The sequence below is a fragment of the Taibaiella chishuiensis genome (assembly GCF_003014535.1).
Classification (GTDB): domain Bacteria; phylum Bacteroidota; class Bacteroidia; order Chitinophagales; family Chitinophagaceae; genus Taibaiella; species Taibaiella chishuiensis.
In genome coordinates, this window is the sequence record NZ_PYGD01000008.1 from 1 (window position 1) to 57,671 (window position 57,671).

General features: G+C 49.7%; 45 protein-coding genes (1 of these 45 running past the window's edge). 22 read left to right on the forward strand and 23 right to left on the reverse strand.

What is annotated here, in order from left to right:
• Positions 1-1,522: 1,522 nt before the first annotated feature.
• Entirely contained in the window at positions 1,523-1,927 is a 405-nt protein-coding gene (locus B0I18_RS18065; RefSeq protein ID WP_106524155.1) for a GNAT family N-acetyltransferase, read from the reverse strand.
• A gap of 466 nt (positions 1,928-2,393) precedes the next feature.
• On the opposite strand from B0I18_RS18065, the gene B0I18_RS18070 reads away from it, so the two are divergent.
• On the forward strand, positions 2,394-3,755 hold the full coding sequence (locus tag B0I18_RS18070; RefSeq protein ID WP_106524156.1) for a zinc-dependent metalloprotease: 1,362 nt from the start codon (positions 2,394-2,396) through the stop codon (positions 3,753-3,755).
• Between the two features lie 159 nt (positions 3,756-3,914).
• A complete protein-coding gene (locus B0I18_RS18075; RefSeq protein ID WP_106524157.1) occupies positions 3,915-5,279 on the forward strand; it encodes a zinc-dependent metalloprotease in 1,365 nt (454 codons plus the stop codon).
• Between the two features lie 593 nt (positions 5,280-5,872).
• On the opposite strand, the gene hutU is transcribed toward B0I18_RS18075, so the two are convergent.
• From hutU to B0I18_RS18105, 5 genes are all read right to left on the reverse strand, one after another.
• Positions 5,873-7,525 (reverse strand): urocanate hydratase, encoded by a 1,653-nt coding sequence (hutU, locus tag B0I18_RS18085; protein WP_106524159.1) that lies wholly within the window; start codon positions 7,523-7,525, stop codon positions 5,873-5,875.
• A gap of 202 nt (positions 7,526-7,727) precedes the next feature.
• A complete protein-coding gene (locus B0I18_RS18090; RefSeq protein WP_106524160.1) occupies positions 7,728-8,750 on the reverse strand; it encodes a T9SS type A sorting domain-containing protein in 1,023 nt (340 codons plus the stop codon).
• Between the two features lie 7 nt (positions 8,751-8,757).
• Positions 8,758-11,016 (reverse strand): T9SS type A sorting domain-containing protein, encoded by a 2,259-nt coding sequence (locus tag B0I18_RS18095; protein ID WP_181358514.1) that lies wholly within the window; start codon positions 11,014-11,016, stop codon positions 8,758-8,760.
• 279 nt (positions 11,017-11,295) lie between these two features.
• Positions 11,296-11,997 (reverse strand): DUF1003 domain-containing protein, encoded by a 702-nt coding sequence (locus B0I18_RS18100; RefSeq protein WP_106524162.1) that lies wholly within the window; start codon positions 11,995-11,997, stop codon positions 11,296-11,298.
• A gap of 133 nt (positions 11,998-12,130) precedes the next feature.
• Positions 12,131-13,027 (reverse strand): hypothetical protein, encoded by an 897-nt coding sequence (locus tag B0I18_RS18105; RefSeq protein WP_146146798.1) that lies wholly within the window; start codon positions 13,025-13,027, stop codon positions 12,131-12,133.
• Between the two features lie 185 nt (positions 13,028-13,212).
• Here B0I18_RS18105 and B0I18_RS18110 point away from each other — a divergent pair, with 185 nt between their 5' ends.
• Entirely contained in the window at positions 13,213-13,893 is a 681-nt protein-coding gene (locus tag B0I18_RS18110; RefSeq protein WP_106524164.1) for a class I SAM-dependent methyltransferase, read from the forward strand.
• An 8-nt stretch (positions 13,894-13,901) separates the two neighbouring features.
• On the opposite strand, the gene B0I18_RS25125 is transcribed toward B0I18_RS18110, so the two are convergent.
• Positions 13,902-14,063 (reverse strand): hypothetical protein, encoded by a 162-nt coding sequence (locus B0I18_RS25125; RefSeq protein ID WP_181358515.1) that lies wholly within the window; start codon positions 14,061-14,063, stop codon positions 13,902-13,904.
• A 197-nt stretch (positions 14,064-14,260) separates the two neighbouring features.
• On the opposite strand from B0I18_RS25125, the gene der reads away from it, so the two are divergent.
• The 5 genes from der (at position 14,261) to B0I18_RS18135 (ending at position 24,521) form a co-directional block, all read left to right on the forward strand.
• Positions 14,261-15,637: a ribosome biogenesis GTPase Der gene (gene der / locus B0I18_RS18115; RefSeq protein ID WP_106524165.1), complete on the forward strand. Its 1,377-nt coding sequence runs from the start codon at positions 14,261-14,263 to the stop codon at positions 15,635-15,637.
• Positions 15,638-15,759: 122 nt separating this feature from the next.
• Complete coding sequence (locus B0I18_RS18120; protein ID WP_106524166.1) at positions 15,760-17,982, forward strand: helix-turn-helix domain-containing protein; 2,223 nt, start codon at positions 15,760-15,762, stop codon at positions 17,980-17,982.
• 171 nt (positions 17,983-18,153) lie between these two features.
• Entirely contained in the window at positions 18,154-21,771 is a 3,618-nt protein-coding gene (locus B0I18_RS18125) for an alkaline phosphatase PhoX (RefSeq protein ID WP_106524167.1), read from the forward strand.
• Positions 21,772-22,695: a leucine-rich repeat domain-containing protein gene (locus B0I18_RS18130; protein WP_106524168.1), complete on the forward strand. Its 924-nt coding sequence runs from the start codon at positions 21,772-21,774 to the stop codon at positions 22,693-22,695. It begins immediately after the preceding gene.
• 17 nt (positions 22,696-22,712) lie between these two features.
• Entirely contained in the window at positions 22,713-24,521 is a 1,809-nt protein-coding gene (locus tag B0I18_RS18135) for a cytochrome-c peroxidase (RefSeq protein ID WP_106524169.1), read from the forward strand.
• Positions 24,522-24,594: 73 nt separating this feature from the next.
• Here the strand turns inward: B0I18_RS18135 and B0I18_RS18140 are convergent, their stop codons facing one another.
• Positions 24,595-24,777: a histone H1 gene (locus B0I18_RS18140; RefSeq protein ID WP_106524170.1), complete on the reverse strand. Its 183-nt coding sequence runs from the start codon at positions 24,775-24,777 to the stop codon at positions 24,595-24,597.
• 310 nt (positions 24,778-25,087) lie between these two features.
• Here B0I18_RS18140 and pepE point away from each other — a divergent pair, with 310 nt between their 5' ends.
• Complete coding sequence (gene pepE / locus B0I18_RS18145; protein ID WP_106524171.1) at positions 25,088-25,801, forward strand: dipeptidase PepE; 714 nt, start codon at positions 25,088-25,090, stop codon at positions 25,799-25,801.
• Positions 25,802-25,886: 85 nt separating this feature from the next.
• On the opposite strand, the gene B0I18_RS18150 is transcribed toward pepE, so the two are convergent.
• The 7 genes from B0I18_RS18150 to rbfA all read right to left on the reverse strand — a co-directional run bounded on the left by B0I18_RS18150 (position 25,887) and on the right by rbfA (position 32,730).
• Entirely contained in the window at positions 25,887-26,897 is a 1,011-nt protein-coding gene (locus B0I18_RS18150; protein WP_106524172.1) for a vWA domain-containing protein, read from the reverse strand.
• A complete protein-coding gene (locus B0I18_RS18155) occupies positions 26,894-27,850 on the reverse strand; it encodes a hypothetical protein (protein WP_106524173.1) in 957 nt (318 codons plus the stop codon). Before B0I18_RS18155 ends, B0I18_RS18150 begins: the two co-directional genes overlap by 4 nt.
• Before the next feature lie 74 nt (positions 27,851-27,924).
• The gene (locus B0I18_RS18160; RefSeq protein WP_245882112.1) at positions 27,925-28,794 is read right to left on the reverse strand and encodes a DUF58 domain-containing protein; all 870 of its coding nucleotides are present in this window, start codon (positions 28,792-28,794) and stop codon (positions 27,925-27,927) included.
• Between the two features lie 85 nt (positions 28,795-28,879).
• Positions 28,880-29,905 carry an AAA family ATPase gene (locus tag B0I18_RS18165; protein WP_106524175.1) on the reverse strand — a complete coding sequence of 342 codons (1,026 nt, stop codon included), beginning with the start codon at positions 29,903-29,905 and terminating at the stop codon, positions 28,880-28,882.
• Positions 29,906-30,100: 195 nt separating this feature from the next.
• Positions 30,101-31,093 (reverse strand): GSCFA domain-containing protein, encoded by a 993-nt coding sequence (locus tag B0I18_RS18170; RefSeq protein ID WP_245882113.1) that lies wholly within the window; start codon positions 31,091-31,093, stop codon positions 30,101-30,103.
• A 37-nt stretch (positions 31,094-31,130) separates the two neighbouring features.
• Positions 31,131-32,363, reverse strand: coding sequence for an ABC transporter permease (locus B0I18_RS18175; protein ID WP_106524176.1), 1,233 nt, complete (start codon positions 32,361-32,363; stop codon positions 31,131-31,133).
• Positions 32,364-32,373: 10 nt separating this feature from the next.
• The gene (gene rbfA / locus B0I18_RS18180; protein WP_106524177.1) at positions 32,374-32,730 is read right to left on the reverse strand and encodes a 30S ribosome-binding factor RbfA; all 357 of its coding nucleotides are present in this window, start codon (positions 32,728-32,730) and stop codon (positions 32,374-32,376) included.
• Between the two features lie 250 nt (positions 32,731-32,980).
• Between rbfA and B0I18_RS18185 the strand changes: the two genes are divergently transcribed.
• The 4 genes from B0I18_RS18185 (at position 32,981) to B0I18_RS18200 (ending at position 37,149) form a co-directional block, all read left to right on the forward strand.
• Positions 32,981-33,877 carry an Omp28-related outer membrane protein gene (locus B0I18_RS18185; protein ID WP_106524178.1) on the forward strand — a complete coding sequence of 299 codons (897 nt, stop codon included), beginning with the start codon at positions 32,981-32,983 and terminating at the stop codon, positions 33,875-33,877.
• Between the two features lie 264 nt (positions 33,878-34,141).
• Complete coding sequence (locus B0I18_RS18190) at positions 34,142-35,059, forward strand: Omp28-related outer membrane protein (protein ID WP_181358516.1); 918 nt, start codon at positions 34,142-34,144, stop codon at positions 35,057-35,059.
• 143 nt (positions 35,060-35,202) lie between these two features.
• Positions 35,203-36,108 carry an Omp28-related outer membrane protein gene (locus B0I18_RS18195; RefSeq protein WP_106524180.1) on the forward strand — a complete coding sequence of 302 codons (906 nt, stop codon included), beginning with the start codon at positions 35,203-35,205 and terminating at the stop codon, positions 36,106-36,108.
• A gap of 138 nt (positions 36,109-36,246) precedes the next feature.
• On the forward strand, positions 36,247-37,149 hold the full coding sequence (locus tag B0I18_RS18200) for an Omp28-related outer membrane protein (protein ID WP_106524181.1): 903 nt from the start codon (positions 36,247-36,249) through the stop codon (positions 37,147-37,149).
• Positions 37,150-37,446: 297 nt separating this feature from the next.
• On the opposite strand, the gene B0I18_RS18210 is transcribed toward B0I18_RS18200, so the two are convergent.
• From B0I18_RS18210 to sucC, 5 genes are all read right to left on the reverse strand, one after another.
• Entirely contained in the window at positions 37,447-39,090 is a 1,644-nt protein-coding gene (locus B0I18_RS18210; protein WP_146146799.1) for a T9SS type A sorting domain-containing protein, read from the reverse strand.
• Positions 39,091-39,687: 597 nt separating this feature from the next.
• Positions 39,688-41,334, reverse strand: coding sequence for a T9SS type A sorting domain-containing protein (locus tag B0I18_RS18215; RefSeq protein WP_106524184.1), 1,647 nt, complete (start codon positions 41,332-41,334; stop codon positions 39,688-39,690).
• A 273-nt stretch (positions 41,335-41,607) separates the two neighbouring features.
• Complete coding sequence (locus tag B0I18_RS18220) at positions 41,608-43,104, reverse strand: poly(R)-hydroxyalkanoic acid synthase subunit PhaE (RefSeq protein WP_106524185.1); 1,497 nt, start codon at positions 43,102-43,104, stop codon at positions 41,608-41,610.
• 530 nt (positions 43,105-43,634) lie between these two features.
• A complete protein-coding gene (locus B0I18_RS18225) occupies positions 43,635-44,114 on the reverse strand; it encodes a DUF3276 family protein (RefSeq protein ID WP_106524186.1) in 480 nt (159 codons plus the stop codon).
• 376 nt (positions 44,115-44,490) lie between these two features.
• A complete protein-coding gene (sucC, locus tag B0I18_RS18230; protein ID WP_106524337.1) occupies positions 44,491-45,711 on the reverse strand; it encodes an ADP-forming succinate--CoA ligase subunit beta in 1,221 nt (406 codons plus the stop codon).
• A 109-nt stretch (positions 45,712-45,820) separates the two neighbouring features.
• Here sucC and B0I18_RS18235 point away from each other — a divergent pair, with 109 nt between their 5' ends.
• The 9 genes from B0I18_RS18235 (at position 45,821) to meaB (ending at position 54,328) form a co-directional block, all read left to right on the forward strand.
• Positions 45,821-46,975, forward strand: coding sequence for a glycosyltransferase (locus tag B0I18_RS18235; protein WP_106524187.1), 1,155 nt, complete (start codon positions 45,821-45,823; stop codon positions 46,973-46,975).
• A 25-nt stretch (positions 46,976-47,000) separates the two neighbouring features.
• Positions 47,001-47,420, forward strand: coding sequence for a hypothetical protein (locus B0I18_RS18240; protein ID WP_106524188.1), 420 nt, complete (start codon positions 47,001-47,003; stop codon positions 47,418-47,420).
• 497 nt (positions 47,421-47,917) lie between these two features.
• Entirely contained in the window at positions 47,918-49,246 is a 1,329-nt protein-coding gene (locus B0I18_RS18245) for a methylmalonyl-CoA mutase family protein (protein ID WP_106524189.1), read from the forward strand.
• A gap of 12 nt (positions 49,247-49,258) precedes the next feature.
• Positions 49,259-49,819 (forward strand): GNAT family N-acetyltransferase, encoded by a 561-nt coding sequence (locus tag B0I18_RS18250; protein ID WP_106524190.1) that lies wholly within the window; start codon positions 49,259-49,261, stop codon positions 49,817-49,819.
• A 15-nt stretch (positions 49,820-49,834) separates the two neighbouring features.
• Positions 49,835-51,982 carry a methylmalonyl-CoA mutase gene (scpA, locus tag B0I18_RS18255; protein ID WP_106524191.1) on the forward strand — a complete coding sequence of 716 codons (2,148 nt, stop codon included), beginning with the start codon at positions 49,835-49,837 and terminating at the stop codon, positions 51,980-51,982.
• Positions 51,979-52,500 (forward strand): hypothetical protein, encoded by a 522-nt coding sequence (locus tag B0I18_RS18260; protein WP_106524192.1) that lies wholly within the window; start codon positions 51,979-51,981, stop codon positions 52,498-52,500. The genes scpA and B0I18_RS18260 overlap by 4 nt, the downstream gene beginning before the upstream one ends.
• On the forward strand, positions 52,497-52,889 hold the full coding sequence (locus B0I18_RS18265; protein WP_106524193.1) for an acyl-CoA thioesterase: 393 nt from the start codon (positions 52,497-52,499) through the stop codon (positions 52,887-52,889). Before B0I18_RS18260 ends, B0I18_RS18265 begins: the two co-directional genes overlap by 4 nt.
• Complete coding sequence (locus B0I18_RS18270; RefSeq protein ID WP_146146800.1) at positions 52,886-53,335, forward strand: hypothetical protein; 450 nt, start codon at positions 52,886-52,888, stop codon at positions 53,333-53,335. The genes B0I18_RS18265 and B0I18_RS18270 overlap by 4 nt, the downstream gene beginning before the upstream one ends.
• Before the next feature lie 15 nt (positions 53,336-53,350).
• Positions 53,351-54,328 (forward strand): methylmalonyl Co-A mutase-associated GTPase MeaB, encoded by a 978-nt coding sequence (meaB, locus tag B0I18_RS18275; protein WP_219906004.1) that lies wholly within the window; start codon positions 53,351-53,353, stop codon positions 54,326-54,328.
• 330 nt (positions 54,329-54,658) lie between these two features.
• Here the strand turns inward: meaB and rpoN are convergent, their stop codons facing one another.
• From rpoN to B0I18_RS18290, 3 genes are all read right to left on the reverse strand, one after another.
• Positions 54,659-56,152 (reverse strand): RNA polymerase factor sigma-54, encoded by a 1,494-nt coding sequence (gene rpoN / locus B0I18_RS18280; protein ID WP_106524196.1) that lies wholly within the window; start codon positions 56,150-56,152, stop codon positions 54,659-54,661.
• A 70-nt stretch (positions 56,153-56,222) separates the two neighbouring features.
• Entirely contained in the window at positions 56,223-57,233 is a 1,011-nt protein-coding gene (locus B0I18_RS18285; protein WP_245882115.1) for a glycosyltransferase family 2 protein, read from the reverse strand.
• A 30-nt stretch (positions 57,234-57,263) separates the two neighbouring features.
• Positions 57,264-57,671, reverse strand: the 3' portion of a protein-coding gene (locus tag B0I18_RS18290; protein ID WP_106524197.1) for a DUF4199 domain-containing protein. It continues 135 nt past the right edge of the window; the window shows 408 of its 543 coding nt (coding positions 136-543); its start codon lies off the right edge, out of view; its stop codon occupies positions 57,264-57,266.

The window sequence follows — 57,671 nt, forward strand, 5'->3', positions numbered from 1 at the left end:
CTTGGTAAATGAGATTTTGAAACGACTATTTTCTCTCGAAAATCATCGGATCGTTTAAATGTATTTTACGCTTTCTTACCTTCAGTTACAAAATTACTTCATAACTTACTGCTGTTTTCAATATTTCAAAGAATTTGTTAGTATCAAGTATCATGAAAAAAGTATCAAAATACTAAACTAAAAACTGATGATGGAAGCGGAGTTGAACCCTTCATGCTGCCTTTAACAGCCATCGCTTTCTTAAGAACTTGTGATCTTTTCGTTTCGATCGGGGTGCAAAGGTAAGTAACTTACTTTAAACAACCAAATCTTTTTTTAAGTTTTTTTTATTCCCTTCTCGCCAACCAGCTAATCCAGAACAACTTATAACTAAAGATCTTTTTTACTGCTTGCTTCCTTTCGAAGCGGGGTGCAAAGGTAGATAACCTTTTTCTTTTCACCAAATCTTTTTGAAGATTTTTTTCAAAGTCTTTCCAGCTTTTATACCGGAAAATTTTAAACCCCAACATCTTTAAGAACTACGCCTGGCCTGCTTTTCAGCGTTTCAAGCGGGTTGCAAAGGTAGAGCAAACTTTTCTTTTCACCAAAACTTTTTTCAAAGTTTTTTACCCCGTTTCTGTTGCTGTATACTATTATATAGTATCGCTCCAAAACTCTCCTCTGTTAACTCCACGCTATATTTATATGAACTTTCCCTTAAGCCGTTCCGCTAAGGGAGCGCAAAGATAGAAGTCCTATACCGTTCCACAAAATGTTTTTAACAGATCGATTGACCTTTGTTTACCATATCTCAGTAACAGCAACACTTACAAGCCAGATATATTTTTTGAATTCAAGTATTGAAGGGGAGATGTTAGGTATGAGATGGTAGATGTGAGATGTGAGATGGGAGATGTTAGATGTGAGATGGGAGATGTTAGATGATAGATATGGGATGTGTCATCCTGAGCGCAGCGAAGGATCTTAACGGAGGAAGCACGCCCTGAAAATTAGCCAGAAGCACGACCAGGCAAAGCCAGCTAATCGAAGACAGCCTTCGTGAAGCAGGATGAGCCCCCACTCCCTCTTGATAAAGCCTGCTAACTGATGAGATCCTTCGCTACGCTCAGGATGACAGCGAACACTTGATACTTACCACTCTAATAAAGCCAGCTAACTGGTGAGATCCTTCGCTACGCTCAGGATGACAATCGTCCTCTTGATACATACCACGCTAATAAAGCCAGCCAACGGATAAGATCCTTCGCGATGCTCAGGATGACAGCGAACACTTCAACAGTTTAAAATTCAAAACTCAAAATTCAAAATTACCATGCGGGCTCAGGATGAAAGGCTCCCTCTTGATACATACCACTCTAATAAAGCCGGCCAACGGATAAGATCCTTCGCGAAGCTCAGGATGACAGCGAACACTTCAACAGCTCAAAATTCAAAACTCAAAATTCAAAATTACCCTGCAAGCTCAGGATGACAGCGAACACTTCAACAGCTCAAAATTCAAAACTCAAAATTTAAAATTACCCTACCCTTTCTTCATCGCCATGCCCTTGGAATGTGGCATCGTTTCTTTAAAACCGAACTGTGCATATAACTGATCGGCCTTGCCGTCGGCGAGCAGGCTGATGTAACAGCCTTCAGGCAATTGTTCGTCGATATAGGTCCGGATACGGGCCATAATCTCCTTACCAAGTCCCCTGCCCTGGTAACCCGGCAATATACAGATATCGACTACCTGGCAAAAGCAGCCCCCATCGCCGATAACACGGCCCATCCCTATATAATTATCTCCATCTTTGACCGCCACAGCATATAGACTGTTTTTCAGGCCTATTGCTGCGGCCGCGGGCGTTTTGGCCGTCAAACCGGAAGCAACCCGGAGCTGCAGGTATGTATCGAGCGGAACAATTTCGTTTGTTATTGTAATCATGTGTCAAAGTTAGGTTTTAGATGTCATCCTGAGCGCAGCGAAGGATCTTAACGAAAGGAGCACGCCTTGAAATATAGTACAAGCACGACCAGACAAAGCCGGCTAACCTCTCAACCACATCAGGACGAACGCTCCCGCTTGATAAAGCCCGCTAACTAATAAGATCCTTCGCTGCGCTCAGGATGACAGCGAACGCTTCAACAGTTCAAAATTCAAAACTCAAAATTTAAAATTACCCTGCTGCGCTCAGGATGACAGTGAACACTTCAACAGCTCAAAATTCAAAACTCAAAATTTAAAATTACCCTGCGCGCTCAGGATGACAATCGTCCTCTTGATACTTCATACTTGATACTCCACAGGAGGCCCATCGCTTATTATTGCGCAGCATTTGCCAACGCCGGCTACTGGCATATAGTACCTGTTCGAGGTGATAACTGTCTTATTTTCATATAACAATCATCTCATGAAAAAGATCCTTTACCTCATCTTCCTGTTACTGCCATTCCCGCTGTTACGGGTTACTGCCCAGGAATCTATCCCGGAACTGCCTCCCTGCGCTTTCGACCTCTATTGGCAGCACCTTGAAAAAGAACAACCCGGGATCCGTACCCGCTACGAAACTGCGCTGAGAGGTTCCGGTAATACAACCGGTGCTGCAAGGCCTACCGGGATCGTCTACCGAATACCGGTTGTATTTCATGTACTTTACTTCCAACAGGGTAATACCAAAATATGGGATATCCCGGATTCTACCCTCCAGGAACAGGTCGCGATCCTGAACGAGGCCTACAGGAGCCGGAATGCCGATACCGCCAACCTGAGAACGGTATTCAAACACTTGAAAGCCGACGCAGAGATTGAATTTTACCTGGCCACGAAAGATCCGGGCGGCGTAACTACCAACGGCATTACCCGTACTCCGACTGCTATCGAGGCTTTTGGCGGCAGCAGCAATAATATTGTCTATTTTATCGACTCTATCGAGCGGATAAAAAGCACAGCCGCAGGGGGAAAAGATCCATGGCCCACAAACCGTTACCTGAATATATGGATATCCGATATGAGCAGGTGGGTTAATAATCAGTACCAGATCGGCGTGATCGGCTACGGCACTCCGCCGCTCAACCCGCTGCCACCCAATTGGGGTAATATTACCTACCTTGATAACACCCGTGACGGCATTATCCTGCAATACCAGTTTGTGGGTGCACAGAAAAGTCCTTACCGGGCCCTGGCCGAAAGCAGGGGTTGCGGTAAAGGCAGGACAGTGGTACATGAAGTGGGGCATTACCTCGGACTTAATCATATATTCGGCGGCTCGTCGAACCCCTACTGCAGCGTTGCGGACGATGATGGTATTGGCGATACCCCCTTACAGGCCATCGTGACAGGGGCTCCCGATCCTGCCAAGAATACCTGTGGCGCGGGCGAGGCAGGTGACTTGCCGGATCTCTGGGAAAACTATATGGATTATACCCGGGAGCCTTTCCAGGTCATGTTTACCCTCGAACAAGCCGGTTTTATGCGTAACATCCTGCTGCAGCGACGCGACACACTGGTTAACGACTATCCGACAGGGTTAATCTCTGAAAAACACGCTCAACAAAGCATACAAGTCTTCCCTCAGCCCGCCCGCACTACCCTGTCTATCGTATTCGCAGGAAAAGCAGACGGGATTGCCCTAACCGATATAACCGGCAAAACCATATACCAAAGCGCCGATAAACAGCCTATACCGGTAAGCCATTTGCCCTCGGGCCTATATTTTTTAAAACTGCAATCCGGCCAAAACTTTTACACCCGGAAAGTGGTCGTTCAACATTGATCTTGTTCGCTTACTAAGATTTTTTCGGAGCCGGGCGTCTTTTTATTGATAAAACGCATTTATACATCTACATGTAGGCAACGGGTTAACCTTATTTAACCTGTTGCTACATGAAGATGTTTTATTTTGCAAATAATTTCTTAAAAAACCCGATACCGAATGAAAAAAACTCTGTCTCTCATTACAGGCCTGCTTCTTGGAGTGCCTGCGTTGCGTACCCATGCACAAACCGTACCGGCGGATATACCGCGCTGTGGTTATGAACTGGTATGGAAAAACCTGGAAAGAAAAGACCCTGATTTCCGCCGTAAATATGATGCCTTTGTTATGGATAAAAACTCGGGTGAGGCAGCCCGGCCTACCGGCACCGTGTACCGTATCCCGGTTGTATTCCATGTTGTGTACTACAAAAACGGGGCTGTAGAAAGAGGCAATATAGCAGATTCCCTCATACAACACCAGGTTACGATCCTGAATAATGCTTACCGTAAAAGACATGCTGATACCGGCAACCTGCGCTCCTTATTCAAGCCGATCAGTGCCGACGCGGAAATAGAATTCTACCTGGCCACAAAAGCGCCAAACGGGGCCGCCACCAATGGCATTACCCGTACGCCTACTACGCACACCAGCTTCGGCTCCATTTCGGCGCTGGGTACGATGGACTCGCTGGAACGGATCAAACACACCAACCAGGGCGGATTTGATGGCTGGCCCGCAGATAAGTACCTGAACATATGGGTAGCGGATATGGCTTTTAACGTTGGCGGTTCAAGTATGATCGCTATCCTGGGTTATGCCACGCCGCCACTCAACCCGCTGCCGCCCAACTGGGGTACCGATACCACTGAATTATCAGGTATGAAAGACGGTGTAGTACTGCAATACCATTGTATAGGCGGCAGCAAAAACCCCGGGGTATCCGAAATAGCGCCTATGAGCACACAAGGCCGTACCGCAGTACACGAAGTAGGCCACTACCTTGGGCTACGGCATATCTGGGGCGATGCACAAGATCCCACTGTAGCCTGTACACCGGCCGCTTCGGATGGTGTCGACGATACCCCTTACCAGGCCGAACAATCGTACGGACAGCCGGATCCTACGCAAAACACCTGTCACCAGGATCAACCCGGCGACCTGCCCGACCTCTGGGAAAATTATATGGACTACTCCGACGACGAGTATGTAGTGATGTTTACCCAGGGCCAGGTGGACCTGATGCGGCGCATTCTCGCCAACCAACGGAAGGACCTGGTCAACCAGAACGGCACCGGTTTTACAGACAAAGATACCCGGCGCAATGCCGTGAAAGTATACCCGCAACCGGCCAGTCAAAGCCTAAACATCGCCTTCGTAGGCAAGATAGAACAAGTGGTACTGACGGATGTACTGGGTAAAACGGTAAAAACCGTACAGGGCACCAAAACCATAGACATCAGCAACCTGCCCTCCGGTGTTTACTTCCTGAAATTGCAATCCGGCCAGGAATGTTATACCCGGCAGGTAGTGATAGCGCGGTAGAATAGATGTTAGATTTTAGATTTCAGATATTAGATGTTAGATATTAGATGTTAGATATTAGATGTTAGATATTAGATGTTAGATATTAGATATTAGCTGTCATCCTGAGCCTCGCGAAGGATCTTATCGGTAAGCTGGCTTTACCAGCGTGAAAAGCATGAGGTACCAGGAGGAAGCCTGTCATCCTGAGCCTCGCGAAGGATCTCATCCCCGAGCTGGCTTTACCAGCGTGTAAAGCATCGCGTATCAAGAGGACGATTGTCATCCTGAGCGCAGCAGGGTAATTTTAAATTTTGAGTTTTGAATTTTGAACTGTTGAAGTGTTCGCTGTCATCCTAAGCGTCGCGAAGGATATTATCCGTTAGCTGGCTTTGCCAGCGTGTAAGGCATCGCGTATCAAGAGGACGATTGTCATCCTGAGCACAGCAGGGTAATTTTAAATTTTGAGTTTTGAATTTTGAACTGTTGAAGTGTTCGCTGTCATCCTGAGCGTAGCGTAGGATCTTATTAGTTAGCTGGCTTTACCAAAACAACAAGAAGCCCGGTTGTATTGCATACAGCCGGGCTTTCCTATTATAATAAGTTGCTTATACTTACCAGATGTTTAAACCGAATTTATCGGCATTGTCTTTGGCATCGTCATAACCGGCGTCGGTATGACGCAATACGCCCATAGCAGGATCGTTATGCAATACGCGTTTCAGGCGTTCTTCGGCATCGGCAGAACCGTCGGCCACGATCACCATACCGGCATGAAGCGAATAACCCATACCCACACCACCGCCATGGTGGAAGCTTACCCAGCTCGCGCCGCCTGCGGTATTGATCAATGCATTGAGGATCGGCCAGTCGGCTACGGCATCGCTACCGTCTTTCATGGCTTCCGTTTCGCGGTTTGGCGAAGCTACAGAACCGCAATCCAGGTGATCCCTGCCGATTACGATTGGCGCTTTTACTTTACCGGTACGCACCAGTTCGTTAAACAGCAGACCGGCTTTTTCGCGCTCACCCATACCCAACCAGCAAATACGTGCAGGCAGGCCCTGGAACGCGATCTTGTCTTTCGCCAGGTTCAGCCAGCGTTGCAGGCCTTTATTCTCAGGAAATAATTCGGCAAGCGCCTTATCGGTGGTATAGATATCTTCCGGATCACCGCTCAGGGCTACCCAGCGGAAAGGCCCTTTACCTTCGCAGAACAGCGGACGGATATAGGCCGGTACGAAACCCGGGAAGTCGAACGCGTTCTCTACGCCGCGTTTGTCTTTAGCTTGTCCACGCAGATTATTGCCATAATCGAAAGTAATGGCGCCGCGTTTTTGCAGTTCCAGCATCTGGCGTACATGGTGTGCCATAGTGTCCAGTGCGCGGTTGCGATAAGTTTCCGGATCAGATTCGCGCAGCGCGTTTGCCTCCGCCACGGTAAGTCCTTCGGGGAAATAACCGATCAGTTCGTCATGAGCAGAAGTCTGGTCGGTAAGGGTATCGGGGGTGATATTGCGGTCCAGCAATCTTTGCAGCAGGTCTACAACGTTGCAGCATACGCCGATAGATACGGCTTCGCCTTTTGCCTTGGCATCCAGCGAACGGTCGATCGCTTCGTCGATATCGTGATAATATTCGTCGAGGTAACGGGTCTCGATCCTTTTCTGCATGCGCCATTCTTCGATTTCGGCAGCGAGACATACGCCTTCGTTCATGGTAATGGCGAGGGGCTGAGCGCCACCCATACCGCCGAGACCGGCGGTTACATTCAGGGTACCTTTGAGGGTACCGTTAAAGTTGATGGCAGCCAGGGAAAGATACGTTTCGTAAGTACCCTGCACGATGCCCTGCGAGCCGATATAGATCCAGCTTCCGGCCGTCATTTGCCCGTACATCATCAGTCCTTTGGCTTCCAGTTCGCGGAAATGCTCCCAGGTAGCCCAGCGGCCCACCAGGTTGGAATTGGCGATCAATACACGGGGCGCATTTTTATGAGAACGCAGAACGCCTACAGGCTTCCCGCTCTGTACCATCAGGGTTTCATCTTCCTTCAATTCGCGCAGGCATTCCAGTATTTTATCGAAGCTTTCCCAGTTACGGGCGGCTTTACCGATACCCCCATATACAACGAGGTCTTCGGGGCGTTCGGCAACTTCGGGATCCAGGTTGTTCTGAAGCATACGGTATGCCGCTTCGGTAACCCAGTCTTTACAATGCAGTTGGGTGCCGGTAGGCGATTTAATGATACGTGCTGTTGTACTCATATAATAAGTTCAGTTAATTAAGCAGGATTAATTGGCTGGCAAAAATAGATTTTTTTACTGATTGCGTTTTTATTTTGCAGCCATTAATTTATTACTGAACTTCTATTTCGACACCAGGGAGCGGGGCTTTGCTTCGAGCCAGGCAAATGTTATGTCTACCCCATATTCTTATCATCAAATCAAAAAGAAACAAAATTTATGCTTATGCCCGCTCCAGTTTTTCAACAGCGATCGTATTGCCTTTGTATTCCAGGCGTATTATATACAAACCAGGACTATAGCCGCCAAGGTCAATCGTTTCCCGCGATGAAGCTATATCCCTGCGCATAATCAGCCTTCCTGTATAATCGTACAGGTAAAGCACCAGCGCTCCGGGCGCCCCGCTGAAATTATCCAACTGGAGCTGCACCCGGCCATGGGCGGGATTGGGATAAAGACGCAGCCGCGGTTTTTCGGGATCAGCAGCGATAGCGGTTCCTCCCAGCGACGGGCTCATATAAGCAGCTCCTGATACGCCAAGGCTGACCGGCAGCGAATCGCAAAGCAATTGGTAAGAGGCATCCTCAGTATTGATCTTATATGCTCCATAACGTGAAAAGCCTACCAGCGAAGGCCCGGTTGCCGGCAAGGTAATCGTAGCCAGGCCAAAACAGCTCGGGATCGGCTTATAGGGATCGTTAAGTGCTATTGCACTTACTACAGTATCAAACGTTTTGTTGAGTTCAATTTTGACCAGCAGACCATTAAACACCAACAACGTATCTGCGGACGCTAAATAAAGATCACGGCCATACCAGGCCAGGTCACCCATAGAGGGATAGCGGATATCACCGATACGATACGTAGATGCATCCCGAACCCTGATCCCATACAAGTCCCTGCCATATACCATGAGCAGGATGGAGTCGTTGAGGGCCACCAGCGAATTGCCATAGATCGCAGTATGCCCTTTATAAACGGCCTCGACATTGACCGTATCGATTAAATAGAGGCGACCTCCGGCAGTATCCGGGGTGATACCCCAAAGCCGGCCATCCGGTGTAAAAGCAATGTCGGCCATAGGCGGAATGGCACCAAAAGAACGGATCGTGCAACCGGGTACATTTACAGCATAAAGTACCCCCTCGTAATCCGTAACAAACACCGGCGTTGCCTGGCCATTGGCCCATCCTGGCTGCAGCCACAGGACCACAACCCATATATATCCCAGGATATTGAACTTCATAAGCGCTTTATTTTTTAATTATTTTCTGTGTGTAAACAATACGATGTTCTGTGCTCAGACCGGCCACATAAACACCCGCAGGCAAGTGGCTAATGTTAATCATATCTTTACCCCCGTTCAGCACATGGCGCAGCACTACTCTGCCGCTTATATCGCTCAGTACCAGTAACGCGTTACCGGTAGCACAGTCAACCCACAACTGCCCGGAAACCGGGTTAGGATAGATGTTCCATTCCCGCTTCGCAGCCATAAGCCTGCTTGCGGCAGCATAGTCCGGCGAAGGCGGTATAAATTCAGGGGGGAAGATCGCGCCTTCGTACTGTGCCAACAGCGCACGGGCAATTGCTCCTGCCTGCGTACGATCGGCCGCGGCGCACGCTGATATCAGATCCCGGAACTGTACGGGCAGGTTATTCCACGTTGCCCCCGGGCCTTCGAGCCATTGCAGGGCCTGGTACAATACCAGGGTATGCGCAACTTCTGCCTGCTCTTCTTCACTTAGGGTGTATTTTTCCGGGATCTTGTTCAATACCTTAAATGCATCATCCCAGCGTGCAAGTTCCCGGTAAGCCGAAGCCTGGTACAACTTATACTGGTATCCCTTGGTCACTTTCGCATACACCAGGGCGATACTGTCAATATAGTTGGCAGTGTCCGTATCCTTGCGGTACTGGTACTGCCCTACAGCCCTGTCGATCAGCAGTGCGTGGGCGGTCAACAGGCCGTCCAGCAAAGCGGTATCGTTATAAGTACGGCCAGGTTTTGCTTCAATCAAAGTTATCTGCGATTCAATCACTGATAATGCTGTTATAAACTGCGAAAAAGGGAAAGGCGCGGGTGGTGCTCCATTATTATGTACCGGGCAGGTATTGGCCTGGGTGCCGATTATATTGGTAAAGTTCCTGTTTACCGGAACTTCGGGAGCCCCTATTCCGGTACAGCCATATTGAAAATCGGCGATCGTATTCGTATTGGGTCCTATAAAATAATTGGGGTAATTATATCCTGCAGTGGGTGCGGACGTATAATTAAACTTGTTTCCGGCACTGTAATCATAAAGATTACTAAGCCCTGCAGGCAGGTACTGCAACCGGGCGATACCATCGCTGCCTGAATTGATTACGTCCTGCATAACCGATATCTCGTATCCGTTCCAGGTGCCCAGCAGGTTATTACATAGTATTTTCAACCCGGTTGTCGCGGCAGTATTACGGTTACGCCCAATGGACTGTACACCCAATAACAACCCCAGGGGAAAGGGCTTGGTTTTATTCCGGTATATTTCATTATAGGCAGTACCCGAATTTTTAACCACAATGCCGGGACCGCCTGCAGGATGACCGCATAACGTATTACCTTCTATACGATACCCGGTTGAATTACGCAGAAAAATACCAAAATAAGAAGGGCTATTATCCACCTGAAAATTACACCCCAGCACCCAGGGCATAAAGCAGCCGCTCATATTAATACCATAAAGACAATAGAAATCCGCATTACGGACTAAAGACACGCGGTCAGTCTGCAGACTGTTGACCAGGTAGATACCGGTATTCAGATTGGAGAAAACACACCTGGGCATAAGGTCGTTGAATTGTTGAACCTTTACGCTTGCGTTCACCCCCATAATACCGGAGGTGTTCAGCGGATTAACTGCACTACCTGTAAATGTACAGGAAAGAAATGTAATATTTTTGCAATTATCCAGGTAAACCATATCCGGCGGGTATGGACTCGGATTAAAGTTATTGGTATGGGTAAAGCTGCAATACTGGAATAGAGCATTCCAGTTCATCCCGCTGGTTTGCGTATTCGGATCGACGATGGCCCCCGCGTTCACTTCATTATGAAACCATAACGCCCTTTTATTATTTCGGAAAAGGGTCAAATTCGCAGCAACAGTTCCACCATTGGTTGTTGACGCAGCAAAGTCCTTGTCAAAATTCCGGATGGCGGTCTCCGCATTTTCAATCGTACTGTTTTCGATAAATATCCGCGATGCATTGGGAGAAGCGGGTCCTGGGCTGGAAGTCGCGCCCCGCATGGTTTCTATACCCGACCAGTAGGTACCCGGTGTGATAACGGTGACCAAAGACTGGTTGCGGGCTTCGAATACAGCCGCCGCAGAAGCATTGGGAGGCGGGCCGGCAGTACCAAAATAACCTCTTAAAATAATGCGGGCGCCGGCCCCCATTTTTACCGTAGCCCCATCTACTTTAATCGTGCCCCCGGCCATAACCGTAATATCATAAGGGAAGGAAGCCACCGCTCCCGGATTAATAAGTAACAATGCGCCGGACTGTACGATACAAGGGCCAGAACAATAATCAGGAAAGTTAACGTAGTATGTTCCTGAAATAACAGTCGGAATAACAGCGTGTAGCGGCGTAGGACCAGCTAACCAGCACACGCCTGATAAGGCCAGGTTTAGCAGCCAAATTATTAGCAAATGTTTTTTCATGGGATATTTATTTTATATAAATAAATATCAAACATAAAATAAACCTACTTACTATCAAAGCATAAATGCATAATTTATTAAAACCTACCCTTTTTTATCCTCTAACCGGGCGATCATATTATTCATCTGCTCGAGTTGCGAACGCTGTATTTCGATAATATCCTCCTGCTGCCGGATAATAAGATGATCCAGTTTTTCGTGCAGCATGCGGATCTCCAGTTCCGACTTCAGGTTGATCATATAATCGCTTTTGGCCCGCTGCCGGTCTTTTTCTTCCTGCCGGTTCTGGCTCATCATAATCACCGGCGCCTGCAGGGCTGCCAGGCAGGACAGGATCAGGTTGAGCAGGATAAAGGGATAGGGATCGAAACCTTTGTTGTGCAGCATATATACATTGCCCAGGATCCAGACTACGATGGTAATGCTGAAAAAGATGATAAATTTCCAGCTGCCGCCAAAGGCGGCTACCTTGTCGGCAACGCGCTGGCCCAGGGTGCTTTGCAGGTCGTCGTCGTCCAGTTTGGCGGTTATCGAGTTGCGCTTGCCGATCGAGTCGAGCACGGTCTGTTCCATTTCACCAAGATCGCCTACTTCGCGCATCAGGTGATCGGATAAATACTTCAGCTTACAGGAGTTCAGTTCACTTACCGATAAATGATCGTCCGCACCGAAATCAGGGTTCTCCTTTTGTATGATCTTCAGTAATTCGCCATGAATAACATTGCCTGAAACGCGTTCCGACACAGGAAATTCTTTCCCCGAAAGGCCGCTGATAAAGGTTTCCATAATATACTTCTTTCGATGAAATTAAGGAAGCCTGGCATATATTTTCAAAAGATTTTGAGCGGCGCGGGGTTAAAACAAAGCAAAGACGGGTACAAGCGGCCGCCAGTGTGTATTTGCACTATTCAAAATAGGTCTACTGACAGATATTCTTTTGCATGACCACCCGTTTCTCGATCCATACATCGCTTTCGTCGTCGCGCAGCTGTACGTAATACACTCCCAGGGGATCACGGTCCGGATCGAACTCGACCGAGATTTCATGTTCACCTTTCGAATTACTGACCTGGCCCGATTTGATTTCGCGGTATACCTTACGGTTGTGGTCAAAGATCACCACATGCATCTGCCTGCGGCTTTCCTTCTTCCAGTTAAGCGGTACATACACTTTCGAAAGGTTAAGGTCGAACACTTCTCCCCCGTTGCCACTGGTATTGATGTTATGATGGGTATAGTACTCAGGCATCTGCTGGCGAAGCAAACCAGCCATATAAGCCACCAGAGCCTTGCCTTCATCCGGTTTTCCCGACGGGTTATACACATTACTCAGGCAATGGCCGCTCGTAAGCGTCCATATCGCATGCTGGCCCAGCGATCCGAATAAACGGTGTTGCCGTATATAACGGCTTACCTGGCGCATTACCGTATCGCCCTGCTTCCAATAGGCATACGTTAAATTTTTAGCGGGCCCACTGGCGCTGCTCTTGCCACAAAAGGTCTGCAGGGTTACCGTTTTCGATTTACCGGCTTCGACGGTTACCTGTTCTTCACCCACCGCCACAAGGGGCTGGAATCGGCTATCCAAAGGTTTAAAAATAAGCGCCGGATCAACGGCAAGTGAAAGATCGCTACCGGTATTGTTATGCAACTCCAGGTTAAGACACTGCCCCATAAAGCCACCTTTGGATACCGCCTTGACGGTTACCAGGCGTTTGGCCATAGATTCCTTAAGAGAAAGAAGAGCCGCCTGTGCCGGAGCAGAAAGGCATACAACCAAAAGCAGCAACCAGCTGCCGTTTCGTAAATAAGACATAGTGGGTTGATTGATAGGTTACAGGGGCCCTGGATATGGCCGGTACTAAAATAATCATTTACATCAATATTAACAATACCCGCTTCCCGGCCCTATCCATACAAAAGCCTGCCGGATATGACAGAACTATGACTTGGCTCCCGGTACGAAAAGGGCTTATTTTGTACTCCTAAAAACACGATCTTATGGGAGGCACACCAGACTTTAAAGCCATAGCCGCACAACTCCGGCAACCTTCGGGAGACGATGGCATTGCTACAGCCGAAAGAATGAGTGATAACAACGGCAATATGATCAGGCGCTGCATCGATCATTTAAATATACAGGATAAGAACCGGGTACTGGAAATGGGCCCGGGCGGCGGCACACACCTGCCCTATGTACTGCCCAAAGCGAAAGACATACACTACCAGGGCATAGATATCTCGGCAACGATGGTGGCGCTGGCCAGTAGCCTGAACCAGCCGGCTATCGAAAGCGGGCAGGCTGCTTTTCTCGCCATAGATCCTGTGGATGGTTATGTGGGTATCCCCGGGGATGACCGGCAGTACGACCGCATCTTTACCGTAAACACGCTTTACTTCTGGGATAATGCGCCGGCACAGGCCGCGGAGTTGTTCCGGGTATTACGTCCGGGCGGCGTCTTTGCCCTTTGCTTCGCTACTGAGGCCTTTATGAAGACCCTGCCTTTTACCGAATTTGGTTTTAATCTTTACAGTCCCGAAAAAGCCACAGATCTGCTTGCTGCTGCGGGCTTCCACATCGTCGATGTGATTAGCGAAACCGAGCAGGTAACCAGCAATGCCGGTCATACCGTCGAACGCGAATTTATCGTATTGCTTGCCAGCCGCGATATCGCGTCATAACGACGGGGTTAGGCGCGGAACGAATCGAATTTGCGGATAAGGAAGATCACCGGAGCGATCATCAGGGAGAAGAGGAAGCCATAGCCCCTGCCAAATGTCTCTGCTACGGCAATACCGGCCAGGGAGAAAAAGGCGATCAGCAACAAGGCGATAAAGTATTTTTTTATCATAGTAATGGTTGGGTGATAATGCTTTCGAAACTACACTTTTCTTCTTATTCCGCCTACTATCGGGTTGTTAGCAATAGCATATTACCGCGCTGCCACCGTTTTCAACAGGGTTTCCGGGCAGAAATATACCTTATATACCGCGAAATTCGGCTGCTAAAAAGCTAAACCGTACCTTTGCGGCATAAATCATTAATTTAATGCCCGGATTTACAGTAGCTATAGTCGGAAGACCCAATGTAGGCAAATCAACACTCTTTAACCGGTTGCTCGAGCAACGCAAAGCCATTGTAGATGACTTTAGCGGTGTGACCCGCGACCGGCAGTACGGTATTTCCGACTGGAATGGCAAATTTTTTAACGTAATCGATACGGGTGGTTTTGTGTCCCGCTCTGAAGATATATTCGAAAAAGAGATCCGCAAACAGGTGCATATCGCCATCGACGAAGCGGATATTATCCTGTTCATTACAGACGTTACGGCCGGCATTACCGACCTCGACGACGATATGGCGCAACTGCTGCGCCGCTCCAACAAACCAGTATTCCTGGTGGTTAATAAAGTAGATAATGCAGAGCGCCAGCTCGATGCTACCGAGTTTTATGTACTCGGCTTCGATCCTACGTTCTTTCTCTCTTCCATCTCCGGCAGCGGTACCGGCGAGGTACTGGATGCCATTACCGAACTGATCCCCGAATCGACCCAGGATGCAGAGGTAGAGATGATCGAAGAAGAAATCGAAGATGAGGATGGCAATGTGATCATCATGAAACGGGAAAAAGATCCCATTCCCAAGATCGCGATCATCGGCCAGCCCAATGCCGGTAAATCTACCCTGCTCAATGCCCTTACCGGTAAGGAGCGCGCCATTGTATCGGATATCGCCGGTACCACCCGCGACCCGATCCATACCCATTACAACCAGTTCGGCAAAGAATTTATCCTCATCGATACCGCCGGTTTGCGTAAGAAGAAAGCGGTACAGGAAGACCTCGAGTTCTACTCGGTGATCCGCGCCATCAAAGCGATGGATGAAGCCGATGTATGTATGCTGCTGATCGATGCGGCCAAGGGTATGACCGCCCAGGACGTCAATATCCTGTCGCTGGCCGAGCGTAAAGGCAAAGCCATCGTGATCCTGGTGAACAAATGGGATGTAGTAGAAGGCAAGGAAACCAATACCGCCCGCGACTACGAGAAAAACCTGAAAGAAAGGATCGCGCCATTTACCGATATACCCGTGGTCTTTACTTCGGCCGCCGAAAAGACGCGTATCTTCCAGGCTATCGAAAAAGCCCTGGAGGTATTTGAAAACAGGCTGAGAAGGATCACTACCTCCCACCTGAACGAGGTGATGCTGAAAGAAATCGAACGTTTTACCCCACCGGTAGTGCGCGGCCATTCGGTACGTATCAAGTTTGTGATGCAGATCCCGACGCATACCCCGGCTTTTGCCTTTTACTCCAATCACCCCGACGAGATCAAGACGCCTTACCGCAACTTCCTCGAGAATAAGCTGCGCAGTCATTTTAATTTCAGCGGTGTGCCAATCAAGATATTTTTCAGAAAAAAATAAAACGGCCGACAAGCTGTTTTCCAATCAAGCGATTTCTTTTTTGCTCCCCGGACAGGAAAGAAATCGCTACTTTTATGCATGAATCCAGCCGGCTTCCGAAAAGGCCGTTCTCCCTATAAACTATGCAACAGACGGATACTGCCAATACCGTTTTCCAGCAAGCGGTGGCATTTGTGAACCAGACGAATCAACATCTTTTTCTTACCGGTAAGGCCGGTACCGGTAAAACAACGTTTCTCCGTTACATACGGGACAACTGTTATAAGAAAATGGCCGTGGTGGCGCCTACCGGCGTGGCCGCGATCAACGCAGGCGGTGTAACCATCCACTCCTTTTTCCAATTGCCTTTCGGCACCTTCCTGCCTACACAGCGCACGGTATGGGGCAGCGAATCGCAGAATATTTATAACAAGAATCAACTGCTGGGCAAGCTGCGCCTGAACAGTACCAAGAGAGACCTGATCCGGGAACTGGACCTGCTGATCATCGATGAGATCTCGATGGTACGCGCCGATGTGATGGATGCCCTGGACGCAGTATTGCGCTCGGTACGCCGCAGGCCGCAGGACCCGTTCGGCGGGGTGCAGATGTTGTTTATCGGCGATATGTTCCAGTTGCCCCCCGTGGTGCGCGACGAGGAATGGCAGCTGATGAGCGAACATTACAACAGCCCTTTCTTCTTCGACTCGCTCGTGGTGAAAGAAGCCATGCCTATTTATATCGAGCTTAAAAAGATCTATCGCCAGAGCGACCGTACTTTTATCTCGCTGCTCAATAATATCCGGAACAACAACTGTACGGAAGAAGACCTGGAGCAATTGCAGGTGCATTACGATCCTTACTTCTCGCCAGGTCGCGACGACGGTTTTATTACCCTTACCTCGCATAACTATAAGGCCGATGCCATTAACCAGGCCGAGCTCGAAAAATTGCCGGGTAAAACGCATAAGATCGACGCGGTGATCAATAACGAGTTTCCCGAACATGCCTATCCAGTAGATAAGGTGCTGCATCTTAAAGAAGGTGCGCAGATCATGTTTATGAAAAACGATAAGGGCGATACCCGCCGTTATTACAACGGTAAGATCGGCCGCATCGAAACGATAGACGAGTTCGAAAAAAAGATCTTCGTATCCTTCCCGAACGAAAACGGCCGCATGCAGCTGGAGCTGGAAGTATGGAAAAATATACGGTACCGTTACGATAACGAAGGCGACGATGTACAGGAAGAGGAGTTGGGTAATTTCCAGCAATACCCCATCCGTCTTGCCTGGGCCGTAACCATCCATAAAAGCCAGGGGCTTACTTTCGAAAAAGCCATTGTAGATGCCGGCCAGTCCTTTGCTGCAGGCCAGGTATACGTGGCGCTGAGCCGGTTGACCAACCTCGACGGCCTGGTGCTGAAATCGAGGATACAGGCCAGCAGTATTATGACCGACGAGCGCATCCTGGATTTTGCAAGGAACGAAGAATCCAGCGACCAGGTACAACGTACGCTTGAACTGTCGCAGCAACACTTCGCAGAACAGTCCCTGCTGCTGGCTTACGATTGGGAGAAGATACGCGATATTATGGACGAGCATATGGACAGCTATACGACCAGTGCGCTGCCCGATAAAGCTGAAGCTATGGACTGGGCCCGGGAGCTGGGCCGCACCGTAGAGCAACAGTACCTTACCGCGCATAAGTTCCTGCCCCAGCTGGAAGAGATCCTGCGCTCCGGCAAAGGCGCTTACGACAAGCTGCATGAAAGAACCCTGGCCGCCTCTGCCTGGTTTATAAAGAGCATCGACGAAAAAGTGATTGAACGGATAAAAACACAGATCCAGGCGGAGAAGGTAAAGACCCGTACCAAAAAATATGTAAAGGCGCTGCAGGAGCTGATGCTGGTCTTTGAACGGAAAAAGCTGCAGGTGATGCAGACTGTGGGCATTACCGAAGCCCTGTCGCAGTCGCTGAATATGGAAGAGATCATGGAACGCGTATCGCGGCTAAATGCACCTATTGAAATTGTGTTGCCACAGGAGGCCGTAGCCAAGACGGCGGCAGGCGACAGTAAAAAGATATCGCTCGAAATGTTCCTGGCCGGCAAAACCATCGCCGATATCGCTACGGAACGCGGTATGGTAAAAGGTACCATCGAAGGGCATCTCGGCGAGTTTATCGCTACCGGTGAAGTCGAGATCTCAGCCCTGGTACCGAAGCATAAGCTGACGCGTATTATGGAACTGCTGGATGCCCAGCCCCAGGCCACTTCGGGTATGATCAAAGAAAAACTGGACTCTGGTTATTCCTATGGCGAGATCAAAGCCGTGATGGCATATCGTAAAAGAGCCAATATATAACGAGACTTAACCTGTTGTATATATCAACAAAAACCTTACTGTGCGGGCCTTTCAGCCCGCACTATTTTTTTACACACCGATGACATTTAATGCTTTCTTAACCTCTCGTTAAGGAGCCGGTAACATGCAGGATGTTGTTTTGCGGAAATTTAATCGCCTAATCCTGTATTAATGAACCAACTCAACAAGAAGATGAAGAAAGCCTTGTTACTTTCTTCGATGGCGCTTGCTTCCGGCAGCGCCCTGTATGCCCAAACCAGCCAGACCATTCTCCGCAGCGTTACTTCCGGCACCGATGATGCCGAAGAATATGTACCCGGCGGCACTGGTACCGTGGGCGATGTAGACCTCGGCAGCTCCGACCTGGAGATTATGCTCGACGGTAGCAAAAGACAGATTGTGGGTGTAAAATTCGGTAGCATCATGATCCCCCAGGGCGCTACCATCAAAAGGGCTTACGTTCAGTTTGCCAACAAGGGCGATAAAGCGCCGGTATCCGGCAACGCCTATATTACCGCACAGGCCATCGACAACGCGCCGACCTTTGCCGGTGTTGCTTTCAACATCAGCAGCAGAGCCCAGGTAGCCGACTCGGTTTTATGGCCGGGCAGCACCGACGCCAGCTGGGGCACCACCACAGCAGGTGTAGCCGGTCCGCTGCAACGTACGCCGGATATCAAAGCCATACTGCAACCGGTGATCAACCGGGCTGGCTGGGCGCCGGGCAACTCTGTCGTGATCCTGCTTAAAGGCACCAGCGGTGTGCGCAACACCTTCTCTTACGATGGTAACGCAGCCAATGCGCCTAAACTGATCGTAGAATATACCAGCGCATCGGTACCTCCCCTGCTGAGCGCCGACCTGCCGATCAATAAACAAAGCGAATGGCGCTACTTCGACAACGGTACCGACCTGGGTACCGCCTGGAGGGCCACCGGCTTTAACGATGCCGCCTGGAGCTATGGACCCGGCAAACTGGGTTATGGCCTCAACCAGGTTACCACACTGGAATTCGGCGCCGATGCCAACAACAAACCGATGACGGCCTACTTCCGTAAGCAGGTAAACATACTCGATGTAACAGCACTGCAGGATTCGCTCGACATCAGCATTATGAAAGATGACGGCGCAGTAGTCTACATCAACGGTACAGAAGTACACCGCAGCAATATGCCTGCAGGAACCATTACCTACACTACCCCAGCCTCTTCTGCCCTTTCCGGTGCAGCCGAATCGGCTTATACCACCTTCCGCGTATCGCGCAACCTGCTGGTAAACGGTAACAATACCTTTGCCGCCGAAGTGCACCAGAGCGATGCCGCCAGCACAGACCTCGTTTTCGACATGGAGGTAAAAGAATACGTACCTCCTGTTATGGCCATCACCAACTTCCCGGTAGCCGCCAACAGCGAGTGGAAATACCTCGATAACGGCAGCAACCAGGGTACCGCCTGGACAGCGCCTGCTTTCAACGACGCCACATGGGCTTTCGGTCCGGGTAAACTGGGATATAACGATGGCGCGGTAACTGTAGTCGGTTACGGTCCTGATGCATCGAACAAATACATCACCACTTATTTCCGTAAGCAGATCCATGTAACCAGTGTAGCATCGCTCTCCGATACCCTGGAGCTGAAAGTACTCCGTGACGATGGCGCCATTATCTATATCAATGGTACGGAAGTGGTGCGCAGCAATATGCCTGCCGGCGCCTTCGATTACCTGACGCATTCTTCCACCATCGTGGACGGCGCCGACGAATCGGTTTATTTCCCTTACCATATCCCGAAAAGCGTACTGGTAAACGGTACCAATACGATTGCCGTAGAGATCCACCAGCGCGACGGACAGAGCTCCGACCTGGGCTTCGATATGAGCCTGAACGAGTATACCGCACCGGTTGCCCCGGTTGTATGTAACCCGCTGGCCGGCACCCATATCTCCAACTTCGTATCCGTACTGCCTTCTGCTCAACCGGACTCGCTGCGTATCCCGGGTTCGCATACCTTCCAGATGCTGCTGCAATCCGGCGATCCGTATACCAATGCCGCCGACGGTGTAACCAAAGGTACCTTCGACTTTACCGGTTATGTGCCTATTGCAGGCAGCAGCACCAACGGTTACCTCTCGGTGAACCACGAAGAAGGCAGCTGGCCTGCTGCCGGCGTGTCTATGCTGAGCCTGAATTACAACAATACTTCACAACTGTGGAATGTAACCAATAACGTACCGGTTGATTTTGGTGTGATCGGTGGTACCGGCCGTAACTGTAGCGGTACCGTTACCCCATGGAATACCATCATTACCTGCGAAGAGACCCTGCCCGCCAACGATGTAAACGGTGACGGTTACCAGGATGTGGGTTGGGCTGTAGAGATCGATCCTGCCACCCATGCGATCGTAGACCATAACTACGACGGTGCACCGGATAAATTGTGGAAACTGGGCCGTATGTCGCACGAGAACGTAGTGGTAGCATTCGACCACAAAACCGTATATGAAGGTAATGACGAAAACCCTGGCTTTATCTTTAAAATGGTAGCCGACACCGCAGGTAAACTGGGTACCGGTAACCTGTATGTATTAAAACTGTCCGGCGCTGCAGGCGTAGCCACAAGCGGTACCTGGATGCAGGTTCCGAACAGCACACCTACCGAGTGTAACAACGTAAGGGCTTATGCTGCGAGCATTGCCGCTACCAACTTCAACTCTATCGAAGACGTTGAGATCAGCCCGCTGGACAGCATGATCTATTTCACCTCTAAAGCCAGCAGCCGCGTTTACCGTTTCAAAGACAACAAAACCGTAGGCAACAGCAACGACGTTACCAATTGCGAAGTGTTTGTAGGTAATGCAGGCACCATGTACAACATCACCTATAACGGCGGTACTGCCAGCGAACAATGGAGAGATGGTAACGACAACCTGACCTTCGACAATGAAGGCAACCTGTATGTGATCCAGGATGGTGGCCGTAACCACATCTGGATGGTAAAACCCTGCCATACCAATGCCGATCCGAAAGTAGAACTGTTTGCCGTAACGCCCGCCGGTTGCGAGCCTACCGGTATGACCTTCTCCCCGGATTATAAATTCATGTTCGTATCCATGCAGCACCCATCCGGCAGCAATGCTACGCAGATGATCGATGCAGCCGGTAACCCTGAGCGCTTCAACAAAGAATCGGCTATCGTTATTGCCCGTAAAGAATTCCTGGGCCTTAATGCACCGCTTGCTATCTCTTTCGCAGGTTTCGAAGCGTACCGCACCGCTGCGAACAAAGCACAGCTGAACTGGGAATATGTAACCGATGAAACCCTTGCTAAATTCGAGATCCAGCGTATGGTAGCCGGTAACGGTTTCGAAACCATCGGTACCGTTGAAAAAGTATCCGGTAAAAACAGCCTGAACAAATTCGGCTACCTCGACCAGCATCCTTATGCCGGACAGAACTTCTACCGCATTAAAGCCGTACAGGCCAATGGCAAAGAGGTACTGACCAATATCAAAGTGGTAGACATTAAGGTAGACAACCAGCTGGCCATCGTGGAAACCTTCCCGAACCCTGCTACCAACACCTTTAACGTAAGCCTGATCAGCCCTGAGCAGAAAGCCGCTATCGTTAAGATCTACAGCACTACCGGTAACAGCGTAAGCGAGCAAACCGTATCCCTGAACAAAGGCAACAATACCGTTACCTTAAACATCGGATCGCTTGCTGCAGGCGTATACAACGTAGTTATTATTTCCGGCAACGAAACTGCCAAGACCAGAATTATCAAACAGTAAATGAATATATCCCCCAAAAGGATACTCCTTAATGCTACAGTTGCCCTGCTTTTAACGGCGGGCAACTGTATCCTTTTAAGGGCACAGTGTCCGACCGAAAATTTTAAAACGCTGCCTGCCGCGCTCGAACATCCCGATTGCGCGCGCAGCCTCTCCTTACGCATTGCCAAAAGTGAAAACATCAGTGCCCGCATAGGCCGGCTGCAAAAGCTTGAATCGCTCGACCTGCTCAAGAACGAGCTGCAAACCCTGCCCGATTCGTTGTGCAACCTGGTACGCCTGCAACGGCTCGTACTCAGCGAAAATGCACTGCGCAAGCTGCCTTCCGCCATCGGCAGGCTTAAAGCCCTGCATACCCTGCAGGCCGACAAAAACCACCTGGTAGAATTGCCGCAATCCATACAGGACCTGGACCAGCTCAGTACCCTCGACATATCCTGGAACGACTTTGCCTCGCTGCGCGAAGGTATAGGCAGGCTCAAAAGCCTGGCAACACTGGATATCAGCCACAACCACTTCCTGTACCTGCCCGAAAACATCGGACAGCTGAGCGCCCTGCGCTTTTTCAAAATGGACTATAATGTGCTTACCGGCCTGCCTGCGGGTTTTGTGCAGCTCCGCAACCTGGAGCAGCTCGACGCTTCGTATAACCAGCTCCAGGCCCTGCCCGGGGACATCGGCAGGATGAAAGCACTGAAGATATTATCGCTCGCCCACAACAAACTGCAAACCCTGCCCGCCGGTATCGGTGAACTGGCTGACCTGGAAATGATTTTCCTCTCCAACAACCAGGTTACCCACCTGCCCCGGGAGATCGGGCAGCTGAAAAAGCTGAAGACCCTCGTGCTGATCGGCAATCCCATGCCGGAATCCGAGATCGCGACCCTGAAGCAACTGCTGCCCCATACCCGTATTATTTTTTAAAGTTTTTACCCTTACCCATGCGTTTACGTTTTACCAAGTACAGCCTGTTTATTTTTGCCCTTGTCGTAATGGCCCTTACCGGCCTGCAGTCGGCACAAAGCCTATCCAACCAGACGATGCCTGCCGTGTTAAGTTATTACCGCGGGTATATCGACAGCCTGAAAGCCTGTAACCTGCAGCTGGAGCGCGAAACAGCCACCGCCGACTCCGGCAGGCTCCGCGACCTCTTTGACCAGGGCCGCAATTATTTTAAGAAAATAGAATTTATCGTTGAATACTATTACCCCGCAACAGCCGCCCGTATTAACGGTGCACCGCTGCTCGAGGCCGAGCCCAGCGAAAAGATGGAACCACAGCATCCTAAAGGTTACCAGGTGCTGGAAGAAGTAATCTATGGCCCTATTAACGAAGATACCCGCAAAGAGATCGCCTTTGAAGTAAGCAACCTGAACTTCGCCATCAATAAGCTGGAAGGCATGTTACCGGATATCGAACTCAACGAAAGCCAGGTACTGGAAGCCTTAAAGCTCAATATCTACCGGATGATCATCAAAGGCATTTCGGGCTTCGACAACCCGGTAGCGCTGAACAGTATCGCAGAAGCGCGCTCCACGCTGGAAGGCACGCTGGCCGTATTGGCCTGCTTCCGCGAATCGGGCGCCGTACAGGCATCCTGTCGCGAGGCCATCCGTTTTATCGCCAACAACGGTTATGACTTCAACAGCTTCGACCGCGCCATCTTTATCAGCAAATACATTAACCCGCTGTGCGTGGCTATGTACGACTACCAGGATCAGCAACGCATCCCCTTTTCCAGCCAGCAGACTGCTATAGCCGCGCGGGCCAAACACCTGTTCGAGCAAAATGCATTTGATGTCCTGTATTTCGCCCCCGATGGTACGGCACCCTTAACGCAGCAGCAGGTGGCCCTGGGCAGGAAACTCTTTTATGATACGCGGCTTTCGGTAAACAATAACCGCAGCTGCGGTACCTGCCACCAACCGGGCCGGGCATTTACCGACGGGCTTAAATTAAACGAATCGTTGCTGGGCAGCAAGAAACTGCTGCGCAATACGCCTACCCTGCTGAACGCAGCCTTTCAGCCCAGCCAGTTTTACGACAGCCGCATTACCTTCCTGGAAGACCAGGCACACGACGTTATTTCCAATGAAGCGGAGATGGGCGGTAAAGTGCAGCAGATCGCGGCACAACTGGACCGCGACAAGGCCTATAAAAAACTGTTCCGCGCAGCCTATGGCAACCAGGCCGTTTCGCCCGACCTGGTAAAGAAAGCACTGGCGGCCTATGTACGCTCGCTGATCAGTATGAACAGTCCCTTTGACCGGTATATGCGCGGCGATGCCAGCGCTATGACCCCGCAACAGGTAAAAGGCTTTAACCTGTTTATGGGTAAGGCCAAATGCGGCACCTGTCACTTTATACCTTTGTTTACCGGTGCGGTAGCGCCTTTGTACCAGAAGATAGAAAGCGAAGTGCTGGGCGTACCGGCCAATACCGATACGGTACACGCCGTGATGGACAACGACTCCGGCAAATACCTGCTCTACGAGATCCCGCACCAGCTGTATGCCTTTAAGACGACTACGGTACGCAATACGGCCCTTACTGCGCCTTATATGCACAACGGCGTATTTGCCACACTGGAAGAGGTGGTCGATTTTTATAACCGCGGCGGTGGCGCCGGACTGGGCTTCGAACTGCCTAACCAAACTTTATCGCCCGACCGCCTCGACCTCTCGGCACAGGAGCAGAAGGACCTGATTGCCTTTATCCATGCACTGACCGATACCACGGCTACGCGATAAGCACACACGATATCATGCATAAAAAAAGAAGCACCCCTTGCAGGGTGCTTCTTTCGTAAAAAAGAAACGTCAATTATTCAGCATCCTTGTTTTTAAGTGCGGTAACTTCATTTCTGATTTCCTGAGCCAGCGCTTTTACCGCTTGCATACCAGTACGAACACGAGTTCCGGCAGCTTTGCTTCCTTTGTTAAAAAACTTGTCTGCATCAGCCTCGATAGAAGCGAGTAACTCTTTTAATTCGTTGTATTTTTCCATTTTTCAATTATTTAGTGCTGCAAATATATACATCTGGAGCAAAAACGGGCAAATTTTATTTCCACTTACTGGCCTCACAGGCCCCGTAAAGGCCGTTTTCGTCCTGTATCCTGTTCGGAAAACCCGGAAAATCGCGCTAAAGGGCTTCAAATCAGGGCTAAAAAAGGCTATACCGGGCACAAAACAGCACGATTCCAGCGGGCCGCTACGGCAGGTTTTAACTTGCTATTTACCTTACATTTGCAATCCGGCCGCTGCCCCGGGCAGCAACAGGCGCGTTTATCATCAATACCTGATTAAAATCTTAGGAATGAAAAATATTGTTCTTGCCAGTACCTCGACCTTATTCGGCGAGGAATATCTTGCCTACCTCGGGCCCGTGATCAAAGACCTGTTCCACAACATACCGGAAATTATCTTTATCCCCTTTGCAAGGCCCGGCGGCATCAGTTATAACGATTATACCCAGAAAGCCGCTACGGCCTTTGCAGCATGGGATATAAAGGTAACAGGGCTGCATACCTTCCGCGACCCGGTAGAGGCCATACAACAGGCCAAAGGTTTCTTTACCGGTGGCGGTAATACCTTCCTGCTGGTAAAACAACTGCATGAGTTTGACCTGGTACATGCCCTTAAAACGGCTGTAGAAGGCGGTACGCCCTACCTTGGCGCCAGTGCCGGCAGTAATATCGGCGGCATCAATATGCAGACCACCAATGATATGCCGATCGTGTACCCGCCCAGTTTTGCCACTATGGGCCTGGTACCCTTTAACCTTAACCCGCATTACCTCGACCCGGATCCCAACTCCCAACATAACGGTGAAACCCGGGAAACCCGCATCAAAGAATTCCATAGCCAGAACAGCATCCCGGTAGTAGGACTGCGCGAAGGCAGCTGGATACGCGTTAAAGGCGATGTGATCAAAACGGAAGGCAGCCGCGACTCCCGTATATTCGAGCAAGGCAAGGAGCCTTACGAGCTACAACCCGGTACAGAACTGGCTTTCCCGGGAACGCTATAAATCATACCCATAGCAAAGGGGCAGCAAATTGTATTTGCTGCCCCTTCTTATTTCAGCGCCAATGGTGCGGCCACCGGCTTTAAGACTAGGGTAATTTACGGAAGACCGTATTACTTAAAACCACCTCGGCCAGCAAGGCGATCAGGCCCGCAAAAGCAAAGGGGAAAAACAACTCTGCATAATGCTTGTAGGCATTGACCTCAATCTTGGTCTTCTCCAGTTGGTCGATCTCTTTGTAGATATTTTCCAGTTTGGTATTGCCCGTGGCGCGGTAATATTTACCACCCGTTTCGCGCGATATTTTCTGCAACAGCTTCTCGTCGATCTGAACCGGCATCATTTGTTTTTGCAGGCCATAGGGCGTCTGTACCGGGTACATGGCCTGGCCTTCGCTACCGATGCCGATGGTGTATACCCTTACTTTATAGGCTTTGGCAATTTCGAGCGCCGTTTGCGGGTCTACCAGGCCGGTATTGTTTACCCCATCCGTCATCAGGATCACGACGCGGCTTTTGCCCCGGGCATCGCGCAGGCGGTCTACGGCCGTAGCCAGGCCCATACCGATTGCCGTACCGTCTTCCAGCAGGCCACTTTTAACCTGGCTCAGCTGTTCTTTAATTACGGCATGATCGATGGTAATGGGACATTGCGTAAAACTCTCCCCCGCAAAGATCACCAGGCCTATACGGTCGGCAGGACGGGCATCGACAAACTTCATGGCCGTACTGATCGCAGCCTCGATACGGTTAGGCTTAAAATCCTCGGCCAGCATACTGCCCGAGATATCCATGCTCAATACGATATCGATCCCTTCACTATCCACGTTCTCGGTTACATTGGTCTTTTGCGGGCGGGCCATAGCCAGTACAAAGGCCACGAAAGCCAATGCCCGCAATACCTGCAGCAGGGGGCGCCACCTTACCTTCCAGGATTGTTTGATATGCCGGATGCCGGATGTGGTCGATATTTTAAGCACGGCAGCGCGCCGCCGGTTCTGGTATATAAAGTACCAGACCAGTAAAGGCAGCAATAACAACAGCCAAAGGAAATGCGGCGAGGCCAGCACGATATGATATTTTTCCAGCCACTTTATCATGATGCGTCCTCCTCTGGTTTAAATTGTGTACGCTTGATCACTTCCATAGCGGCAGTCATACAGGCATTCTGTTCCTCCTGGTTGGGACTGGCTTTCGCAAACTTGGCCAGGTCGGCGGTACGCAATATCATTTTCAGTTCCGGTCTTACCTTACGCAGCTCGGCACGCGACTCGGTTTGTTTTTTCAACAGGGCCAGCAATTCGTCGGTCGTTTGCTCCATGGCGGTAATTCCATAACGTTCTTCCAGGTAAGTACGGATAATGTCGCTCAGGCCGCTGTAGTATTCTTTTACACGGCCCTGCTCCGGCAAGTGTTTGTCCTGCAGTTCCTGCAACTGGCGCACGGCTTTTTCATGCGCTTTTTCCGGTGGCACTTTTACTACCTGCGGTATTTTCGTACCGCGGTTGCGGTAGAAGTAGTACCATACAAATATGCCCAATCCTACCAGTAAGATCACCGCCAGGATAATCTTCCAGTAGTCGAGCCAGGAACTTTGCACCTCCACGATTTCCTTGATCGGTTTAAAGGCTTTGGTCGTATCTACTGGTATGGTGGCCACTTCGATGGCGATCGAGTCGGTATACAGTTCGGTAACCTGCCCGCCTTTATCCATTACTTTAAATGCGAAAGACGGAATATAATACCGGCCCGAGTCGAAGCCGGTTACCAGCAGGCGCTGTTTCAGCAGGTAAGTATCTGCATTTTGTACCGTGTCTATCTTACCGCGTTCTACGATCTCGAGGCCGTAAAGTGTATCGGGTTTGGGCCAGAGCACGGTATTACCTTTAGCGCCGGGTTTTACTTCGAGCCATAACCGCAGGTGATCGCCGATCGTGATCTTGCGGGCATCTACCCGCGCGCCTGCTGCAGGCTGGGCATAGAGCAGGGCTGCCGGGAAACATAAGGCAGCCGCAAGCAGGAGGGATAAGAAAAATCTGTTTTTTAGGTTCATTAAAACTAATAATCTTGATTTTAGGATACCACCCTTAAAGCCGGTATCCCGGCCGTGGTTGCGCAATGTCGTTTTTATCGGTTTATGAAAAAGCCCTGTAATATTTTTACATAATCGTCGTCGGTACGGACGGCGATCAGTTCGGCGCCGGTTTTACGGAAAGCGTTGACCCCATATTTCTGATGTTGTACAAAGGCTTCGGCATATTGCAGGCGTACCTTTTTATCGGAAGTATCGAGCCATTGCAGCTCGCGGGTTTCGCTGTCCTGCACCTGTATCAGGCCGGCATCGGGCAATTCCTTATCGGCCTTGTCGTATACCTGCACGCCTACCAGGTCGTGCCGGCGGGCCGTAAGCTTCAGCGGCTCTTCGTAAGGTGCGCTGATAAAGTCGCTGAGCAGGAAGGCAATGGTCCGTTTTTTCGAAGCATTATTGAAAAAGCGGAGGCATTCACCGATATCGGTGCCCTTCTCTTCGCTGGGTTCCAGCGTCAGCATTTCGCGGATAATACGCAGGATATGCGATTTGCCTTTCTTGGGCGGTATGTACTTCTCGATCTTATCGCTGAAGAAGATAACGCCGACCTTATCGTTATTGGTCGTGGCGGAAAAAGAAAGCACGGCCGCGATCTCGGTAATCAGGTCGCGTTTGCGCTGCCTGCTGGTGCCAAACAGCGAACTGCTGCTGACATCGACCAGCAGCATAACGGTCAGCTCCCGCTCTTCTTCAAAAACTTTGACAAAGGGGGTGGAGAAACGGGCGGTAACATTCCAGTCGATGGCGCGTACATCATCGCCGGGGCTATACTCCCTTACTTCGCTGAACGACATACCCCGGCCTTTAAAAGCCGAATGATACTCGCCGGAGAAGATATGGTTGCTGAGGCCCCTCGTTTTGATTTCAATACGCCGTACCCGTTTTAATATTTCAGCAGTGGTCATCATGAATTAAGAACGCATAATATTTAACTGTTAACGGTTAAACCTTAACGGGCGGTCACGATTCATGACCCGCCCGGGAAGCAAGCTGCTAGGGCACTTCCACTACATTCAGGATTTCGTTGATCACCTGTTCGCTGGTTATATTTTCGGCTTCGGCCTCGTAAGTAAGGCCAATACGGTGGCGCATTACATCGTGGCATACCGCACGTATATCTTCGGGAATTACATAACCACGGCGCTTGATAAAGGCATAGGCCTTGGCGGCATGCGCCAGGCTGATACTGGCACGCGGCGAACCGCCATAAGCGATCAGCGGTTTCAGTTTACCCAGTTTAAATTCTTCGGGGAAACGGGTAGCGAATACGATATCGAGAATATACTGCTCGATCTTTTCGTCCATATATACTTCGCGTACCAACTGGCGGCCGTTCAGGATATCCTGGGTGCTTACCACCGGATTGATTTTGGGTGCGCCGCCGGGGTTCAGGTTCTGGCGGATAATCAGTTTTTCTTCTTCTTTTTTAGGATAGGTAATCACCACCTTCAGCAGGAAACGGTCTACCTGCGCTTCGGGCAATTGGTAGGTACCTTCCTGTTCGATAGGATTCTGTGTAGCCAGCACCAGGAAAGGTTCTTCCAGTTTATGCGTGGCATCGCCTATGGTTACCTGCTTTTCCTGCATGGCTTCGAGCAATGCACTCTGTACCTTGGCCGGTGCACGGTTAATCTCGTCGGCCAGCACGAAGTTGGCGAAGATGGGGCCGCGACGCACTTCAAATTTATGCTCCTGCGGGTTATAGATCATGGTACCGATCACGTCGGCAGGTAATAAATCCGGTGTAAATTGGATACGGCTGAATTTCCCGTTAATGGCTGAAGCCAGTGATTTGATCGCTAAAGTTTTGGCGAGACCGGGCACGCCTTCCAGCAGGATATGGCCCTGGGTAAGCAAGCCTATAAGCAGGCGCTCCGCCATATGTTTTTGTCCTACCAATACTTTATTCAGTTCCATCATCAACAGGTCTATAAATGCACTTTGCTGATGGATGCGTTCGTTCAGTTCCCGAATGTCAACAGAAGAAGAAGTTGCAGTCTGTCCCAGATTTTGTTCCATAATAATGTAGAAAATTAATTTTACTTACGTAGCCCTTGAAGGTACGTTCAATTTTGAAAAAAAGCCGTAAAAAAGCGTGTAAATGTAGGGAATATCTGCGTAGATTAAAATGGAACTACAAATATCTGATTGTAATTGCTAAACTAAATTTAAATTTAAAAAGCTGGCGTTAATCACAGGTTAACAAGGGCTTCGCTAGGATGCTGAAGAAAAATAAGCCAGCGCTTCTTCCAGGTCCAGGTAAGGATACTGCTCCTTAAGCTGCAACAGTTTTTCCCGGTAACTCGCTTTAAACCGGCAATGCGCTTCGGTATCGGGAAAGCGTACTTTATGATGCCACGCCGTTTGTATATCCTGGATACGGCCCAGCAATTTGCGTGTATCGGCTGTAAAATAGGTATCTGCAAAACGTTCCCACACATACTGCGTCGCCGCATAATTAGGATGGATCATATCCACATCATAAAAGCGGTGATCACGCAGGATATCGATCACGATTTCGTAAGCCGGGAAATAGCTGCAATGATCATAGGTAGCGACCAGGGTATGCACCGCTTCGATCAGGCGGGCCTTGCTCCGGTTGTTATCCACTACCCCATCGCGTACATGCCGCACCGGGCTGATGGTAAAGATGATTTTCAGTTTGGGATTATAAGTTTGCAACCGCCCGATCAGTTGACGCCAGGTATCCACGATAGTAGCTACCGGCAACAGGCGCTTCTCGAACCACTGTCCCGGCGCGCGGTGACAGTTGGCCACGCCCCTGCCCGCCTCGCCGGCGAGCGCTGTAGTAAAGTACTGAAAGGCCGAACCCAGGGTCACGATCAGCCAATCGGCCCCGGCCAGGAAAGCCCCGGCGCCCGATACAGCGCTATGGATAAGGTCTAAAGCAGCCGCGCTGCTGGTTGCCGAAAAATCGGAATGAAAGTCCCAGCAGTTCCATATTTCCTGCAGGCAGAAAAGATCGCCCGTGGTATAAGCCCGGTTGTCGATATAGGCATTAAGGCTATCGGCAACGCTTTCCGGGTTGAATAAAATGCCGCTTGGGTTGGCCAGTACATCCATACGCAGCTGTTCCATACGGCTGCTCATATGCTCCGTAAAACAGGAGCCGGTCAGCAGTATCTTATCCTGGTGTCTTATCGCAGTGCCTGCTGCAGGAATGGTAAGCGGTAAGGTGAAATTCAAAATATTTGTTCTTTTCCGGGGTAAATAAAAGCAGGTGTTATTCTTCGCGCAGCACCAGCGGCTGCAGGGCCGCTTTGCGGGCCGGGTACCAGGCGGCCAGTACGCCAACCGCCAGCACGGTAACTGCAACCAGCATAAAGTCGGTAAGCCGCATTTCTACCGGGTAAGCGCTGATGATAAACCCATCGGGCAGGCTTACCCAGCCGAAGTATTGCTGGCCCAGGCACAACAGCAGCCCGGAACCTATGCCCAGCACGCCGCCCAGCAAAGCCAGGCAACAACCCTCGAATAAAAATATGCGTTGCACCATTCCCTGGGTTGCCCCCATAGATTTCAGGATGGCCATATCTTTTTTCTTTTCCAACACTACCATCGACAAAGACCCGATCATATTAAACGAGGCGATCAGCAACACCAGCAGCAGGATGGCATATACCGCCCATTTCTCGCCGCGCATGACCATGTACAAGGTTTTATTCTGCTCGAAGCGGTCTTCTACCTTTACGTCATCGCCTAACAAACGGCGAAGCTCCCGTTTTATTGCCGTGGGCTGTGCGCCGGGCTTCATTTTCAACTCTACCGAGGTTAGCATACCTGGTTTACCGAAGAGGTGTTGCGCAGCGGCGATCGTGGTCAGTACATAACTGCCGTCGAACTCGTCCTGGATCCTGAAAATGCCGTCGGGCTTTACGGCTATGCTGTTGAAGGAGGCCTCGGGGTCCTGTACCGACAGGCTTTTGGCGCTGGGTTTGGGATAGTAAATCCGTAAAAAGGAAAACACGTTATCCACATCCGCACCGAGCGCCGCGGCAATATTCAGACCTACTACGGCAGGCGTATAATTTTTATGCTCATCCAGGCTACCCTTACCTTCGACGATAAAGCTATCCATATGGGTTACGTCGAACCATTGCGCGTCTACCCCTTTTAAAGTACCCACCTTCTGCTCGTCCTGCCCCGAAAGCAATACCATATCTTCGATGGCGTAGCTGCTGAGCGCTATACCCGGTATCTTGCCGATGGCGGCCTGTTTGTCGGGAGCGAGGGTAAAGAACTTGCCTTTGGCAGCTGATATCTTGATATCCGGGTAAAAAGCCGAATACATATCCAGTACGGTGCCCTCGAGCCCGTTGAATATGGAGAACAGCACCGTCATAGCGCCTGCCGATACGGCAATAGCGCTGATACTGATCCAGGAAATAATATTAATGGCCTGCGCCGATTTCTTACCTCTGAAATAGCGCCAGGCAATCGTAGCCGCCAGCTTCATTTACAGGGCATTAAGAGTTATCCTTGATTCTTTTGAAGAGGTCGTCCATGTGTTGTACGTGATCGAGCGTATCATCCAGGAAAAATTGCAGCTCGGGTATACGGCGCAATTGGTTGCGCAACTTATTGCCCAGGGCGCCACGCAGTTCGCCGGTTTTCTCTTTAATACCGGCCAGCAGGGCCTTCGGATCTTCTATTTTAAAGAAACTCAGGTAAATCCTGGCTTCCAGCAGGTCGGGCGTAATTGCTACTTTCGATATAGACACCATGCCTCCCTGTACGATGCTCAGTCCTTCTCTTTGAAACAGGGTGGTCATTTCCTCCTGGATCAGGCGGGCTACCTGTTTCTGACGTTTACTTTCTTCCATTACTATCGGTTTAAAAAGCTAAAATTACATCATTATGCCAGTGTAAAGAAGACATTCCTTAAAATGATGATTTTTCATGCAGGGTATAGCGCAGCATGAATGCTAATTAGTTCAAATTAATGCAAACATAAACGGCTCCCCGGGCAATTAATTCCTACATTTAGATGTCCGGTTGCCCTGCAACAAAAAGATACGGCAAAATGATTATTTTCTTATCTTTGGTACATAAAAAATTAAATTAAATCTATAGATGAAAAAGAAGTTTATCGGGTTTGCAGCATTTGTTGCTTTATTTGCAGCCTCCTGTAAGGAACACGGGGTATCTATCGACGGCAATGAAAGCCTTGCGGAAGACACCACTTATGTAAGCGGAACGGTGGAACAGGCGGAAACAAAAAATTTCCTGACCGAGGAAATGAGCGGCGTACGTTGCGGCAACTGTCCCGAAGGCGCTATTTTTCTTGAAGAGCTGAACGAAGCCAATGGCAACCGTTTCCGCGTGGTAGCCATCCACCAGGGATCGCTTACCAACCCGATCAAAGACCGCGTGCCCAACAGTATCCAGGATTTTACCACAGAAGACGGCAGAAAGATCCTGCAGCTGATCTTCGGCGAACAGGGCAACAAACCCTGCGTATCGTTCGACCGCTGGCCTATAGGCAATGGTACCAATAAATACCTGGTAGACGGCGCCAGCAACTGGCCTCCTAAAATTGCCGAAATGAAAGGCAAAAGGGATAAAACACCGGTAAACCTCAAAGTAGAATCTAAATTCAACGCAGAAAAAGACCAGTACGACATTACCGTAACCCTGCATTATACCCAGGCGGTAACCGGCGACAACAAACTGTTTATCTACCTCACGGAAAATAACATCAAAGACGCCTTTGTCGAAGCCGATACACTGATTACCTATAACCACGTATTCCGCAAGGCCGTAACAGCTGCCGACGGTAAGCTCATTCTGAACACGGTGACCAAAGAGCCCGGCCGCGTATACATTTACCGCGCTGCTTTGAAAATCGACAAAACCGACGCCAAACAAGCTTTCTGGAACCCCGACAATATCAAAGTCGTGGCTTTTGTAAGCAATGGTACGGCTGACGATAAGAGTGTGCTGCAGGTGCAGGAAACCAGCCTGAAATAAAAACCAGGTTCAGCGAAATAAATTACTTCTTAATTAATAAAAAACGGGGCTTATCTAACCATAAGTCCCGTTTTTCGTATTTAGCCCGGTCCGGTTATTGCCCTTTCTGCCATTTGTCCGCATAACCGCCCCCTGGCTGCAGTTGGCTTACAGTCTTGGTCTGCTCCGTCCTGTGCTTCCCTCCACGCCACTCATCGTTCCTGTATGCATCCGATCCTAACGATTTTTTATAAACTCATTATACACCTATTGAATACTCCATACATGAAAGCAAGAACAACCCTGATGACGGGCTGCCTGGTCCTCCTGCTGATAGCCGGTTTTACCTCCTGTAAGGAACATGGCGTTTCCATAAACGACGAAGAAAACGTTGCTGAAGAAACCACTTACATCAGCGACACCGTAGAAGTGGCCCAGGTAAAGAATTTCCTGACCGAAGAGATGAGCGGCGTGCGTTGCGGCAACTGCCCTGCCGGCGCTATTTTCCTCGAAGAGCTGAACGAAGCCAATGGTAACCGGTTCCGCGTAGTGGCCATCCACCAGGGATCGCTTACCAATATGATCAAAGACCGCCCGGCGCCTAAAGTCAATAGCCGCCAGGATTTTACGACGGTACATGGCGGCAAGATCCTGTCCGTTATTTTCGGCGAACAGGGTAATAAACCCTGTGTATCGTTCGACCGTCACCCTATTGGCAACGGCACCAATAAATACCTGGTAGACGGCGCCAGCAACTGGCCACAGAAGATCGTAGAGATGAAAACCAGGAGGGATAAGACACCCGTAAACCTGAAAGTGGAATCTAAATTCAATGCAGAAAAAGACCAGTACGAGATTAAGGTAACCCTGCATTATACCCAGGCCGTAACCGGCGACAACAATTTGTTTGTGTACCTGACCGAAAATGACATTAAAGACGCCTTTATCGACAGCGATACCAATATTACCTATAACCATGTATTCCGCGGAGCGGTAACCGACCCTACCGGCAAACTTATCCTCAGGAATACAGACAAAGGCCCGGGCCGCACCTACATTTACCGGTCCGCGTTCAAGATCGACAAAACCGATGCCAAGCAAGCCATGTGGGTACCTGAAAATATGAAAGTGGTTGCTTTTGTGAGTTATCCCGGCCCGGAAGACAAGAGCGTGCTCCAGGTACAGGAGGTTAATCTCCAATAAAAAAATTGCGGGTTTCGTAGGTAATAAAACCACACTTACAAACAATAAAGCCGGTTTGGTATATTCCTTGTCCCGGGTCGCTTTTTTCCTGGTGTAAACACCGTATTTTGATACACATTATACCCGAAATAAAAATAGCATAAATGAAGAAGAGCATCGGTTACATAGCCCTCCTGTTCCTAACAGGTTTCACCTCGTGCAAGGAATACGGGGTATCGATAAACAGTAACGACAACCTTGCAGAAGATACGACCTATGTAAGCAAGACGCCGGAACCGGCGGAACTTAAAAACTTCCTGGTGGAAGAACTGAACGGCGTGAAATGTGGCGCCTGCCCGGAAGGCGCGGCCTTCCTGGAAAAGCTGAACGGCGACAATGACCACCGGTTCCGCATTATAGCCATACACCAGGGCACCCTTACCGATATGATCACCAACCGGGAGCCTAAAAGCATCCAGGACCTCTCGACGGGAAAAGGCGGTGACGGCTCGCAGATCCTTAACGGAATTTTCGGCGAACAAGGCAGTAAACCCACGGCCTGCTTCGATCGCTGGCCGCAGGGTACCGGCACCAATGTATACCTTGCAGACGGCGCCAACCAGTGGCCCCCCAGGATCGCAGAAATGAAAAAAAGAAGAGATAAAACGCCCGTGAACCTGAAGGTGGAATCGAAATACAATACAGACAAAGACCAGTACGATATAACCGTGACCCTGCATTATACCCAGGCCGTAAAAGGGGAAAACAAGCTATTTATCTACCTGACAGAAAACAATATTAAAGATGCATTCACCTATAGCGACACCCTCATCACCTATAACCATGTATTCCGTAAGGCGGTAACCGATCCGGTAGGCCGGCCTTTCCTGGTAAACGTAAACAAAGAACCAGGCCGTGTATATATTTACCGCGCAGCAGTAAAAGTAGATAAAACCGATGCCCGGCAAAAATTCTGGGTACCTGAAAACATGAAAGTCGTTGCTTTTGTAAGTAATCCCGGGCCGGACGACAAAAGTGTACTCCAGGTGCAGGAAACCGATTTCAGATAAAATAAATAACCGGGTTCGTACAACCGGGAACGCGGCTTATCAATAAATAAGCCGCGTTCGTATATTTAAAAGAACCGGCGTAGCTTTTTAACAGAAAACGCAGTATTTTGGAAAAATATACATCGATAAACACCACGCATGAAAAGAAAGATCAGCTACATGGCCATCCTGCTTATTGCAGGCTTTGCCTCGTGTAAGGAACACGGGGTATCTATAGACGGGAACGACAACCTCGCAGAAGATACCACTTATGTAAGCAAGACACCGGAGGCGCCGGAACCCAAAAACTTCCTGGTAGAGGAACTGAGTGGCGTACGCTGCGGCAATTGTCCTGAAGCGGCCGCATTTATGGAAGACTTAAACAAGCAAAACCAGGACCGTTTAAAAGTAGTAACGATCCACGTATCGCACCTTGCCCGGATGATTACCGAACGGGAACCCAAAAGCATCCAGAACCTGGCAGTGCCGGAGGGCTTGCGCATCGTACAACGCCTGTTCGGCGAGGTGGGCAATATGCCCTGTGCATCGGGCGACCGCTGGATGCTGGGCAATAGCGGCAACCGGTATCTCGTAGATGGCGCCAACAACTGGCCTACCCTTATCTCATCCATGAAAGCCAAAAGCAATACGACCCCGGTAAATATTAAACTGGAGTCTAAATACAACACAGAAAAAGACCAGTACGATATTACCACCACAGTGCACTATACCAAGGCGGTAACCGGCGCCAATACCCTTTCCATCTATCTTACCGAAAGCAAAATTAAAGACGCTTTTATTGATGCCGATGAACTGATCACCTACAACCATGTATTGCGTAAAGCAATTACAGCCGCCGAGGGCAAAGTGATCCTCGATTCCCATCCTACTAAAGAGCCCGGCCTGACCTATATTTACCGTACGGCTTTAAAGATAGACGCTTCCGACCCCGCTCAAAAATTCTGGCAGCCTGAAAACATGAAAGTGCTCGCTTTTGTAAGCGCTTCAGCACCACCGGAAGACATACACGTTTACCAGGTACAGGAAGTCAATCTTAAATAATACAGGTACAGGAAGTAAATCTTAAATAATATTTGCGGTTCAGATTCAGCACCATGAAGCGGCTTACTCCGGTAAGCCGTTTTTTATTGCCGTTACGCCAAACGTATCCACGTTTCAGGCCACAGCTTAAGATCTGAGGCAGCACGGTGTAACCCTGTACAAACAGGCTATACCATCCATAACACCGCATGTTACAGTTCCGCCTGCTGTGCTGTATCCATGCACGCTCAAAAAATAAGCCCGGCAACAGGTGTTGCCGGGCCTTTATTCAAACCTGCTCACATCAGGCGAATAAAATTATTGTTTCGTGATCTTCATGGTCTGCGTATGATTGGCATCGGTGTATTTCAGCAGGTAAATGCCATTGGCAACCGAGCTCATATCCACCTGTGTTTCGTTGGCGGAGATCTGCAGCTGACGTACCACTTTACCGCTCAGGTCGGTGATCTGCACCATAGCACTGGCGCCTCTTTCACCATTGATACGGATGCTTACTTTATCTTTAACCGGGTTGGGTATGGCTACGACCTCAGAGCCGCCCATTCCTTTCAATGACAGTCTTACTGTATTAGACATTTCGGTAGCGCCATCGATATCGGTCTGAACCAGGCGGTAATACGCCGCGCCGGTCACCAGCTCCGCATCGGTAAAGCTATAATTGAGCACTTCCAGGCTGCTGCCCTGCGGCGCTTTCGAGTGCACGAAACCTACCGTACGGAAATCAATGCCATCGGCAGAACGCTGGATCTCGAAACCTTTGTTCTTTTGTTCGGAGTGGGTTTTCCAGCTCAGTTGTGCAAGGCCACGGTCCGTTACCTTACCCTGGAGTTTATCCATAGTTACGGGAAGTGCCGAGCCGGAAACGACAAAGTTATAGGTGGTCTTTAAACCTGCGAATTCGTATAACCGGAAGTAATAAGTAGCATTGGCCGCCGCACCGGTAACGGTATAGGTTTCAATAGCCCCTGCGCCTGCCGCGTTTACACACTGCAGGGAAGTCAGGCTGCCACAGGTACCGCTGAACACTTGCAGCACTGCATTGCCGGTACCACCGGCCAGGGCGGAGATCGTAAAGTTGCCCGGGAAGTCGGTGGTTACCTTATACCAAACGTCGTTAGCTGTAGTACCCACACAACCGGCCAGGCTCTGCGTGGCGTAATTAGCGTCGGCCGTCTGCACGCCAGACACTGTGCTCACGGCTATTGCGCCGGCGCAATCGTCGTTAGTTACCGTACCGGTAGTAAAGGAGGTAGCGCTGCTGATACAACCGGTAGCATTGCCGCTTGCATTAAAAGGCACTACATACCAGAAGTAAGTGGTATTGGGTGCGGCGCCTAAAACGGTGATATACGGCGTGCTAACGATACCGATCGCAGTGGCCGTAGCGGCAGTTCCACCGATATAGAAACGATAACCGGAAGCACCGGGCGACGGGTTCCAGGAGAAAGTGGGCGACGGGTTAAGATTAATGCCGGTAGCGCCGTTTGCCGGGTAGGTATTGGTGGTACAACCAGGTAACGGTACAGAACTGGTACACTGCACCCTTCTGGCCCTGCTCGTATTCTGCGTACCACAGGTTGCATTGGTATGGGTATAGAACCTTACATTGCCGCTAACGGTAGCCGTCCATACCAGTGGTGTAACGCTGGAGGTAAACGCTGTTGTTCCGGTCTCATCACCGATAGTCAGGTAGTCGGTGTTGATAGAACTGGAAAAGGTATAAGACACGCCGCTGGTCACATTCACGACAGAGTATTCGCCGGCGTAACAATCAGTGGCAATGCTGGCAGTGGTACCGGCACAGGTCGGGATAAAAGTATTGGAGGGATACTGTCCGTAGGTTGGGGCATTGAGGCACTGCGCCTGTGCCGTTCCCGAAAATGCAGATAAAGACAACAGGGTTACTGCTGTTGCAATTTTTCTTGTAATGGTTGATTTCATTATGATATTGAATTGGTCTGCCTACTCTGGATTGGGTTTTCGGCATTTCCCCCTTTTGTTTTTTTAAGATGCCACGCGCAGCCGGGAACAGGTAAGGCCGGGTCGGGTCCACATACGGCAATAGGATAACGGTACACGTTTCGGTGTATCAAAAAAAGCAGCTTACGCTGCAAAACGAAGCGGGTACCGGGCTTCAGGCAGGCTGCAGGAAACAACTGCTATCCCGGTCAGGTTTTTTCAAGGTCAGGTCCACGTGCAAAGGGTCTTGGTTATCATCTACATCGATATAAACCGACCTGTTTTAATCGGATCATATGCAAGTAGTACTCCATATTTATGCGGTAAACTTAACGAAAATTATACAATTTATTCACAAAGCATTTTATTTTTTTGCAGCGACAGGCGGGTATATTGCCTGTTCCCCTTCCCGGATACGCGCTACAGCAATATGCCGGCAGGCTCTGGATCGCCCCCCATTTATTGCCCGTTACTAAAGGAAGGATATCCGGATCAGGGGTTGCCGGAGGGGCAAAAAACAAGCCCGGCAAAAAAATTGCCGGGCTTGTTTTTTTCGCGCCCCAACCAGGCAGCAATAATCTATTGTTTGCTTATTTTGAGGGTTTCGCTGCGGTTGGCATCGGTATACTTCAATAGGTAAATACCACCGGGTACAGCGCCCAGGTCTACATTGGTTTCATCGGCGGTAACCTGCAGCCGGCGCACGGTTTTGCCATTCAGATCCGTTATCAGGATCCTTGCCTGGCTGCCTCTTTCGCCATAAATCCTGACGCTCACTTTATCTTTAACCGGGTTAGGCACAGCCACAAGTTCGAAGGCGTTCTTTGTTTGGGCCGAAAGCCTTACCGTGTTGGACCATTCGGTTTTGCCGTCGATATCGGTTTGCAGCAGGCGATAGTAAGCGGTTCCGTTTACAGCGTTAGCATCGGTAAAGCCATAAGCCAGCGCTGCCTTGCTATTGCCGCCTTCAGCCCCTGAAGCTACAAAACCAATGGTGCGAAACGTGATACCATCTTCTGAACGCTGCACCTGGAAGCCTTTGTTGTTTTGCTCGGCCAGGGTTTTCCAGTTCAGTTCGGCCATCCCTTTGGGGTTCAGTTTGCCGGTAAGCTTATCCATCGTGACCGGCAATGCGGTACCGGAAACCTGCATGGCAAAGTTGCCCGGGAGTGTACTGCTGAAACGGTAAACCCGGATATAATAAGTTTGTCCTGCAGTGGCAGCAATCGTTAAGCTGCCAAGGGTATCGCTACAGGCTATGGCTGCCGAAAGATTGCCGCAGGTGCCGCTGTACGCTTCCCACACCATATCATCCTGGAATGGGAACTCATCAGTAAGCACAGCGAGATTACCTGTAACATCGGCAGTAACGGAATACCAGACATCGCGGGCCTGGTTGGAGAGCTCGCCCTCGCAGGCACCTGCAGGCATGCTTTCCGTAGCGCCGTTTGTAGTGCCGGATACCGTACCGGACAGTGCATTGATGGCAATGGCGCCGGAACAGTTATCATTACTTAAGGCGCCGGTAGTAAACGAGGTTATCGTGCTTGCACAGCCTATCGCTTCGCCACTGGCATTAAACGGCACCACATACCAGTAATAAGTAGTATTGGGAGCAAAACCGGTAAAGGCAGTGTTAGACCCGACAACGTTCTTCTGATAAGTTGCTCCCGCGGCGGTAGTGCCCGAATAAAGACGGTAGCCCGAAGCATCGGCAACGGGTGTCCAGGTTAATACAGGCGAAGGGTTAACCGGTACGCCGGTATGTGCATTTTGCGGATAGGTATTGGTGGCACAAGCTGCCGGTACAGGTACCGTGCTGTTACATTGCACACGCCTTTGCCTGCCTGAATTCTGCTCGCCACACGCCGCATTGGTATGGGTATAAAATCTTACGTTACCATTGAGCGTAGCGGTCCAGACAACCGGCGATGTTCCGGATGTAAATGTCGTGGTACCCGCTTCATTAGCAATAGTGAGGTAGTCTGCAATAATGGTACTGGAAAAAGTGTACTGCACCCCTGCAGTGACATTGACCACAGAGTATTCTCCTGCAAAACAATCAGAGGCAATAGACCATGCCGTACCGGAACAGGTAGGAAAATAGGTACCATCCGGGTACTGCCCGTAAGTTGCCGTTAAACACTGGGCATTTGCTCCGCCCGCAAATGCCGATAAAGATAGCCATACAGCTACCGCTGTTTTTTTGGTAAAGTTTGGTTTCATAATGGAATTACATTGGTTTTTGGCCTGGTCTTGTTAAGGGGCCCGGTTTCCCCTGACCGCTTCCGGTCATTATATAACTACGTGCAACAGGAGCTCTGCTACGGTGATATAAGGTCTTCAAATAGTTGTCTGATGCAAGAGGCCCTCTTTTTCAGGCGGCAAATTTAGCGATAAATCATACATTCCTTTTATAAGGCATTTTATTTGCCCGGACGAAAAAGCCCCTGACCATAAGGCCAGGGGCTTTGCTACCTGATAAGCTTGTATTGCTACTTATTTCTTAGCGGCAGTTTTGCGGGGCGCTTTTGCCTCGGCCGCATCTGTGCTTTCTTCTTGTTCTTCTTCGGTCTCGATTTCGAGCATTTTTTCCAGCTGGCGTACTTCTTTTTTCAGATCGTAGATCACTTTGTAAAGTTCGTCCATTTCGCTGCGGGTAGCTACCGGCAGGTTGCCCAGCATTTTCTCGGCCTGCAGATCCATTTCCTTGCGGAGTTTCAGCTGCATGGCGCTCACCTCTGCCATCAGTTTGCTGTATTCGTCGCTTTCGAAAAGCTCTACATAAACTTTATCGCAGATGTTGAGCCACTCCTGGTACATAGCCGTCAGGCTGCTTACTTCAGAGCCGTTCTCTACTTTGTTGGCAACATGCTCCACCAGGCGGTCCATTACTTTATTGCCCTGCTGGTAGATCATATACTGCATCTCGGCGTTCTTGATATTGTAGATCGCCATGCGGTCTGCGATATCCGACCACTCGGTAGCGGTTTTGGTGTATTGGTTAGGTGTAACCATGCGTGCCATAGGCGCTACTGCGTCCTGGAAAGCCTGGTGCATACCCTGGTAGCGGTTCAGCGCGGTTTCGAATACGTTCTGACCTCCGAAAGGATTCATAGCGCCGAAGAATTCGCGGCCATTGGCAAAATTGGTTTTACCGGCCTGCATAGCATTCTTAACGCCGTTGTTGAACCATTCGCCGGATTGTTGCATATACTGGCGACCGGCTTCAGGCATAAACCCGAAGAATTTGTCCATCAGTTCTTTATAACCTTCGAAGTTAAAAGCCTGTTTGAACTGGTCTACGTTGAAGCTTTTCTCCTGGATGGATTTCCAGAAAGGCGCCCATAATTCATGGAACTTACCGAAACCGGCAGCTACATTGATCATGTTGCTGTATGCGTCCTGCGTGGTTGCATTCTGCATATTGCTCTGCATGTCTGCAAAAGAGCTTTTCAGCATATCGCCATACTGGTTGAACATACCGGTCCAGTTATCCGCAGTTTTTTTCATCTGCTCGCCGATGTTGGCCGGGTTGAACTGCTGCATGAAGTTCATCCACTGGTTAGCCTGGTTGGCCTGGTTCATCCAGCTGTTCCAGTTATTGCTCATCGCATTGAACCAATCGGTAGGATTGGTGCTTTTGAAAGCATCGGTATTCGGGGTATTGGTTTTAATAAAGTTCTGGTTCATCTCCCAGGCTTGTTTCGCCCAGTTAATCTGTGTGTTCAGCCAGTTCTGGTATACTTCGCTGGCTTTGTTGAAGCTCTCTTTGGCCGTTTCTTTAGTTTCCTCTGCTTTCTGTGTTGCGCCGCTAAACGTGTTTTTCTGCTGTTCGATCCAGTTCTTATACGCTTCGGTTCCTTTTTCAATGGTCTCATTGATAAAGCTGTTGCCGTTCGTAACTTTCTTGGTATTCTCTACCATAGAATCCACAAGGTTCTTTTGTGCCTCCAGTACGGATTCTACAAAATTTTTACCGTTTTGAGTAGCCATTGCTGTTTATTTTAAAAAATGATAAGATTATTCTTGATAACAATTAAAGAGTACTTAAAAAAAGCAAAATTATAGCCTTAATACCTAAGCAAAATTATAGTCGAAGAAATTAACGGAAGATTACCTGTTAATGACTAAATTATTATCCTCGCCCCCCATATTACAACGCCTTCATTACCGTTCAGAAAGATTCTTTACTCTTAAAATCAGGGTGCAAAAGTAAGCATATATTATTAATAAAAGTAAAAAAATTATTTTTATTACGAAAATATGACGAACAAAAGTCTATATATAAACACAAATAAAATATAAATAATAAACGGGACTTTTCCCGACCCTGGAACACGTTTACTATGCAAAGATAACCCAGACCTGGTCGCTGGCTCCCCCACCCGACGAGCTGCAACAGCATCGATACCGGCATGAAAGGGGGAACGGGCGAACACCTGCAGCGCACCGCGAGTTGTTTACCGCCATAAAAAAAAGAGCTTCCCGGGGGAAGCTCTTTCTATAGCGTATCATTGTAATCATTAAATTTTCCAGGCATCAACATCGGTATCGTCGGCTGCGACGTCGAAACTAACGGTTTCGGAAGTGGCGGTAGACAGGGTTTCTGCTGCAGCTTCGGCAACTACTGCATTACCGTTTTCTACCTCGGCAAACTCGCGGGGCTGAAACTCGTCCTGGTCGTCATGGTTAAAGGCGTCAAAGTCGAAATCAGGCATCAGGTCTGTTTTTACGAAATCGATGGTTTCGGTAAGTGCAGCCAGGAATTTGTTGAAATCTTCTTTGTAAATAAACATTTTGTGGCGATCATAACCGTCATCATTGAAGCGTTTTTTGCTTTCTGTGATGGTAATGAAATAATCGCTGCCACGGGTTTCTCTCACATCAAAAAAGTAAGTCCTTCTTTTCCCCGCTTTGATACGTTTGCTAAAGAGGCTTTCGGTGTTACGCCTTTCTTCAAAATTGCGCTTTTCTTCAAATGGTTTGTTGTTGTCGTACGCCACAGTTCAATGATTTTAGTAGTGAGTAAATTTTAGCGTAGCAAAAGTAAGGAACATTAACATGTTATCAAATTAAATCATGGTAAAAGTTTTGTCAGTTTTAAAACCTGTATTGATCGCTATTGCAGCTGTTCCGGGGGCATACAGAACGCAAGAAAGACACACCGGCAAGGGTGTGTCTTTCTTAAATATTAGATGTTAGATGTGAGATATTAGGTATTAGATGTGAGATATTAGATATTAGATATTAGATGTAAGATGATAGATATCAGATCTTAGGTATCAAATCTTATAGCTCACAGGTACCGGGTACCAGGCAGGTTGATAACTGTTTATCTCCCTTTCTCTCAATACCCAATACTCCTATCCCAATACCAGCTTAGTTAACGCTTACAGCACGCTGTACCAGTTCTGCCGCTTCACTCAGCAGGATGGCAGACTGTACTTTCAGGCCGCTTTCTTCGATCAGTTTCTTAGCTTCTTCGGCATTGGTACCCTGCAGGCGCACGATGATCGGGATCTCGATATTACCCAGGTTTTTATAGGCTTCGATTACACCGGCTGCAACACGGTCGCAACGTACGATACCACCGAAGATATTGATCAGGATTGCTTTTACGTTAGGATCCTTCATGATGATACGGAAACCGGCTTCTACGGTTTGCGCATTAGCGGTACCACCAACGTCCAGGAAATTGGCAGGCTGACCGCCGGCCAGCTGGATCATATCCATGGTAGCCATAGCCAGACCAGCACCGTTTACCATACAACCTACGTTACCGTCCAGTTTTACATAGTTCAGGTTAAACTCACCGGCTTCTACTTCGGTAGGATCTTCTTCAGACTTGTCGCGCAGGGCTTCTACATCTTTATGACGCATCAGGGCGTTATCGTCCACGTTCATTTTACAATCCACGGCAATGATCTTGTCATCAGCAGATTTGAACAGCGGGTTGATCTCGAGCATCGAGCAATCGAGGCCTACATATGCATTGTACAGGTTGGTGATGAATTTCACCATATTCTTTTGTGCTTCGCCGCTCAGGCCCAGGTTGAACGCGATGTTACGCGCCTGGAAGCCCTGCAGGGTAAAGCCAGGCTTAACCCACTCTTTGAAGATTTTTTCGGGAGTGCTGTGCGCTACTTCTTCGATGTCCATACCACCTTCGGTGCTGTACATGATCACGTTCTGTTTTTTAGCGCGGTCCAGCAGGATAGACAGGTAAAATTCTTTACGGTCGGATGGTCCGTCGTAGTACATATCTTTAGCCAGCAGGATCTTGCTTACCACTTTACCCGCTTCGCCGGTCTGGATGGTAACCAGGGTATTGCCTAATATATTTTTAGCAGCAGTAGAGGCATCTTCAACACTTTTAACTACCTGAACGCCATGTTGGGAAGGTACTTCTTTCATGGTACCCTTACCCCGTCCACCGGCATGGATCTGCGCTTTCAGTACAGCAAATTTGCTTCCGGTTTCCGTAGCGATCTGTTGGTAGGCCTTAGCGGCATCTTCAACACTTTCGACAGCAATACCTTCCTGTACAGGTACGTTGTATTGCTTTAATAGTTCTTTAGCTTGATATTCGTGAAGATTCATTTTTTTGAAAAATTTTGGCGAAGATAGTGTATAATTCAAAAAAAGTTGATTTTTTTCGCTGCCGGAACAAGACGCAAATCCTGCCATAGCGTGATTTCCCCGGCCAATCATGACAATTATCATCATTTCACTTACCCTCTTCTTTATATATGTAGCACTGATGCTGATGTACAGCCGTGGCTGGCACAGGCAGCCCGGTTATACCCCACCGGGATCTACGCCTGCTACTACCGTTACGGTCATTATCCCGGCCCGTAACGAAGCCGGGAATATAGGGCCCTGCCTGCAGTCCATACTGGACAACGGTTATCCCCCTGCCCTGCTCGAGATCCTGTTGATCGACGATTTCTCCACCGACGATACCGGAGCCCTGGGCGATGCCCTGCTCACCGGCGGCAAAGGCCGCGTACTGCGGCTGCAGGACTACCTCTCCAAAGATGAACGCCTGAACTCGTATAAGAAAAAGGCCCTGGAAATAGCCATCGGCGAGGCCCAAGGCGAACTGATCATCACCACCGACGCTGACTGTATCGTACCGCCCCACTGGTTGCAAAACATAACCGGCATTTATGAACAGGAACAGGCCGTATTCGTTGCAGCCCCCGTAAGCTTTACACCCGGCAATAGCCGCGGCGCAAAGGATACGCTGTATTATTTCCAGTCGCTCGACTTTATGACCATGCAGGGCATTACCGCAGCTTCGGTAAAGATGAACCTGGGCAATATGTGCAACGGCGCCAACCTGGCCTTCAGTAAGGCCGCTTTTAATACAGTGGGTGGTTATAAAGGTATAGACCATATTGCCTCGGGCGACGATATGTTGCTAATGCATAAGATGCAGCAACAATACCCCGGCCGTATTGCTTACCTGAAATCAGAGCACGCCATTGTGGCTACAGCCGCACAGCCCGGCTGGCGCGACTTCCTGAACCAGCGCATCCGCTGGTCGTCGAAGGCAGACAAGTATGATGATAAAAAACTAATCGTCATTTTAGCTTTTATTTATCTATTTAATCTTAGCTTTATTGCGTTGTTTGCAGCAGGTTTTTTCCAGGTTTATTACTGGTTGTGGCTATTCGGCATACTTTTTGCCAAAACGTTGATAGAACTGGTTTTCCTGGTACCTGTAGCCCGGTTTTACGGCAAGCAGCGCGAGCTCTGGTATTTCCCTTTATTACAACCCCTGCATATCCTGTATATCATTGCAGCGGGCTTCCTGGGAAAATTCGGCAGCTACCAGTGGAAAGGGAGGACCGTTAAATAATACCCGAACCCCAAAATTTATTGCTATGCGCAAGACCATATTTTTCGTTGCTCTTATCCTGGTGGCTTCTATTTCAGGCTATATCTACTTTAAGTATTATAACCGCTACGACGAAGGGCAACGGGAAGGCATCCTGTACAGTTTTTCGCGTAAGGGCGATGTGTTCAAAACCTATGAAGGCGTGATCCTCCAACCGGGTCTGCGTTCTGCACGCACCGGCGGACTCAACACCAACGAATTTCACTTCTCCGTTACCGACGAATCGGTGGCCGACTCGCTTAAAAACCTGATCGGGATGCAGATACGGGTGCATTATAACCAATACCGCAGGAGCCTTCCCTGGCGCGGCGAGAACAACAATAACGACAACAAGGACAAGGGGCAGTACATCGTCGATAAGATCGAAGCCGCTACAAAAGCGGATAATCCGTATAATACGTTTTAGGTATTAGGTTTTAGATATTAGATTTTAGATATGAGATGTGAGATGTGAGATCTGAGATTTTAGATTTTAGTAGCGGGTAGTACTTCGGTAAAGCCGGCTAACCGGTAAGCTCCTTCGCTGCGCTCAGGATGACAACTGACACTTCAACAGTTTAAAATTCAAAACTCAAAATTCAAAACTACCCTGCTGCGCTCAGGATGACAATCGTCCTCTTGATACCTGGCGCCTTACACGCTAATAAAGCCAACTTACCGATGAGCTCCTTCGCTGCGCTCAGGATGACAACTGACACTTCAACAGTTTAAAATTCAAAACTCAAAATTCAAAACTACCCTGCTGCGCTCAGGATGACAATCGTCCTCTTGGTACTTGATACTTGCTACTTGATACTTTCTACTTGATACTTTCTACTTGATACTTGCTACCTGATACCTGATACTAAAATATCTAAAGTATATTTGCCGGGTATTTTCCGTACAAGCAGATTTACACGAATTATGGAGCAACTATTTTCAGGGTTTGCCACTGCCGATGCCGATGCATGGAAAGCACGGATCGTCAAAGACCTTAAAGGCATTACCTTCGAACAGCTGTCCGTTACCGACCGTAATGGTATTACTGTTCACCCTTTTTATACCCTAGAAGACGAACCCGAACCCGCCGCCGCTTTGTTCGGTAAACCCGAATGGGAGATCTGCGCGGCGATCGAAGTGGGCGACTGCAAAGCAGCCAACCAACTGGCATTGAAAGAACTGCAGGGAGGCGCCTCCGGACTTTTCTTTACCGTTAACGATCCCGTAGACTTCGACCTGCTGCTGCAGGATATCGAGATCCGTTATATCTATACCCATTTTTCGCTTTCGGGCAACGAACAGGACTTCGTAACGGCCTTCCTGCAATACCTGGAAGCGCAGCAAATCGACCCGGCACAACTGAATTGCAGTATTGCCTTCGACCCGGTAACGCCCTACCTGCAAATCGGCGAATGGATCGAGGACGATCCGCGTGCCGCATTTCTTGCCTTTACAGAAACAGCCAAAGACTTCACCGCGGTTTGTGTGGATGCCTCCGCCTTCCAGAACGCCGGCGCCAACAGCACGCTGGAGCTGGCCTGCGCCCTGGCCCAGTTAAATGAATACCTGCACTGGATGGACGAAGCGGGTCGTACAGCCGGCATTCGTAAAATACACCTGACACTGGCCACCGGCACCGGTTTTTTTGAAGAGATCGCGAAGCTGCGCGCCCTGCAACAGTTATTACCCCTGCTGCTGCAGCCTTATAACTGCAACCCGGCCCTGCACCTGCATATCGAAACGAGCGGCACTTACCGTTCGCGCTTCGACGCCTACAGCAACCTGCTGCGTGATACCATTGCGGGCATGGCCGGTGTGATCGGCGGCTGTAACAGCCTGCTGATACGGGCTTTCGACGAAAATGTAAAGGAAACCAATGGTTTCAGCAGCCGTATGAGCCGCAACCAGCAACTGGTATTCCGCGACGAAAGTTACCTCGACAAAGTAGCCGATGTCGCCGCCGGATCTTATTATCTCGAATCCTTGACCAGCCAGATCGCAGCGCAGGCCTGGCAACAGTTCCAGGCCATAGAGCAGGAAGGCGGCCTGATCGCATCCTTTGCCTCCGGCACCCTCAGACAACAAATAGAAACCCAGGCTGCTGCCTGGATACAGGAATATAAAGAAGGCAAACGCATACTGATCGGGGTGAACAAATACCCGAACGCAACGGATATGCCCGTACCGGAAACCAGGCAGGAAACCGCAGGCCCCGGCATCCGGTATGTAAAACTGACCGAACACCTGGTTTAAACCGGATACAAGATGAGCGATACATTGGAAACCACAAGGCTGCTGCTCCGGAAGGTAACCCCGGAGACTTACCAGGAGGTATTTACCCGGTACACCATGGCTGAGGCCATGGCCTTTTTCGGTTGCGCCAGTGCTGAAGAACTACAGCAGGAAAAGCAAAAACTGGAAGGCGGTCTGAGCACCTACCGGACTTCGATGTTGGTATTTCACCTGGTAGAAAAGAGCTCGGGCAGGACCATAGGCAAATGCGGGTACCATACCTGGTACAAAGAACATGCCCGCGCCGAGATCGGTTATGGCTTGCTGTGCGACAGCGACAAGAATAAAGGGTTTATGAAAGAAGCCTTTATGCCGGTACTGCAATACGGTTTCAACGATATGCAGCTCAACCGGGTTGAAGCCCTGATCAGCCCGGCAAACGAGCCCTCGCAACGGTTGGTACTGGCCCACGGCTTTAGCCGGGAAGGGCTGCTGCGGGAACATTACTGTAAGAACGGCCGGCTCGAAGACTCGCTTGTCTTTGCCCTATTAAAGAAAGAATTCAATATCACTCCATATCAAAATAACGCTTAAAACAGCGTACGATACATGCGTAAAGATTTTTCTCAAATACAATACAAAGCCGGCAATAAAGCGCCGGTATCCTCCCCCGGCGATGAGGCAGCACCCGACGTGTTCAGGACGGCAGAGGATATCGATGTAAAAAAGACCTATACGATTGCCGATATCGGGGATAAGCAACAACTGCATTTTGCAGCGGGTATTACGCCCTTCCTGCGCGGTCCCTACAGCAGCATGTATGTACAGAAGCCCTGGACCATACGCCAGTATGCGGGTTTCAGTACGGCAGAAGAAAGTAATGCCTTTTACCGCAGGAACCTTGCCGCAGGCCAGAAAGGCCTTTCGGTGGCCTTCGACCTGGCCACGCACCGGGGCTACGACAGCGACCACGAACGCGTGGTGGGCGATGTGGGTAAAGCCGGTGTGGCGATCGACTCCATCCTGGATATGAAGATCCTGTTCGACCAGATACCGCTGGACGAAATGAGTGTTTCGATGACCATGAACGGCGCCGTACTGCCCATCCTTTCGTTTTATATCGTAGCTGCCGAAGAACAGGGTGTGAGCATGGATAAACTGAGCGGCACCATACAGAACGATATCCTGAAAGAGTTCATGGTGCGTAATACCTATGTGTATCCGCCCGAAGCTTCGATGCGCATCATTGCCGATATTTTCGAGTTTACTTCGCAAAACATGCCCAAGTTCAACTCCATATCGATAAGCGGTTATCATATGCAGGAAGCGGGCGCTACCGCCGATATCGAACTGGCTTATACCCTGGCCGACGGCCTTGAGTATATCCGCACCGGTATCAAGGCCGGCCTGGCCATCGACGATTTCGCACCGCGCCTGTCGTTCTTCTGGGCTATTGGTATGAATCATTTTATGGAGATCGCCAAAATGCGTGCTGCGCGCATGCTCTGGGCCAAACTGGTCAAACAGTTCGACCCGCAAAAGGAAAAGAGCATGGCCTTGCGTACCCATTGCCAGACCAGCGGCTGGAGCCTTACCGAACAGGACCCCTTCAACAATGTGACCCGTACCTGTGTAGAAGCCCTGGCCGCAGCCATGGGACATACACAGAGCCTGCATACCAATGCGCTGGATGAAGCCATTGCCCTGCCTACCGATTTCAGCGCCCGTATTGCCCGTAATACGCAGATCATCCTGCAACAGGAAACCGATATCTGCCGTACGGTAGACCCCTGGGGCGGTTCCTATTACGTGGAGTACCTTACCGAACAACTGGCCCGTAAAGCCTGGACGCTGATCGAAGAAGTAGAACAGCTGGGTGGTATGGCCAAAGCGATCGAGACCGGCGTACCCAAAATGCGTATCGAAGAAGCGGCTGCCCGCAAGCAGGCCCGTATCGACAGTGGCAAAGACGTGATCGTGGGCGTAAATAATTATCTTACCGACGAACCCTCCAATATCGAAATCCTGGATGTAGATAACGCCAGGGTACGGATACAGCAGATCGAAAGACTGCAACAATTAAAAGCCGTCCGCGACGAAGCTAAGGTACAACAGGCGCTGGATGCCATTACCGAAGCTGCCCGCAGCGGCAAAGGCAACCTGCTGGCCCTGGGCATCGAAGCCGCAAGGCTCCGGGCCACACTGGGCGAGATCTCCTTTGCCATGGAAAAAATATACGGCCGTTACCAGGCCCGTATCCGCTCTATCGCCGGGGTATACTCCAAAGAAATTGCTATGGACAAAAACTTCCAGGAGGCCCGGCAACTGGCCGACGACTTTGCAGCGCTTGATGGCCGCCGGCCGCGTATCATGATCGCCAAGATGGGCCAGGATGGCCACGATCGCGGCGCCAAGGTAATTGCGACCAGCTTCGCCGACCTGGGCTTCGATGTGGATATCGGTCCGCTGTTCCAGACGCCGGCCGAAGCAGCCAAACAAGCCGTAGAGAACGATGTGCATATACTGGGCGTATCGAGCCTGGCCGCGGGTCATAAGACCCTGGTGCCACAGGTGATCGAAGAACTGAAGCAATATGGCCGTGAAGATATTATGGTGGTCGCCGGCGGTGTGATCCCGCAACAGGATTACGACTTCCTGTTCCAGGCGGGCGTAGCCTTTGTATTCGGGCCGGGAACGATTATTGCCAAAAGCGCGAAAGACGTATTGAATAAACTGATCGAAATGCACGAAGCATGATCCTGTTACTGCTCTGGATATTTTTTATAGCGATCACAGCAATGTATACGCCATCGATATTGCGGATACTATCCAATAACCGTAGTAAAAGAAAACAAGCTGCACTGTACAGCGAGGCAGTGCTCAATGCAGGTGCTGACCAGGACCCGCTTGCTGCTGAACTGGATTTTGCCCTGGCAACGATCAGTACGGATAAAGATATCGCAGCAATCCGCGAACTGCTGGCCCGCAACGCGGAAACGATCAGCCCCTTTTTCGTGATCGAAACCGTATCCGTATGTTCCGGCAACAGCTTTCTGATTGCCGGCAACTTTACCGGCACCCGGCAGACCGCAAGGCAAAGAACAATAGGCGTAACGATTTGGGAAACATCGATGGAACGTTTGTATGCCGGCAATATGGTGGTACAACAAAACGAAGACCGGTCCGTAACCTTACGTTCGGTATTTCCCGAAGACAAGGAGCATGACCTTTATATCCGTGATTTTATCAGCAGTTTTAAACGATTGATATCATGAATTTCTACACCCGCAAACTGATCAAACCGGAAGATCTTAATGCCCGGAACACCTTATTCGGCGGCAGCCTGCTGCGCTGGATCGACGAAGAGGCGGCGATCTATACCATCATACAGCTGGGTACCAATAAAGTAGTGACCAAGTATATGTCAGAGATCAATTTCGTGAGTTCGGCACGGCAGGGCGATATCGTAGAGCTGGGTATCAAAGCCACGGCCTTCGGGCGAACCTCGCTTACCCTGGCTTGCCAGGTGCGGAACAAGATCACCCAAAACCTGATCCTGACTATAGAAAAGATCGTTTTTGTGAGTGTCGACGACGAAGGCGTTCCTTTCCCGCATGGCAAAACAGAGATTACCTATTCGGACGAAAGGCTGCGCGAAGAATGATCAAGGGAGCAATGATCACCGGCCTGTGGCGTGAGGTATACGGCCTATATGCCGGTCAGTCAGTATGCGATGAACGGCAGGTATACCGGACCACAGACCGCTATTTTGAAAAGTACGTATTGCAGACAGACCGCGGCGTATACGAAATATGGGCCGGTGGTTGCCGGAAGAAAGATATACCGCTGGACGACTTTGAGCCCTGTACGGACTTCGAAAGCTTGCATGGGCTAACCGTAGTTAACGTAAAATGTAATGCAACCACCCTGGCCTTAAAGCTGGACAACGATGCCTGTTTTATAGTTGGGCTGTGCCCCGAACCCAATGCATTCGGACATCCGGAACGGTATCTAAAACTGCTACAGCAGGCATTTACGCAGGGAACTGCCCCGGAAACCGGCCTATGGTTTGAGCAGTCGCTCAAAGAAACAGAAGATTTTTCTGCTTAACACAAAACTATTTTTTTGCGTCATAAACTCCATATACCCGATTATATAGCTGGCCTTAAACAAGGTAGTATTGCTACGCTGAGCCGTGCCATAACCCTCATTGAATCGACCAGGGCCGAACACCAGCAACTGGCTGCCGAACTGATCGACGCTATCCTGCCCCTGACCGGCAATGCCGTGCGCATAGGCATTACAGGCGTGCCCGGTGTAGGCAAAAGCACTTTTATCGAATCGTTTGGTATGCACCTGATCGGTAAAGGAAAAAAGGTAGCCGTACTGGCCATCGACCCATCGAGCAGCATCAGCAAAGGCAGTATACTCGGCGATAAGACCCGCATGGAGCAACTATCGGTGCATCCATCGGCCTTTATACGGCCATCGGCTGCCAGCGGCAGCCTGGGCGGCGTTACCTATAAAACAAGAGAGGCCACCCTGCTTTGCGAAGCTGCGGGCTTCGATACCATCATTATCGAAACGGTGGGCGTGGGCCAGAGTGAAACGGAGGTGAGCCATATAACCGACTTTTTCCTGCTGCTGATGCTGGCCGGAGCCGGCGATGAACTGCAGGGTATTAAACGGGGTATTATGGAAATGGCCGACGGGCTGGTGATTACGAAAGCGGATGGTCAAAATATCGATAAAGCAAAAATGGCGCGTGGCGAATATGCACGGGCCCTGCATTTCCTGCCTCCTCATCCCTCCGGCTGGATACCGGAAGTAAAAATATGTTCTTCTTACGAACATTCGGGTATCGCGGAAGTAGACGCGATGATCGAAAAATACATACAACATCAAACAGCCAACCATTACCTCGTACAAAAACGCAAAGAACAGAACCTGTTTGCCTTTCAGCGCCTGCTGAACGAACAGCTGCGCCAGGTGCTCTTTTCCCGCCCCGGACTTAAAGAACAAATCCTGCAACTGGAACAGGACATCAGCGCCGGGCATACCAGCCCCTACTCTGCCGTACGCAAGGTGAGTGGATTAATTTAGGGGGGTACGGCTAGCTTTTGTAAGGCCGGCTAGCTGAGGGCCATAACTTTTGCAAAGCCAGCTAACTGGTGAGATCCTTCGCTTCGCTCAGGATGACAATCGTCCTCTTGGTACGCGATGCTTTACACGTTAATAAAGCCAGCTAACGGATGAGATCCTTCGCGATGCTCAGGATGACAATCGTCCTCTTGATACTTGATACTTGATACTAAAAAATGAGATCCTTCGCGATGCTCAGGATGACAATTAACCCTCAAATATCTCAATACTCACTCCCCAATACTCACTACCCATAACTTAAAATTCAAAACTCAACATTCAAAATTACAATCACGCTTCTTTGCGCAGGCGGGCTACGGCGATATCCAGTTGTTCGCGGTATTTGGCAACGGTGCGGCGTGCTACATTATACCCCTGCTCCGATAAAAGCTCCATCAACCGCTCATCCGACAACGGTTTCTTTTTATCTTCCTGCGCAATCAGGTCGCTCAGTATCCTTTTCACTTCGCGGGTAGATACTTCTTCGCCGCTTTCGTTGACAATAGCTTCGGAGAAAAAGAATTTGAGCAGGTAGGTACCATACTCGGTCTGCACATATTTACTATTAGCCACCCTCGATATGGTAGAGATATCCATATCCGTACGATCCGCAATATTCTTCAGGATCATGGGTTTCAGCGAACCTTCATCGCCGGTCAGGAAAAACTCCTTCTGGTAGTTCATAATAGCATTCATCGTAACCAGCAGGGTATGCTGGCGTTGTTTGATCGCATCGATAAACCACTTGGCCGAATCTATTTTCTGGCGGATAAACAACAGGGCTTCGCGCTGCTCTTTATTTTTCTTTTGCCCCGAATCATAGGTCTTCAGCATTTCCCGGTATCCTTCCGAAATACGCAGTTCAGGCGCATTACGGGCGTTGAGGGTCAGCTCCAGTTCGCCGTTATTGTTGTAGACAAAGAAGTCGGGAATAATATAACCGCCCAGTTTATCCGAAGAGGCAAATGCGCTTCCGGGTTTGGGGGTCAGTTTGAGGATAACATTGATCGCGTCGCGGAATTGCTCTTCCGAGATCTTCATCCGCTGTTTGATCTTGTCGTAATGTTTACGGGTAAATTCTTCGAAGAAATGATCGAGGATCGTCACGGCGTGTTTTACAGCCGGGTTGGTTTCTTCGGTCTCCATCTTGTACAGCTGCAACAGCAGGCATTCCTGCAGGTTAGCCGCAGCCACACCCGGCGGATCGAAGTCCTGGATCTTCAGGATCAGTTCTTTGACCTCCTGTTCGTCGGTAAAGATATTGCGGTTAAAGGCCAGGTCGTCGGCAATGGATATAGCGTCGCGGCGCAGGTAGCCATCGTCGTCGATACTGCCGATAATCTGTTCGGCAATCTCCTGGCGGCGTTGGTCCAGTTCCAGCATACCGAGTTGGTTGCTCAGGTATTCAGAAAAACTGGTTTCTACTTTTACCGGTATAGTCCGGGGCTCGTCGTCGTCGTCGTGCCCTTCGTTCAGGTGATAGTCGCTCTGGTTCTCGTTTTCGTCTCTTAAGTAATCGCTTACGTCAATGTTTTCAAACTCATCGTTTTTCTCATAGTCCTGCTCACCTTCGTCGTTGTTGCTTTCCCCTGTTTGCTCCCTTTCATCCAGCCCGTAAGGATCTGTTTCCGTATCAGAGCCTACATCCAGTGCAGGGTTGCCTTCCAGTTCATCTTTAATCCGTTCTTCCAGGTTGGCAGTAGGTACCTGCAGCAGTTTCATAAGCTGAATCTGCTGGGGTGATAATTTCTGCGTTAATTTCTGTTGCTGTGTCTGTCTTAACATGTTGCGAATCCGTGGGCAAAGATAACTTTTCGCGCGGGACCGCAAAGCCGTCCGGCGAAAGAAACATCTATTAAAGCTTCAGCTTTTCCTCGATCAGGTAGTGGTTGCGTTCGGCGGCATTGCGCACGATCAGTTCGGCCACAAAGCCGGTAAGGAAGAACATGGTGCCCAGTATCATACAGGTTAAGGCGATATAGAAAGGCGGCCTGTTGGACAGGGAGTACCCCTCGAAGATGATGCGCGCCACAATCATGTACACCGAGATAATAAAGCCCAGCAGGAAGATAAGCGAGCCCAGCAACCCGAACAGGTGCATCGGCTTTTTACCGAAGCGGCCTACAAACTGTACGGTGAGCAGGTCCAGGAAGCCGTTCACGAAACGGTTCCAGCCAAACTTGGAAACCCCGTATTTGCGGGCCTGGTGTTGTACTACTTTCTCCCCGATCTTATTGAACCCGGCATTTTTGGCCAGTACAGGGATATAACGGTGCATTTCGCCGTATACTTCCACGCTCTTTACCACGCGGCGCCTGTAGGCTTTAAGGCCGCAGTTAAAGTCGTTGAGTTGTATGCCGCTCATACCGCGGGTTATCGCATTAAAAAATTTGGAGGGCAGGTTTTTGGTTACGGCGTTATCGTAACGTTTTTTCTTCCAGCCGCTCACCAGGTCAAAGCCTTCCTGCATCACCATTTCATACAGCCCGGGTATCTCGTCGGGACTATCCTGCAGGTCGGCATCCATGGTGATGATCACATCGCCTTTAGCCGCTTTGAAGCCTTCGTTGAGGGCCGCGCTTTTACCATAGTTGCGCTGGAATTTAATGCCTTTGATCAGCGGATTCTGAACAGACAGCTGCTGGATAATCTGCCAGCTGTTATCGGTACTGCCATCGTCTACAAAGATGATCTCATAGGTAAGCCGGTGCGCTATCGCAACCCGGTCTATCCATGCTGACAGCTCAGGGAGCGATTCCTCTTCGTTAAGCAAAGGAATGACCAATGATATGCAGGGCGCATGATTTGCCTGTTCCGGTCTTTCCGGAGCCACATGCTCCTGGATATCAGTATGGGAAGAATTCACTTGGTTAAATTGCGGTGGTTAGTTAAAAACTTAAATTTTAATATTATCGAAATCGGACGCCGGCCGTTGCTTCTTCATCACAAAGGCAACGATCAGCCCCACGATGCTGTCGATGATGATCGCCTGGCAGAACCCGAGCATCACGGTACTGAAACTGGTTTGTTTCTGGCCGCTGAGCTTGGTCCTCATCTCCTCCATCTGCGCCTCGGGCAATTTCATCTTTTCCATCCACTCCTCGGTGTTCTGTATAAAACGTTCGATATAAGTAGGGTCGATAACGGTCAGGTAAATATAGTTAAAAAGGGAATAACAAACTTCCGCGATCAGGATTACGATAAATATAGTCTGGAACAGTTGTTTGATATCGGCATATCCCCCGAGTTCTTTTTTACGGTAATTAGCGGCTACCACAAAGAAAACGACCAGGACAAGATACGA

Excerpts from the sequence above, each read along its gene's own strand:
- pepE (WP_106524171.1), top strand. The coding sequence starts at position 25,088 with ATGAAAAATATTGTTCTTGCCAGTACCTCGACCTTATTCGGCGAGGAA.
- B0I18_RS18185 (WP_106524178.1), top strand. The coding sequence starts at position 32,981 with ATGAAAAAGAAGTTTATCGGGTTTGCAGCATTTGTTGCTTTATTTGCA.
- B0I18_RS18105 (WP_146146798.1), bottom strand. The coding sequence starts at position 13,027 with ATGTCTTATTTACGAAACGGCAGCTGGTTGCTGCTTTTGGTTGTATGC.
- rbfA (WP_106524177.1), bottom strand. The coding sequence starts at position 32,730 with ATGGAAGAAAGTAAACGTCAGAAACAGGTAGCCCGCCTGATCCAGGAG.
- B0I18_RS18265 (WP_106524193.1), top strand. The coding sequence starts at position 52,497 with ATGAATTTCTACACCCGCAAACTGATCAAACCGGAAGATCTTAATGCC.
- B0I18_RS18135 (WP_106524169.1), top strand. The coding sequence starts at position 22,713 with ATGCGTTTACGTTTTACCAAGTACAGCCTGTTTATTTTTGCCCTTGTC.
- scpA (WP_106524191.1), top strand. The coding sequence starts at position 49,835 with ATGCGTAAAGATTTTTCTCAAATACAATACAAAGCCGGCAATAAAGCG.
- B0I18_RS18155 (WP_106524173.1), bottom strand. The coding sequence starts at position 27,850 with ATGAACCTAAAAAACAGATTTTTCTTATCCCTCCTGCTTGCGGCTGCC.
- sucC (WP_106524337.1), bottom strand. The coding sequence starts at position 45,711 with ATGAATCTTCACGAATATCAAGCTAAAGAACTATTAAAGCAATACAAC.
- B0I18_RS18220 (WP_106524185.1), bottom strand. The coding sequence starts at position 43,104 with ATGGCTACTCAAAACGGTAAAAATTTTGTAGAATCCGTACTGGAGGCA.
- hutU (WP_106524159.1), bottom strand. The coding sequence starts at position 7,525 with ATGAGTACAACAGCACGTATCATTAAATCGCCTACCGGCACCCAACTG.
- B0I18_RS25125 (WP_181358515.1), bottom strand. The coding sequence starts at position 14,063 with ATGATAAAAAAATACTTTATCGCCTTGTTGCTGATCGCCTTTTTCTCC.
- B0I18_RS18130 (WP_106524168.1), top strand. The coding sequence starts at position 21,772 with ATGAATATATCCCCCAAAAGGATACTCCTTAATGCTACAGTTGCCCTG.
- rpoN (WP_106524196.1), bottom strand. The coding sequence starts at position 56,152 with ATGTTAAGACAGACACAGCAACAGAAATTAACGCAGAAATTATCACCC.
- der (WP_106524165.1), top strand. The coding sequence starts at position 14,261 with ATGCCCGGATTTACAGTAGCTATAGTCGGAAGACCCAATGTAGGCAAA.
- B0I18_RS18175 (WP_106524176.1), bottom strand. The coding sequence starts at position 32,363 with ATGAAGCTGGCGGCTACGATTGCCTGGCGCTATTTCAGAGGTAAGAAA.
- B0I18_RS18240 (WP_106524188.1), top strand. The coding sequence starts at position 47,001 with ATGCGCAAGACCATATTTTTCGTTGCTCTTATCCTGGTGGCTTCTATT.
- B0I18_RS18075 (WP_106524157.1), top strand. The coding sequence starts at position 3,915 with ATGAAAAAAACTCTGTCTCTCATTACAGGCCTGCTTCTTGGAGTGCCT.
- B0I18_RS18260 (WP_106524192.1), top strand. The coding sequence starts at position 51,979 with ATGATCCTGTTACTGCTCTGGATATTTTTTATAGCGATCACAGCAATG.
- B0I18_RS18150 (WP_106524172.1), bottom strand. The coding sequence starts at position 26,897 with ATGATAAAGTGGCTGGAAAAATATCATATCGTGCTGGCCTCGCCGCAT.
- B0I18_RS18250 (WP_106524190.1), top strand. The coding sequence starts at position 49,259 with ATGAGCGATACATTGGAAACCACAAGGCTGCTGCTCCGGAAGGTAACC.
- B0I18_RS18065 (WP_106524155.1), bottom strand. The coding sequence starts at position 1,927 with ATGATTACAATAACAAACGAAATTGTTCCGCTCGATACATACCTGCAG.
- B0I18_RS18190 (WP_181358516.1), top strand. The coding sequence starts at position 34,142 with ATGAAAGCAAGAACAACCCTGATGACGGGCTGCCTGGTCCTCCTGCTG.
- B0I18_RS18215 (WP_106524184.1), bottom strand. The coding sequence starts at position 41,334 with ATGAAACCAAACTTTACCAAAAAAACAGCGGTAGCTGTATGGCTATCT.
- B0I18_RS18070 (WP_106524156.1), top strand. The coding sequence starts at position 2,394 with ATGAAAAAGATCCTTTACCTCATCTTCCTGTTACTGCCATTCCCGCTG.
- B0I18_RS18120 (WP_106524166.1), top strand. The coding sequence starts at position 15,760 with ATGCAACAGACGGATACTGCCAATACCGTTTTCCAGCAAGCGGTGGCA.
- B0I18_RS18090 (WP_106524160.1), bottom strand. The coding sequence starts at position 8,750 with ATGAAGTTCAATATCCTGGGATATATATGGGTTGTGGTCCTGTGGCTG.
- B0I18_RS18165 (WP_106524175.1), bottom strand. The coding sequence starts at position 29,905 with ATGGAACAAAATCTGGGACAGACTGCAACTTCTTCTTCTGTTGACATT.
- B0I18_RS18160 (WP_245882112.1), bottom strand. The coding sequence starts at position 28,794 with ATGATGACCACTGCTGAAATATTAAAACGGGTACGGCGTATTGAAATC.
- B0I18_RS18100 (WP_106524162.1), bottom strand. The coding sequence starts at position 11,997 with ATGGAAACCTTTATCAGCGGCCTTTCGGGGAAAGAATTTCCTGTGTCG.
- B0I18_RS18245 (WP_106524189.1), top strand. The coding sequence starts at position 47,918 with ATGGAGCAACTATTTTCAGGGTTTGCCACTGCCGATGCCGATGCATGG.
- B0I18_RS18200 (WP_106524181.1), top strand. The coding sequence starts at position 36,247 with ATGAAAAGAAAGATCAGCTACATGGCCATCCTGCTTATTGCAGGCTTT.
- B0I18_RS18210 (WP_146146799.1), bottom strand. The coding sequence starts at position 39,090 with ATGAAATCAACCATTACAAGAAAAATTGCAACAGCAGTAACCCTGTTG.
- B0I18_RS18125 (WP_106524167.1), top strand. The coding sequence starts at position 18,154 with ATGAACCAACTCAACAAGAAGATGAAGAAAGCCTTGTTACTTTCTTCG.
- B0I18_RS18140 (WP_106524170.1), bottom strand. The coding sequence starts at position 24,777 with ATGGAAAAATACAACGAATTAAAAGAGTTACTCGCTTCTATCGAGGCT.
- B0I18_RS18235 (WP_106524187.1), top strand. The coding sequence starts at position 45,821 with ATGACAATTATCATCATTTCACTTACCCTCTTCTTTATATATGTAGCA.
- B0I18_RS18195 (WP_106524180.1), top strand. The coding sequence starts at position 35,203 with ATGAAGAAGAGCATCGGTTACATAGCCCTCCTGTTCCTAACAGGTTTC.
- B0I18_RS18110 (WP_106524164.1), top strand. The coding sequence starts at position 13,213 with ATGGGAGGCACACCAGACTTTAAAGCCATAGCCGCACAACTCCGGCAA.
- B0I18_RS18270 (WP_146146800.1), top strand. The coding sequence starts at position 52,886 with ATGATCAAGGGAGCAATGATCACCGGCCTGTGGCGTGAGGTATACGGC.